Consider the following 57,020-nt stretch of genomic DNA (forward strand, 5'->3'; position numbering starts at 1 on the left):
CAGGAGACGACCAACATCAAACGCTAAGGCAAAACGCCTGAGTGAGAGGAGCTGACACATGGTGGGCATCGCGGGTGCACTCAACAATGCCGTAACCGGGCTGACTGCAGCGGGCCGGGCGGCCGAAGTCGTCTCCTCGAACGTTGCGAATGTGATGACCGAAGGCTACGCACGCCGCGAATTGTCCCTGTCTTCCGACACGCTCGGGGGAGATGGCGGCGGCGTGCGGATCAATGGTGTCAATCGCATGGTCGATGAAACCTTGTTGCAAGACAGACGTCTTGCCGATGCAGCCTCGGCCAATGCCAGCGCGCGCACCAGCTTTTACAGCCGGTTCGAAAACCAATTGGGCGACCCGACCACCGAAGGGTCGCTCAGCTGGACTGTCTCGCAATTTGAAGACGCACTTCTGTCGGCGTCCAGCATGCCCGATAGCACCGCACGACTGTCCAGCGCGGTCGATGCCGCGCGCACTGTGGCGGACAAACTGAATACGGTTTCCGCGGATCTGCAACAGACCCGGCTGGAAGCGGATCGCTCGATTGCCAATCAGGTGAACACCCTGAACGAAACGCTGGGTGAGATCGAACTGCTCAACCGCACCATCACCACGCAAATTGCGATGGGGCGCGATGCCAATGGCCTGATGGACGAGCGGCAAATGCTGGTCGACAACATTTCCGAGATCGTGCCGATCAAAGTCGTGCAGCGCGATAACAACCAGATTGCGCTATTTACCAAGGGCGGGGGCATCTTGCTCGATGGCCATGCCTATGACATCGGCTTCACCGGGGCGGGCGTGATGTCCGCCAGTATGACGCTTGCCGGTGGGCAGCTTTCGGGCATCACCGTCAATGGCCAACCGATGACCACGGGTGCCGGCAGCCAGTTTGACGGCGGCACGCTGGGCGCAGCTTTTGCGGTGCGTGACGATCTTGCCCCGCAGGCGCAAGCCAAGCTGGATGCCGTGGCGCGGGATCTGATTTCCCGCTTTGAAAGCAGCGCCGTTGACCCGACGCTGAACCCCGGTGATCCGGGCCTGTTCACGGATATGGGCGGGCCGCTTGTCGTTGCCAACGAGGCCGGTCTGGCCGGGCGTATCTCGCTTAATGCGATCGTGGACCCGCAGCAAAGCGGCGCGGTCTGGCATATGCGCGATGGCTTGGGGGCCGCAACGCCGGGCGTCGTCAGCGATGCGACACTGCTCAATGCGATGACCGCAGCGATGACCGCGCAGACCGTCCCTGCCTCGGGCAATTTCGGCGCGCAGCAACGCTCGATGGCGGGCCTGTCGGCGGATATCATGTCCTTCGCCTCGTCGTCACGGCAGTCGTCAGAATTGACCCAAGGCTACGCCAATGCACGGCAAGAGGCGCTGCACGAGATGGCGCTCGCAGAGGGGGTCGACACCGATTACGAGATGCAAACCCTTCTTGTCGTTGAAAAAGCCTATTCGGCGAATGCGCGCGTGATCCAGACCATCGACGCCCTCATCCAGCAACTTCTGGAGCTCTGACATGAAGTATATGTCCGTTGGCGACATGGCCCAGACCTACATGATGCGCAATCACAATGCGCAGCTTAAAACGACGATGAACCGGCTCTCGTCAGAGCTGGTGACCGGCGTTACCGGCGATGTCGGCGCGGCTGTGGGCGGCGATTTTACCGCCCTCGCCTCGATCGAACGGTCTTTGTCGCGGGCAGATGTGCTCAACCAAGTCGCGGTGGAAACCAATCTGCTGGCGAGCAGCCAACAATCTGCGCTTGAACTGATGCAGGGGCATGCCAATGATCTTGGATCGACCCTGATGTCGATCACGACCACAACGCATACGACAGAGATTGCGACCGGGGCACAAGATGCGGAAATCCGCTTTTCCTCGATCCTGGATGCACTCAACACCAATGTCGCCGGGCGTTATGTGATGTCGGGCAATACGACCGACACCCTACCCGTGGCCGATTCAAACACCATCATGACCGCCTTGAAAGCCGCGACCAGCGCAGCGCTCAGCGGGACAGATGTGGTAACGGCGGTCGATGCGTGGTTCGACCAACCCGTGGGCGGCGGCGGCTTCTTGGATGTTGCGTATTTTGGCAGCCAAAACCCGCTTGCGCCGGTGCAAATCTCTGACAGCGATCATGCGCAGATCACGCTGACGGCGGCCGATAGCGACATTCGTGAGCTTCTCAAAGGGTTCGCCTTGGCGACACTGGTTTCGCAAGATGCGGTCCCCAACAACCAAACCGCACGCGCGTTTGTGATGCAGGCGGCGGGGGAACGGATGGTGACCGCGGATGCCGCGCTGTCCACGGTGCGCGCGAATGTCGGTCTGGTTGAAGGCCAGTTGGAAAGCGCCCAAACCCGCAACACCGCCCAGAAATCGTCTTTGGAAATCGCCAAAAACGAATTGATCGGCGTCGATCCCTATGACGGCGCCACCGCGCTGGAAGCGGTGCAGTCGCAGCTTGAAACCCTCTACACGCTGACCTCCCGCGTGTCGCAACTGTCGCTGACGGATTACATCTGATGAAGGCCCCGATGAAACTTCTTTGTCTCGTTCTTGCGCTGATTGCGCCGCTGATGATGATCGCCCCGCCCGCCGAAGCCGCGCCGATCCGGATCAAGGATCTGGTCGAATTCGACGGCGTGCGCGGCAACGATCTGGTGGGCTACGGCCTTGTCGTCGGGCTCAATGGCACCGGCGACGGGATGCGCAATGCGCCCTTCACCGAAGATATCATGTCCAATATCCTCGAACGGCTGGGCGTTAACGTTACTGGCGAGCAGTTCCGACCCAAGAACGTCGCCGCCGTCATGGTCACCGCTTCGCTGCCGCCCTTTGCGCGTGCGGGCGGCAAGATCGACGTTACGGTTTCGGCAATTGGCGATGCCAAAAGCCTGCTGGGTGGCACACTCATCATGACACCCCTTAACGCGGCCGATGGCGAGATTTATGCCGTCGCCCAAGGCGCGGTGATCGCGGGCGGTGTCGCCGCGCAGGGCCAAGGGGCCGCCGTAACGCAAGGCGTGCCGACCTCTGGCCTGATCCCCTCGGGGGCGCATATCGAACGCGAGATCGGCTTTGAGTTGAACAGCCTGTCCTCCATCCGGCTGGCGCTGCGCACGCCCGATTTCACCACCGCTTTGCGGATTGAAAAGGTGATCAACGGTGAATTCGGCCGCCGTATCGCCACGATGGAAGATTCCGGCACCGTGACCGTGAATGTCAGCAATGCCGGCATGCGCTCGGCCGCGCATGTTCTGGGGCGTCTTGAAAATCTTGATGTTGAGCCCGAACAACGCGCCCGCGTCGTGGTGGATCAACGCTCGGGTACGATTGTCATGGGTGAAGATGTGCGCATCTCGCGCGTCGCGGTCAGCCAAGGCAATTTGACCCTGCGGGTGCAGGAAACCCCGCTTGTCGTGCAACCCAACCCCTTCGCCCGCGGTGAAACCGTGGTGGTGCCGCGCACCCAAGCCGAGATTGCGGAAGAACCCGGGGTTCAGATGGCCGAGGTCGCCGAAACCAGCTCGCTCTCTGATGTGGTGGCAGGTCTCAACGCCCTTGGTGTCAGCCCGCGTGACATGATCGACATTCTCAAAAGCATCAATGCCGCCGGTGCGCTGCATGCCGAATTTGTCGTGAACTAAGCCTTCAAGGCAGAATAGAGCCTTTTTAGACCCGACCCAGTCATTCACTGGGTCGGGTTTTTCTGCCACCATTGACTAATCAAACGTTTGATTGAATTCTAGTGTCATGGCAGAACGAGTCGATTCCAAAACCGTAGCCCTCTCAGACCCCGGCACAGCCGGCGATCTGCTGCGGGCCGCCATCGCAATTTTTGGGCAAAAGGGGTTCGATGGGACCTCCACCCGCGAAATTGCCGCCGCCGCAAAAACCAATGTCGCCTCGATCGCTTATCACTTCGGCGGGAAAGCGGGGTTACGCCGCGCCTGCGCCGAAGCCTTTGCCAGCCATATCGGGGCCCTATTAAACCTTGAGGCTTTGCCCGAACCAACAACGCCGCAAGCCGCCGAAGCGTTGATCTTGGCAATTGTCGAGCGTTTCGCCGCGCATATGATCGCCGATCATGACATGCAAACCAGTGTGACCTTCATGCTGCGCGAGGTGGCAAGCGGTAGCCCTGGGCTGGACAGTTTTTACGATCAACTCGTCGTCCCGGCGCATTCGCGCTTTTGCCGGTTGTGGGAAACCGCGACAGGCGCCCCGGCAGAGGCCGAAACGACGAAGCTGATGATCTTCACCGCGCTGGGTCAGATCCTTTACTTCCGCATCGGCGCCCCGGTCGTGACGCGGCGGATGGGCTGGGACGCGCTGGGCCCCGATGAGACCGCCCGCATCGTCGACATCTTGAAATCCAACATCACCGCGCTGATCGCGCAGCATAGAAGGACCACGCCATGAGCCTTTGTTCGTTGCCGATCATTGCGGCGTTCTTTGCCGCTTGCGTTCCCCCCGCCGTGCTGGCCACGGGCTATGTCGAAGGTGAACATGTTGCCCTCGCCCCGGTTTCACAGGCCGAATTGCGTCAATTGGAGGTGGCCCGCGGGGATCGGGTCAGCGCGGGGCAAAGACTGGCGTTGCAAGAAGACCGCGATGCCACCATCGCGCTGGAACAGGCCCGCGCAGCTTTGGCACAGGCCCAAAGCCAGCTGGAAAACCTGCAACAGGGCAAACGCCCCGAGGAAATTCGGGTGATTGCGGCGGCGCTGGCTTCGGCCCGTGCGCAATTGATGGAAACGCGCCGCACGGCTACGCGCTATGAAACGCTGGCCGCGCGCGGCGCCGCGACCGAAGCCCAGCGCGAAGATGCGCAAACCGCCCTTACGGTGGCGGAAGCAAAAGTGGCTGAAATAGAGGCCAATCTGGCCGTGGCCAAACTGCCCGCCCGCCCCGCGGAAATCGCCGCCGCCAAGGCCCGTATGCGCGCTGGCCAAGCCAGCGTCGAAAAGGCGCAATGGTTGTTGGACAAGCGCCAGATCACCGCGCCCGCCAATGGCGTGGTCTCGGATCTGTTGCGCCGCCCCGGCGAGATGACCGGGCCCAGCGCGCCGGTGCTGACCCTGCTGCCCGACGGTGCGGTGAAGCTGCGCCTTTACGTGCCCGAGAGCGAGATTGCCGCGATCCACCCCGACAGCCGGCTGCGCATCAATTGCGATGGCTGCGCGCCGGGGCTGACCGCCGTGGTCAGCTATATTTCCGACGGGCCAGAATTCACGCCGCCGGTGATCTATTCGCTGCAAAACCGCCAAAAGCTTGTCTATCTGGTCGAGGCCCGGCCCGAAGGCGATACCCGTCTCAAACCCGGCCAAATCGTCGATGCCAGTCTGGCCGGGCCCGGCCAATGACCGAAGCGCCCGCCATCACGGTCACCGATCTGGTCAAGATTTTTGGCGACCGCACGGTGGTCGATCATGTCTCGATGCAGGCGAACCGGGGCGAGATCGTCGGCTTTTTAGGGCCGAATGGTTCGGGCAAAACCACCACCATTCGGATGATGTGCGGGCTTTTGACCCCCGATGGCGGCACTGGCTCGGTTTTGGGCCATGACATTTTGCGCGAACAACGCGAGATCAAGCGCGAGATCGGCTATATGACCCAGCGCTTCAGCTTTTACGAAGACCTGACGCTTGAAGAAAACCTGACCTTCGTGGCCGGGGTCTACGGCCTGCCCCGGCGCGCCGTGGCAGATACGCTCGAAGATCTGGGGCTGAGCAGCCGCAAACGGCAATTGGCGGGCTCACTTTCGGGTGGCTGGAAGCAGCGGCTCGCGCTCGCCGCCTGCTTGATGCATTCACCGCAGCTTTTGATGCTGGATGAGCCCACCGCCGGGGTGGACCCAAAGGCGCGGCGCGAATTTTGGGATGAAATTCACCACCGGGCCGCTGATGGGCTGACGGTCCTTGTCTCGACCCATTACATGGACGAGGCCGAGCGCTGTCAGCGGATCAATTACATCTCTTACGGCAAGCTGATCTCGCATGGCACGGTCGATCAGGTCGTGCGCGATGCCGGGCTGACCACCGTGATCTTGCGCGGGGGGGACCTTGTGGCCGCCCAAAAGCAGCTTTTGGGCCAGGATGGGGTCGATCAGATCGCGCCTTATGGCACCGATCTGCATGTGATCGGGCGCGATGGCGCGGCCCTGCGCCACGCCGCGCAAGCAGTGGCAAAAAACACCGGAGCCAGCGTCACCGATGCCGACACCAGTCTGGAAGATGTGTTCATCCAGCTTATGGGGGCCTCAAAGGACAATATGGAATGAAACGCTTTCTGTCCTTGCGCCGCTTGATCACCATCATCCGCAAAGAAGCGGTGCAGATGCGCCGCGACCGGATCACTTTCGCGATGATGCTGGGCGTGCCCTTGATGCAGCTTTTGCTGTTTGGTTTTGCGATCAACAATGACCCAAAGGGCCTGCCCGCCGCACTCGTGGCCACGGCGCAAGATCGGTTTAGCCGGTCCATGGTCAGCGCGCTGGAACTGACGGGCTATTATCGATTCACCCATCCTTATGTCTCTGCCGCAGAAGCGGAAGAATTGATGGCCACGGGGCAGGTCAGCTTTGTGGTCACCATGCCATCCGATTTTGGCACCAAGGTTTTGCGCGGCGAGCATCCGCAGATCTTGATCGAGGCCGATGCCACAGACCCTTCCGTTGCCTCGGGCGCGATTTCCACTTTGGGCACCGTGGCCGCGCAGGCCCTTTTGCGCGAAAGCGGCTCTAACACGGCTGAAAATGCCACTTCCGCCAACCAAGTCGATGTCGTGGTGCACCGCCGCTACAACCCCGAAGGTGTCACCCAATACAACATCGTGCCCGGCCTTCTGGGCGTGATCTTGCAAATGACGATGGTGATGATGACGGCGATGGCGCTGACCCGCGAGGTGGAGCGCGGCACGATGGAAAACCTGCTGTCCATGCCCGTCACGCCGATTGAGGTAATGCTGGGCAAGGTGCTCCCTTATTTTATTGTCGGCGCGGTACAAGTCTCGGTCGTGCTGATCGCGGCGCAGCTTCTGTTTGGCGTGCCGTTCTTTGGCAGCTTGTGGCTGCTCCTGCTGGGTGTCTTCATCTTTGTGATGGCGCTGGTGGTGCTGGGTTATGTCTTTTCCACGCTGGCGCGCACGCAAATGCAGGCGATGCAGCTCACCTTCTTTTACTTCCTGCCCTCGATCTTGCTGTCGGGCTTCATGTTCCCGTTTCGCGGCATGCCGATTTGGGCGCAATGGCTTGGGGAAACGCTGCCGCTCACCCATTTTCTGCGGCTCATCCGGGCGGTGATGTTGAAAGGGGCGAGCCTTGGCGAGGTGGCGCAGCCCCTACTAACGCTGACGGGCTTTGCCTTTGTGTTTTCGCTTCTGGCGCTCAGCCGGTTTCGCCAAACGCTGGATTGAAAAGGGCCGCCTTTGCGGCGGCCCTTTCGTGGCTCAAACGAACCGATTCCAGAGGTTTTCAAGCCGTTCTTGGCGGCCTGAACGCGGCTCGGGATTGATGCCTTTCTCGCGCACCAAAGCCTCGATACTGGCTAGATCTGAACCAAGCATCGCTTGCGCCTCGGGCGTGTCCCAGCCCGCATAACGCGCGGCCCTGTTCGCTTCGAGACTGCCATCTTCCAAAAGCGCCGCTGCGGCCTTGAGCGCGCGGGCGCAGACATCCATCGCCCCCGCATGGGCCAAGATCAGATCTTCCGCGTCAAGCGATTGACGGCGCAGTTTTGCATCAAAGTTGGTGCCGCCGGTGGTAAACCCGCCCGCTTTCAAAATCTCATAGTAAGCGCGGGCAATCTCGGGCACAGAATCCGGGAATTGGTCGGTATCCCAGCCCGATTGATAATCGTTCCGGTTCATGTCGATCGAGCCCAAAATGCCCAGCGAAGCCGCAAGCGCCAGTTCATGCTCAAAGCTATGCCCCGCCAAAATCGCATGGCCCTGCTCGATGTTCAGCTTCACCTCGTTCTCTAGGCCAAAGCGCTTGAGGAAGCCGTAAACCGTGGCAACATCATAGTCATATTGATGCTTGGAGGGTTCTTGCGGTTTTGGCTCGATCAAGATCGTGCCTTTGAAGCCGATCTTGTGCTTATACTCGACCACCATCTGCAAGAACCGCCCGGCATGTTCCGCCTCGCGCGTCAAATCTGTGTTGAGCAGCGTCTCATAGCCTTCGCGCCCGCCCCAAAGCACATAGTTCTGCCCACCCAGCTTGTGGGTGGCATCCATGCAGGTTTTCACCGTCGCCGCCGACCAGGCAAACACATCCGGGTCGGGGTTGGTCGCCGCGCCCGACATGAAGCGGCGGTGGCTAAACAGGTTTGCCGTGCCCCAAAGCAGCTTGGTGCTCGACCCGTCCATCTTCTCACCGATGTAATCGACGATGGTTTGCAGGTTGCGGGTATTTTCGGCGAAATCCGCGCCTTCGGGGCGAATATCAGCATCGTGGAAGCAGAAGAACGGCGCTTGCAAGATATCGAACATCTCAAAGGCCACATCGGCTTTCAGCTTGGCCAGTTCAATCGTGTCACCAAACCACGGGCGCTGGAAGGTTTGCCCGCCAAACGGGTCGCCACCCGGCCAAGCAAAGCTGTGCCACCACGCCACGGCAAAGCGCAGATGCTCTGCCATGGTTTTGCCCGCCACGACTTCTTCGGGGTTGTAGTGGCGGAAGGCGAATTCGTTCGTCGTCTCCGGCCCCTCGTAGCGGATTTGCGGGATACCCTTGAAGAAATCGGTCATGTCAGTCCTCGGATTGCGGCCTGCGCCGCGCGGTAGCGGGCATGGCCTTCGTCAAATGCCGCACGCAAGCCTGAAACAGGCTCTATTACGGCTGAAATCGTGGGTTGGTGCGCCACTTCGGTGCCTGCGCCCGTGGCGGCCATCAGGGCCAAACGGGCCGCGCCAAAGGCGCCGCCAAAATCCCCCGCCACGGGCAGAGAAACCGGCGTGCCCAACGCGGTGGCAATCGCCTCGCACCAATAGCGCGATTTGGAGCCGCCGCCGACGGCCAGCAGGCTTTCAATCTGCGTGCCCGTCGCCGCCAAAGCATCGCGGCAATCGCGAATGGCATAGGTCACGCCTTCCAGAACCGCGCGGGTGGCCCCCTCGCGGTCGGTCGCATGCTCAAGCCCGATAAACGCCCCGCGAATGGCGGCATCATTCAGCGGTGTGCGCTCGCCCCCCAAATAGGGCAGAAACAGGGTCTTTGCCGGGGCTTCCAACGCGTTCAGATCCGCCGTCAACGCCTGCGGTTCGGCCCCTACCAAACGCGCATACCAATTCAGCGCATCGGTGGCCGACAAGATCACCCCCATCTGGTGCCATGTGCCGGGCAGCGCGTGGCAAAAGGTGTGCACAGCGGTCGCGGCATCGGGCTGATAGCCGTCATTGGCCGCGAACAGCACGCCCGAGGTGCCAAGGCTGACAAACGCCTGCCCCGCCTTCACAACCCCCACACCAATGCCAGAGGCGGCATTGTCGCCGCCGCCACCGGCGACCACAGCACCAGAAGGAATGCCGAACCGGTCCGCCAATTCCGGGCGGAGTAGACCCGAAACCTCGGCCCCTTCGACCAGTCGCGGCATCTGATCGCGGCGCATGCCCGAGGCACTAAGCAACTCTTCCGACCAATCGCGTTTGCCAACATCCAGCCAAGCGGTGCCCGCCGCATCGGACATCTCCGCCACATGCTCGCCCGTCAGCCACAGCCGCAGATAGTCTTTTGGCAAAAGCACCTTGGCGACGCGGGCGAAAATAGCGGGTTCATGCTTGGCGACCCAAACCAGCTTCGGCGCGGTGAATCCGGGAAAGACGATATTGCCCGAAAGCGCGCGGAAGATCGGCTGCGCATCAAGTTCTGCCGCCTCCACATGCGAGCGGGTATCGTTCCACAAAATGCACGGGCGCAGCACATCATCCGAAGCATCAAGCAATGTTGCCCCGTGCATTTGCCCCGAAAGGCCGATGCCGCGCAAACTGCCCAAACCAAACCCAGCCAGCTCCGCCAGCACTTTTTCTGCGGCCCCGATCCAATCTGCCGGCGCCTGTTCGGACCAGCCCTCATACGGGCGCGACACGCTCAGCGGCGCGGTTGCCTCGGCCAGAACCTTTTGATCCGCGTCGATCAAAATGCCCTTCAGCCCAGACGTGCCCAGATCGAGACCAAGATACATCAGACCATCCCCCCATCTGGTTTTTTGCCCAAGATGATCATGCCCAGAATGTCTTCATCTGTGACCTCATTCACATTCACCGTGCCGACAAGCTGGCCATTCTTCATGACCGAGGCGCGGTCGCACAGCTTCATGACGTTATGAATGTCATGCTCAATCAAGAAGATGCCCAAGCCTTGGGCCTTCAGTTCCTGAATAAGCTCTGCCACCATCTGGGTTTCATGCGGACCGAGCGCCGCGGTTGGCTCATCCATGATCAGGATCTTGGCGTTGAAATAGACCGCGCGCGCAATCGCCACCGATTGCCGCTGGCCGCCCGAAAGCGCCTTCACCGGCTCTTTGAATTTGCGGAAATTGGGGTTGAGACGGCCCATGATCTTGCGCGTCTCGGCCTCCATCTGCGCATCGTCAACAAAGCCCATGGGCGTTACCAACTCACGCCCGAGGAATAGGTTCGAGGCCGCATCGAGGTTATCGGCCAGCGCGAGCGTCTGGTAGATCGTCTCGATGTTGTAGCGGCGCGCATCGCGCGGATTACGAATCTCGGCCTTGTTGCCGTTGATATAAATCGCGCCGCTGTCCATTTGATAAGCGCCCGACAGGCACTTGATCAGGGTCGATTTGCCCGCACCGTTGTGGCCCAGCAGGCCCACAACTTCGCCCGGATAGAGATCAACCGTGACATGATCGACTGCCTTGATCCCGCCAAAGGCAATGGAAACATCGCGCAGTTCGACAAGCGGGGTTTCTTGAATGCTCATACCTTTTCCCCCGTGCGCTTGCGGTATTGAATGTCGATCCAGACGGCCAGCACCAGCACGCCGCCAACCACGATGTTTTGGAACGGCGCATCTACGCCCACCATCGCCATGCCCGATTGCAGCGATTGCATGATGATTGCGCCCAGAACCGCGCCATAGATCGTGCCGATGCCACCCGCCAAAGCGGTGCCGCCAATGACCGCCGCCGCGATCACGCGCAACTCATCCAGCGTGCCGATATCATTGGTGTGGTTGGCCAAACGCGCTTGCGCCACCATCGCCGAAATCGCGCATAGCACCCCCATCAGGGTGAAAATCTTCACCGTCAGCATCCGCGTATTGATGCCCGAAAGCTCTGCCGCATCGGGGTTGCCCCCGGCGGCAAAAATATAGCGCCCCAACCGCGTGCGCTGGGCCAAAAGCGTCATCGCCACGGCAATGACGATCAGCAGCAGCACCGAGATCGGCAGACCATAATAGGCGGTGAACCCTTCGGGCATGACCTCGCCCGCTTCGGCGAATTGCCGTTTGAGCCGCCCGATCGGAATTTCATAGCTGTTCAGCAGCGCGACAAAGCCCATGATCGACATAACGGCAATGCCCATCAGCACGCCTTCGGCCCACATTGGCTTGACCGGAAATTCATGCCGGATCTTGGCTTGGCGGGCCCGCCACAGCACGAACACCGCCAAAACAGAAAAGATTGCGCCCAAAACCCACGACATGGTGGCGCCGATCGTGCCCTCGACCCCACCGACCAGGCGGAAGGTCGGGTCCAGCGGGCCCAGCGTTTGCCCATCGGTCAGATACCAGCCGACGTTGCGCCAAATCAGCAGCCCCCCCAGCGTGACGATAAAGGCCGGAATGCGCTGATAGCCGATCAGCCACCCATTGAACGCGCCGATCACCGCCCCGGTCACGATGCCGCCGATCACGGTCAGCGGCATGATCAGCGGATGGCCAAGGCCGAAATATTGCGGCAGCAATTGCACCTGCAACACCCCCATCACGGCGGAGCACATGGCCAAAACCGCGCCCACCGACAAATCGATGTGGCGCGTCACGATCACGAAAACCATCCCCGTCGCCATGATCGCCACCGAAACGGTCTGGATCGACAGGTTGAAGATGTTGCGGGGGGTCAAAAAGCGCCCATCGGTGAACACGTTGAAGACAAGGCAGATCAAGACGAAAGCGCCGATCATGCCCAAAAGCCGCGTGTCTACCTCTAGCGATTGCAACAGCGACCGCTTCGGGGCCGCCTCTTGCGGGGCCGAGTTGTTCATGGGGGTATCCGATTGCTGACGGGTCGCGCTGCGGCGCCTTTACGGGGCCGAACAAGGGCGGCCCTGCACAGGCCGCCCCAGGATTCAGATCAGTTGCAGGGCGCCGGGCCGTTGGAAACGCCCTGGCACAGCGTTTCTTGCGAGATCCAGCCCGCATCCACGACCACGCTCAGATTGTCTTGGGTGATTGGAACGGGCGCCAAGAACTTGGCCGTCATCATGGTGCCGGAGGGAGAGGTCCATTCCACCGCGCCATCAACATCGCTCATCGCGGCGCCGCCCGCCATCGACACGGCAATTTCGGCCGCCGCTTTGCCCAGCTCGCGCGAGTCTTTCCAAACCGACACGGTCTGCGTGCCCAGCGCAATGCGGTTCAGCGCGGCGTGGTCACCATCTTGGCCAGAAACCGGAACCACCATACCTTGCGCCGAAAGCGCGGCCACCGCGCCACCGGCGGTGCCATCGTTCGAGGCCACAACCGCATCGACATTGTTGTCATTCGCGGTCAGGATTTGTTCCATGTTGCGCTGCGCATTCGCGGGCAGCCAGCCATCGGTATAGGCTTCGCCCACAATGGTGATATCGCCCGCGTCAATCGCGGCTTGCAGCACCTCTTGCTGACCGCCGCGCAGGAAATCCGCGTTCGGGTCGGTGGGCGAGCCCTTGATCATCACATAATTGCCGGTGGGCGCTTTTTCGAACACGGCACGCGCTTGCATCCGGCCCACTTCGACATTGTCGAAGGTCAGGTAAAAGGCGCGCGGGTCTTCGATCAGACGGTCATAGGCAATGACCGGAATCCCTTCATCGGCCGCCGCTTGCACCGCCGGGCCAATGGCGGCCGTGTCTTGTGCCAGCACGATCAGCGCATCCACACCCTGCGCCATCAAAGATTCAATATCCGACAATTGCTTGGCCGAGGACGATTGCGCATCGGCGGAAACATAGGTCGCACCGGCAGCCTCCAATGCCGATTTGATCGCCGCTTCATCGGTTTTCCAGCGCTCTTCTTGAAAGTTTGACCAAGACACGCCAACGGTCATGTCGGCATAGGCTGTGGTGGCAAGGCCGGCCGTCAGCGCGACGGCAGCCAAAAGGGGTTTATACATGTCTTCCTCCCGTTTTTGGCCCTTGCGAGCCGACCGGCGGATTCGCCGGAATACAAAAAGGATGGGCGCAATAATTTTAGTTGTCAAAATAAAAATACGCGCCAAGAATGACAGAATGCGGTATTTCCCGACAATAACGCTGCGTCGCGGCATATTTCTGGCGCTTTTCAGGGCGCATCTTGCTGCAAGCGCATTGTTTTGTTTACTTGGCGAAAGAAAGATGCGGGCATGAGAAAGGTTTCCACCATCGGGCGCGGCTCTGTGGGCTGCGGCCCGCTGATCCAGCCGCTCTCTGATACCGGGCGCCCGCTGCGCCAGCAGATCTTTGAGCGTGTCCGCGCCGCGGGCCAAATGGCGCGGGTCGGACTGGCCAAGGAATTGTGCATTTCCCCCGCCTCGGTCACCACGATCACATCGGAATTGATCGAAGCTGGGCTGCTCGAAGAGGTGCAGGCCAGCCGTGATGGTGAAACCGCGCGCGGACGCCCCGCCGTGGCGCTGCGCGTGCCCCCAAACCGCCGGCTTGTCGTGGGGATCAAACTTTCTGACCGCGAGCATACCGCCGTGCTGGTGGATTTCGCAGGCAATCTGATCGCGGGCGAGGCGATCCCGCGCAGCCCGGGCGCACTGGCGCTGGATTCGATCTTGGACGCCGCCGAACGGCTTTTGGATCGGGTCTGCGCCAAAGGCGGCGTCTCGCGCGACCGGATTGAGGCCTTGGGCCTCGGCGTGCCCGGTTTCGTCGATGGCGACAGCGGCGTGGTGCATTGGTCGCCCATTCTTTCCAGCCGCCATGTCGCGCTTCAGGCCGCCTTGCACGCGCGTCTGGGGCTAAGTGTTTTCATCGATAATGACGCCAATCTTGTGACACTGGCCGAACTGTGGTTCGGCGCCGGACGGCGATTGTCTGACTTTGCCGTGGTCACGATTGAACATGGCGTGGGCATGGGCTTTGTGATCAACCACCGGCTCTATCGCGGCGCACGCGGCATGGGGATGGAATTGGGCCATACCAAGGTGCAATTGGATGGCGCCTTGTGCCGGTGTGGCCAGCGCGGTTGCCTAGAGGCCTATATTGCCGATTACGCGCTGGTGCGCGAGGCGCAGACCGCGCTGAACCTGCCCTTGGGCGAAATGCAATCCGTGGGCGTGATGCTGGAAAGCCTGTTTGATCATGCCAAGGCGGGCAATGCGGCGGCGCGGTCAATCTTTCGCCGCGCGGGGCGCTATTTGGCGGTGGGGCTTTCCAATATCGTCAACCTGTTCGACCCGGCGCTGATCATATTGTCGGGCGAGCGGATGCGGTATGATTACCTTTATGCCTCCGAAACGCTGTCGGAAATGCATGCGATGATGCTCGATACCGGGCGCGACGCACCGCAGATTGAAACTCATGCTTGGGGCGATCTGCTTTGGGCGCATGGCGCGGCGGCGCTGGCCCTGCATGAGCTGACCGAACAATGGCTGGGCCCCAGCCGGGATATGGCGGCGCAATGAAACGCTTCGCGCTTTGCCTGATCGCTGTGCCGGCCTGTGCCGATCCGGTTTTCGTGGATGAAGCGGCGAGCCTCCCGCATTCGCAAATTTATGCGGGCGGGTGGGAGCATTTCGTGGGCGGCGGGGTCGCCGTGCTGGATTGCAACGGCGATGACCGGCCCGACTTGTTTGCGGCGGGCGGCGAAAACCCCGCCGCGTTGTTTGTAAACCAGTCCGCGCCGGGCAGGTCGTTTTACTTCATTTCAGGCAAAATAGAGCCTGTTTTAGGTGTAACCGGGGCTTATCCACTCGACATAGATTCCGATGGGGTGTTGGATCTGGCCGTGCTCCGTGCAGGCCCCAACCAGCTTTGGCGCGGTCTGGGCGATTGCCGCTTTGAGGATGCGACCGAAGCTTGGGGCCTGCCTACGCGCGATGATTGGACAACCTCTTTCACCGCCACATGGGAGAAGGGGCAAAACTTCCCCACGCTCTTCTTTGGCAATTACGTCGACCGCACCAACCCCGATGGCCCGTTCGAGGCCTGTGACAGCAACGCCCTGATGCGCCCAAATGGGGCGAATTATGCTGGATTAGAGCCTATTTCCCCGGGCTATTGCGCGCTTTCTGCCCTGATCACCGATTGGCGGCGCAGCGGCGAGCCGGAACTGCGCATCTCGAACGATCGCCATTACTATGTGCGCGGCGGCTATGAACAGATGTTCCGCCTGAAACCGCTGCAAGAGCGCAAAGATTGGCCGCATATCTCGCTTTGGGGCATGGGGATTGCCAGCCGCGACATCACCGGCGATGGCCTGCCCGAGGTGATGATGACCTCGATGGGGGATCAGCTTTTACAGATTAACCGTGGCGATCATTTTGAAAACGCGCCTTACGCGCGGGGCACATATGCGCAGCGGCCCTTTGTGGGCGACGATGGCCGCCCTTCCACCGGCTGGCACCCCGCCTTTGGCGATGTGGACAATGATGGCTTGGTGGATCTGTTCATCTCCAAGGGCAATGTGGACCAAATGCCCTCAAATGCGACGCATGACCCCAACAACCTGCTGATGCAGGCGCCAGATGGCACCTTTCACGAGGTTGCCGATACCGCCGGCATTGCCACCACGCATCGTTCACGCGGCGCGGCCTTGATCGATCTCAACGCCGATGGGCTGTTGGATTTGGTGGTGATGAACCGCCGCGCGCCAATGGAGCTTTGGCGCAATGCCACCGACAATACCGGCCATTGGGCCGAAATAGAGCCTATTCAGGCAGGCACCAACCCCCAAGCCGTGGGCGCTTGGGTCGAGCTGCGCGTGGGCGAGCGGGTCGAGACGCAAGAAGTCACCGTAGGCGGCGGCCATGCGGGGGGCGTGGCCGGGCCGCTCCATTTTGGGCTTGGCTCTGCCACGCAAGCCGAGGTGCGCGTGATTTGGCCCGATGGTGCGGTGGGGAACTGGCAGCCCGTCGCGCTGGATAAGCGCAAAAAGATCACCCGTTGATCACCGCTCCACTGGCAATCCGCTTGGCACGGTTTCGGGAATCCCAAGCCGCCCCTTAAGCGCGACCGGGTCCGAAAGCGTCTCTAAAAAGGCCAAAATCGCCTGCACCTCTTCGGCTGTGAGGTTCAGCCCCGGTGCGGCGGCGGCGCGGATGCGTGCAACCTCGCCCGGTTGATCCATCTCTGCCCAATCGGGTTTGGTGTTGGGCAGATCGGGCAAGACCGCCTGCGCGCGGTCATAATGATCCAGCGCCGCACCGCGTTGCGCATGATCGGCAATGAACGCGGCCAAATCACTGTGGCTGCCCGCATGGCCCCAAGGCCCGGTTTGCAGCACATTGCGCAGGCTTGGCGTGCGGAAGGCAAACAGATCTTTGGCCGCGCCGGTCACGCGAAAGCGCCCCTCATCGCGCGAATGGCTTTCAAACCGCTCTGCCTTGCCGGGGCCAAGCTGCGGAGCGCCCATCGCATGAAAGCCCTGATCGGTCAGGAACGGGCCGGAATGGCAGGCGGCACAGCCCGCCGATCCATAAAAAAGCTCCGACCCCTTGGCCGCCTTTGGCGAAAATTCCGCTTCCCCGCGTAAGACCGCATCAAAGGGGCTGGTGTCAGAACGCCACTCAAACGCAATGAACTGCGCAATCGCGTTGGAAATATCGGTGAAATTGAGCGCCCGGCCCGCTGCAATTTCGGGATAAGCGGCCTCAAACGCGGTTTGATATTCGGGGATCGCGGCCACCCGCGCCGAAATTCGGCTCCAGGCGCCATTGTCCCCCGTAATGAAGCCCGAACGCACCGCTTTGGACACCTCGTTTTCATTGTAATGCCCGGCCATTTCATCAGGCGACAGCACCGGAAACATGGTCTGTGCAGAAAGAACCGAGGCGAACCCGCTGACCATTTCCTCATCCATCGGCGTGCGGATGCCCGAGGGGCGCGTGGGGTCCACCCCAATTCGGCCATCATGGAAAAGATGCGTGAAATCCTTGGCCCCAAGGTTAAAAAGCGCGGGCGAGTTGCGCGGAATGCGCTGTTCGGGCGTGTTTTCCGCACTCACATGCCGGTCTACCCCCAAGCCGGTCGCCCCCTCGCCCAGCCCAAGGCTCAGCCCATCAGAGGTGCCCAAGCGCGGATGGTGGCAAGACACGCAGGCAATATTGCGATTGCCCGACAAGATCGGATCATAAAACAACAGCTGCCCCAGCCGCACCTCGTCCATATTAACCGGGGCATAATCGGCATCGGTGAGCGGTGGCGGCAAAGCCTCTGCCTGCACGGCAGAGGCCAAAAGAAGCCAGAATAGAGCCTGTTTTAGCGGTTTTCCGACGATCGCGCCCATAGGTTGATGGCCTCGTCCTGTGCGTGAAGATCAACCTCGGCCAGTTCTTCGGCGGTGAAGCTCAGGTTCCCCAATGCGCCGACGCAATCGGTGACCTGTTCGGGCCTTGAGGCCCCAATCAACGCCGAGGTGATCCCGCCGCGCAAAACCCAAGCAATCGCCATTTGCGCCAAGGTTTGCCCGCGCCTCTCGGCAATCGCATTCAACGCACGGATCTTTTCCAGCGCCTGATCGGTCAGCGTCTCGGGGCTCAGCGATTTGCCCTGCGCTGCGCGTGCCCCCTCGGGAATGCCTTTGAGGTATTTGTTGGTCAAAAGCCCCTGCGCCAGCGGGGTGAAGGCAATCGCGCCCACGCCAAACTCGGCCAAAGTCTCCACCAACCCGTCCCGTTCCACCCAGCGGTTGAGCATATTGTAGCTGGGCTGATGAATGAGCAAAGGCACGCCCAGGCCGCGCAAAATCTCTACCGCTTCGCGGGTGCGCACCGAATTGTAAGAGGAAATCCCCACATAAAGCGCCTTGCCAGAGCGCCAGATTTGCTCCAGCGCGCCCATCGTTTCATCCAAGGGCGTGTCCGGGTCAAAGCGATGCGAATAGAAGATATCGACGTAATCAAGCCCCATCCGCTTGAGCGATTGATCGCAAGAAGCCATCAAATACTTCCGGCTACCCCATTCGCCATAGGGCCCCGGCCACATGTTGTAGCCCGCTTTCGATGAGATGATCAGCTCATCACGATAGCCCGCGAAATCGGTCTGCAAAATCTCGCCAAAGGCCTCTTCGGCCGACCCGGGCGGCGGGCCGTAGTTGTTGGCCAGATCGAAATGGGTGATGCCAAGATCAAAGGCCGTGCGGCAGATGGCGCGCTTGGTGGCATGGGGCGTATCATGCCCAAAGTTGTGCCACAGGCCCAAGGACAGGGCCGGAAGCTTTAGCCCAGAGCGGCCACATTTGCGATAAAGCATCCCGTCATACCGGGTTTTCGCGGGGGTATAGGTCATGGTCTCCTCCAACTGCGGCAAGCAGACCACAGCCCCAAATGTTGCGCAAGCGGCGTGAGGCGCTAGGTTAAAGCGGGGCGCAACGAAAGGAGCCGCCATGCTGTTTTTGATCGGATTGCAGAAAAGACTGACTGAAACCAATATTTTCCTGATTTCCGCAGGCGTCGCCTTTTACGCGATGCTGGCGGTGTTTCCGGGGCTGACCGCCACAATTTCGATCTGGAGCACGGTCGCCGACCCGATCGTGATCCGCGATTATCTGGAAGTCGCCGACAATTTTATCCCACCCGAGGCCTATGCGATCTTGGATGCGCAGGTCAGCGGGTTGGTGAACGGGCCGCGCGACGCGGTGGGCTGGGGCACGGTGATTTCGATCCTGTTTGCCCTTTGGTCGGCCCGCGCGGGGGTGAATGCGCTGATCAAGGGGCTGAACGTCATCCATGACAGTAATCCGCGCGCGACACTGGCCAGCCTTGTGTTCGGCCTTGCGATGACGGCGGCGCTTGTCGGCGTGATGCTGGGCGCGATGGCGACGATTGTTGCAGTGCCTTTCATCGTCAACTTTCTGCCGTTTCACGGGCTGCTGACTGCCGCGCTGACATGGTTCCCGTGGCTTGCGATGATCGGGCTGATGCTGTCGGTGCTGGGGGTGATCTATCGCTTCGCCCCACACCGCCCGCTGCACCGCGCCCCGTTCTTTTCGCTTGGCGCGGTGGTGGCCACGCTGTTGTGGGGCGCGGCCTCGCTGGGGCTGACCTATTACCTGACGAATTTCGGCAGCTACAATAAGGTCTATGGCTCGCTTGGTGCGGTGATTGCGCTTTTGATGTGGCTCTATCTTGGCGCGTTTTCGGTTTTGTTCGGCGCGGCGCTCAATGTCGAACGCGCGCGCACCAGCCGTTAGAAAAACGCCTGAAGCCCGGTGATCGCGCGCCCCAAAATCAGCGCATGCACATCATGCGTGCCCTCGTAGGTATTCACGGTTTCTAGGTTCACCATGTGGCGGATCACTTGAAACTCTTGGCTGATGCCGTTGCCGCCATGCATGTCGCGCGCCATCCGCGCCACATCCAGCGCCTTGCCGCAATTGTTGCGCTTGATGACCGATATCATCTCGGGCGCGGCATTGGCTTCATCCATCAACCGGCCCACCTGCAAACAGCCCTGCAGGCCAAGGCTGATCTCGGTCAGCATATTGGCAAGCTTAAGCTGGTAAAGCTGGGTCTGCGCGAGCGGCTTGTTGAATTGCTTACGATCAAGCCCGTAATTGCGCGCGGCCTGCATGCAAAACTCTGCCGCGCCAAGCACACCCCAAGCAATGCCATAGCGCGCACGGTTGAGGCAGCCAAACGGCCCCTTCAGCCCCTCCACATTGGGCAAAAGCGCGTCTTCGCCAACCGCGACATCCTTCATCACAATCTCGCCGGTGATCGAGGCGCGGAGCGAAAGCTTGCCCGCGATCTTCGGGGCCGACAGCCCCTTTAGGCCCTTTTCCAGCACAAAACCGCGAATTTTACCGCCATGCGCCTCGGACTTAGCCCAAACCACAAAGACATCGGCAATCGGCGCGTTGGAGATCCACATCTTTGTGCCCGAAAGCACGTAGCCATTTGCCGTTTTCTTCGCCACGGTCTTCAGGCTGGCCGGGTCCGACCCCGCATCGGGTTCAGTAAGCCCAAAGCAGCCGATCCATTCACCGCTGGCCAGCTTGGGCAGATATTTCTGCCGCTGTTCTTCGGACCCATAGGCATAGATCGGATACATCACGAGGCTTGATTGCACCGACATCATCGAGCGATAGCCGCTATCCACCCGCTCAATCTCGCGCGCAACCAGCCCATAGGCCACGTAAGACGCGCCAAGCCCGCCATATTCCTCGGGGATCGTGACCCCCAACAGCCCCATCGCGCCCATTTCGCGGAAGATCGCCGGATCGGTCTTTTCCTCGGCAAAGGCTTGGATCACCCGCGGTTGCAGCTTTTCTTGCGCATAGGCGCGGGCCGCATCGCGCAGCATGCGTTCCTCTTCGGTCAGTTGCGCCTCAAGCCGAAACGGGTCTTCCCAATCGAACCGGGCGAGGTCGGGGGCATCTTTGGGTTTCAGCGCCATGGGCTCCTCCTTGCGTTTCATGCTTTATGCGCGATGATACGGCGCAAAACTACCGCCATTCTGGCCGCAAATCATGCATGGAACACATAGATGAGCCTGCCGCGCCGCTATATCCCCTCGGTCTCATTGCTGTCCGCCTTTGAAGCGGTGGTGCGCACGGGCTCGACCGCCGCTGCCGCGCGGGAGCTTTCGCTGACCCAAGGGGCGGTCAGCCGCTTGGTACAAAACCTTGAGGGGCAATTGGGCGTGCAACTGTTCCGGCGCGAGGGGCGGCGGCTGGTGCCGACCGAGGCCGCGCAATCTTATGCCCGCGATGTGCGCAAGGCGCTGGAACTGATCGCGCGCGCGTCACTCGGGCTGCGGGCGAACCCCGGCGGCGGGGTGCTGAACTTAGCCATTTTGCCGACCTTCGGCACGCGTTGGCTTGCCCCGCGCCTGGCCGATTTTCTGGCCGAGCATCCCGGCGTCACGCTTAACCTTGGCACGCGGATGCGGCCCTTTGATTTTGCGAGCGAAAGCTTTGACGCGGCCATTCACTTTGGCACGCGCCCTTGGCCCGATGCGGACCATCTGTTGCTGTTTGAAGAACGGCTGATCGCCACCTGTTCGGCGGATTACGCGCGTGAAAACGCGCTGAAACAGCCCGAAGATTTGCTGAAACAGTCTCTATTGCAGCTCGAATCGCGCCCGAATGCCTGGAACGCATGGTGCGCGCATCATGGCCTTTCTGCCCCCGCCCAGCGCGGGATCATGTTTGATCAATTCGCACCAATGATGCAGGCGGCCGCGCATGGGGTGGGGTTGGCGCTTTTGCCCGAATTCCTTGCCAAGCCCGAAATTGCCGAGCGCCGGTTGGTCGCCGCCCCCGGCGAAATTGTCTCGGGCGTGGGGGCCTATCACCTTGTTTGGCCGGTGGGGGTTACCCCCGCCCCGGCGCTGGTGGCGTTTCGCGAGTGGATCGCCCGCGCCGCGGCTCAGTAATCTTTCTCAAAAAACAGCCCCAAGGCGCTCGCCCCATCCGAGCCGACCGAGCCGCGTGCGGTCAGTTGCTTGGTGATATCAAGGTTCAGCGTGACCTCTGCCTCCCCGTTGCTATCAACAGACACGTCCGAATAGACGTTTTCCGCGATATATTTTCCCGCACGCACCGTGGCATTGCCGCTTTCATCGGTGCCAATATCCAGATCATCCAGCCCAAAGCCTTTGCGCAATTTGGATACGATCCCTTCGCCGCCCTTGCCCGCCAGCGTTGCCACCGCCGTAGCAAGCTGCGCCGCTTGCAGCGCGGAAAGGTTCGTCAGCCCCTTGTCAAACAGAAGCCGTGCCAGAACCTCTTCCTCGGGCAATTCGGGTGAAGACGCGATCGAAAGCCCCGGTTCCGAGGCCGCCCCCTCCAGCGTGAGCGTGATGGCCGTGTCATCTTGATCGGTGGTGGCTGCAAATTTCACCCAAGGCGTCAGTGCACCTTGCAGCGCTACCTGCCCCTCGGCCAGATTGAAGCGCTTGCCCAAAACATCGAGCCGCCCCCGGATCAGGTTAAACTCGCCCATCGGGACGATATCCGCCGTGGTCCCGGTGACGCGCAATTGGCCCCCCAGTTCGGCATCCAGGCCCCGGCCCCGCACGAAAATCTGGTTTGGCGCCGAGACCGAGACATCCAACGCGATGACCCGCCCCGGCCCGCTGCTGTCGCTTTCACTTTGCAACAGGCCGGCGCGCGCACGGGTTTGGCGCACGGCAGCGGGCTCATGCAGATGGGTGATATCCGGAATCGCCGCCGCCCCGCCAAGGCCCGAGGACGGAATGCGCAATTCTGTCTCGGCTAAGCTGAGCGCACCAGAAATGCGCAAATTGCCGGTCAGCCCGCCATCGACATTCAGGTTCCCCGAAACGCGCGTATCGTAAAGCTGCGGATCGCGCAGCCGCGCACGGTCCAGCACCAGCGACAGGTTGGCGGGGAAAGGGCTGGCCAATCGCACCGGGCCCGACAGCCGCAGCGTGCCGCCACCCTCGAACGCCGCCTGCCCCGACAGGCTGGCACTACCGCCCGAAAGCTGCGCTTGAAGATCGACGTTTTCAAGCGCTTGCCCCAAGGTCGGCAAGGACACCCGCAACCCTTGGCCGCGCAACTGACCAGACAGCGCCGACAGCCCCGGCTTGCCGCGCAAGGCCAGATCGAAGGTCAGCGGCCCGCGCACGGATCGCGGCGCGATCAGCCCATTGAGCAAGGCGGATTCCGTGCGCCCCGCAATCGCCAGATCGGTGGTGGAAAAGTCGCGCGCCGCGCTGCCCTTTACCGTGGCCTCGGTGCCGCCCGGGCCGGTGCCGCGCAGATCAAGCCCGAAACTGTTGGCGCGCTGATCCACACTGCCCGAAAGCGTGACCGGACCGGGAAAGCCCGGCGCCAGAAGCGCGGCATTATAAAGCCGCAGCGCCACATCCAAAAGGCTTTCCTTGCCCGTGCGCGCCGTTGCGCTGGCGGTCAGCTGCGACGTGTTCAGATCCAGATCGGCCAGTTGAAACGCGCCATTTCGTTCCGCCAAGCTGACCGAAAAGCGGCTCTGACCTGCCAGAATATGGTTCAATTGTGCCTGTGCCAGCGACAGGTTCCGCCCCGCACCAGACAGCGTGACCTGGCGTGCGCCAATCGGACCTTGCAGCACCAGCTTGGCATTGGCCGCGCCATTATAGCCGCCGCCAAGCTTGCCCAAGTCGCGCAACTCAAGCGTCGCGGTCAAATCATTGGCGTCGCTCGTCAGGTGGCCCTCGGCGTTCAGCGACAGCGCATCGGATTTTGCCACAAGGCTGCGCAGGCGTAGCCCGGTTTCATCGCGCCGGGCAGAGGCGGTGATTGTCGCGCCCCCGGCCAAAAGCGCATCGGCCTGCGGCTGCGACAGCTGCAGATCAGGCGCGGTGATCGCGGCATCGGCGTCGAAAGCGCCGCTTAGAACCGTATAATCCCCGCTCAATTCCGCCGAAATAGAGCCTGAAAGCGCGCGCCCCGCGAGTTGCGAGAGGCTTTGCAGATGGTTGTGATCGGCGCGGATTTTGGCCGTCACCACCCCATCGGCCAAAGACACCTCGCCCGTGGTTTCAAAATCGCGCGTGCGCAGGGTGAGTTGCGGCAGCTTGAGCGGCGCGCCGTCTTGCCAGAAGAACTGCGCCGTGCCGGTGACAAAACTGCCCAAAGCCTCGGCCAGCGCGGGGTCAGCCAGCGCCATGCCCGTTGCGCCAAAATCCACATTGCCACCCGCCGTGGCGCTGCCCTCAACCGGCTGACCAATGCGCCCAGAGCCCGAAAGGCTCACCCGGTCGATCACGTTTTGTGCTGCGCCCGTCCCTTGGGTCAACCCGGTGATGTCGCCTTGCAGCGCCCAGCCATCGCCCTGCGCGCGATCATAGCCAAGCGAAAGCGTGGCGCTGCGCAACCGCGTTTCGGGGCCGGAAAGAGGCAGCAAGACAGCCTCTCCCTCCAACCCAACGTCAGCTTGCAGATCGAACCGGTCCGGCAAACCGCTGGGCAACAGATCCATCGCGCCATTCACCCGCACGGCGGCACCGCTCAGCTCAAACTGGCGCAGTTGCATCATGCCGGTATCGGTGCGGCTGCCCACGGCCACAAGCCGCGCGTCATCGCCAAAGAAATCGCGGTATTCGGGCGGCAAAAGCGGCGAAACATCGCCCCCCAGCGTGACATTGAAGCCGCTTTCAACCGGCCCCTCGGTGCCCGGGGGCGTGCCGGTCAGCAACACCTTGCCCGACAGCCGCTTTTGCCCCGCCGTGCCCAATGCAACATCGGCGGCAAAATCTTCAAGCGGACCCAACCCGCTGAGCGACAGCGACAGCGCAGGCGTGCCAGGCAGGCCCATCAAATTGGCGGCGATACCGTCGGGCCCCTCGCTCAGCAACAGATCGATCAAGGCTTCGCGCGTGGTGTTGGCATAGCTTGCATGAAGCGAAAGCTGCCCTTTCGGGCCATCGCTGCGCGTCAGCTTAAGCCGCGTTTCCCCCGCGCCCCCCGCAAGGCGCATCGATCCCGTCACATTGAATGCAGCCGCCTGCCCCAAAACCGGGGCGCCCAGCGTGACCGATTGCACCTTAAGCGCGCCTATCTTCACCCCTACCGGCAGATCAGGCAGCGCAAAGGGCGTGGCTTCGGGGCTTGCAGGCGCGCCCTCGCTTTGTGGCAGGCGCGGCAGATCAATGCTGTCGGCAGACAGTTCGTCGATCAAAATCTCACCGCGCAACAGGGCGCCCCGATCCCATTGTAGCGCGCCGTTCTGGACGGTGATCCAAACCCCGGTGTCATCGGCAATCGTCAGGCTGTCGAAGGTGGCGCGCGACGACAGCGCCCCGGCAAACCCCTCCAGCCGCACGGACCGGCCCGCCCCGGACAGGTTATCTTCGATCAGCCCGGTCAAATACGACCGGTCGCGTTCGGTTTGATCCTCTTGTGCCAGCGCCTGAAGCGGCAACAGAAGAATAAGAAGAAACGCGAAAATCCGCATTAGAACGCCTGCCCTATGCCAAGGTAAATCTGCGCTCCATCCCCGGTGGAGCCGCCCACGGGCCCGGCCACATCCAACCGGATCGGGCCAATCGGCGTCTTGTAGCGCAGCCCAAGCCCGGCGCCCGATTGCCAATCCCCATCGCTGTCAGAAAAGCTGCCCGCGCCAACGAAACCGGCATCGTAAAAGGCCACAACCCCGATCGACTTGGTGACACCCACGCGCAGCTCGCCCGAAACCCCAAGGAAACGATCGCCCCCGGTTTTCAGCGTGCCGCCATTCAGCACCGTCACCCCCAAAGATTGATAGGGCTGGCCGCGCACCGAGCCGCCACCGCCGGAGTAAAACAGATAATCGCGCGGCGTTTCGGCCAAGTCAGAGCCGAAAACACCGCCAAACTGCGCGCGCCCGGCCAGAACAACACGCTCGCCCAGCGCGCGATAGGCGCGGAAATCCCCCGCCAGTCGCGCGCCCGTGCCGGTGTTCGACAGCCCGTAAAACGGCATCAGATCGATATTGCCGTAATAGCCGCGCGTCGCATCGGCGGTGTTGTCGCGGTTGTCCCATGTCAACGCAAGCGGCAGCGTGACAGTGCGATAGATCGTGCGCCCGGTGGTATCGGTGATTTCGGACCATTCATAGCCGATCCCCGCCTCGCCGGTCAGACGCGGGTTGAAAATATGGTTGAGCCCAAAGCCCAGACCAAAACCGCGCTGGGTGTAATCTTCCTCGTCGCTTTTGCTCAGCTCGGTGGTCAGAAACGCCGAAGTGTCGGGGGTGAAGGTTGCGGGCCGGTCAATCCGCGCGGCCAAGCTGTAATCGGCCCCGCCGGTCGATCCGCCGATCCCGGCCACTTCGGCATCAAAGCGCAGCCTTTCGCCGCCGCCAAACAGGTTGCGATGCAGCCAATAGCCCGACAACGTCACCCCGTCAGTGCTGGACAGTTCCGCCCCCAGCCCGATGCGGCGCGGCTTCGCCTCCACCACAACCAGATCGGCATCCAAAAGATTGCCCTCACGCAGGCTGTCCGCCTCGGTCAGCGTGACCGAGGAAAAGATCCCGGTGCGGCGCAGCCGGTTGCGCACGGCGTCCAGATCATCGGGCGAAAAGCGTTTGCCACTGGGAAAGCCTGCAATTTCGTGCAGCCGCTTCGTGCGCAGCCGCTGTTGCCCCTGTGCCTGCATCTGCCCGAAATAGCTAAGCGGTCCGGGGGCCAGCGTGACACCGGCGGCCAATTGCTGCGCGCGGTGATCGGCGGTGATGGATTGATCGGCCACGCGCGCCTTGGCATGGCCGATCTCGCGCCAGCCGTCCACGCCCGCCGTCGCGGCCTCAACGATCACGCCCGAGCGCGCCACTTCGGGCACCCGATAGCCATCAGGCAGCGCGGTTTGGCGCGCCAGCGGACCGATAGCTGCCTTGGAAAAGCGAAATACCGGGCCGGGATCGACAGTGATTTCCACCGTTGAAACCGTTGCGGGTGCATCCATCGGGGCGATGGTCGCGGCCTCGCGCCCATCAAGCCGGATCGAAACCTGACCACCATAATGGCCAGCATCGTAAAGCGCGCCCACAAGCCGCGCGTAGTCGGCCCGCGCCGAAGCAAAGACATCTTGTGCATTGCTGTCTTCGCCCGTTGCCGCCGCGCGGGTCAAAGAGGCGCTTTCAAGCGCCGCCACCAAATCCTTTTCCGCCCCCGGTGCAGTCAGCCGAAAGTCGGTTTGCGCCATTGCCGGGGCGGCCAGCGCGGCCCCGAGCAGCAATGCGACAGCAATAGAATGGAGCTTCACTCTTTCCTCACCCTCAAGCAGCCTCCCCCCGATAGATGCAGCTTTGGGCAAAGATTGCCAGAGCCCCCGGGCGGAAAACCGTCCCGGGCCTTGTGAATCGGCGGACAATGACTGTCCGCAAAGCCTAGGCGCGCAAGATCGACCCGAAGATCCGGTCGAGATGGCTCGACATGTAAAGGATCATCCATTTCGAAAACCGCTCCGGGTGACGGTTCACCTCGGCGGCCAGATCGTAAAGCCCGATCCAGCGGAGGTCCGACACCTCCTCGGGATCCGGCACAATCGGCATGCGCGGTTTGGCATAGGCAAGGTAGATATCGACCACCTCATGCTCGACCATCCCGCCGCCAACGTCGGCACGATATTCAAGCTTGTCGGTATGCGCCGGATAGACCCCGGTGATGCCCAACTCTTCGCGAAGTCGGCGCACCGCGCAGACCTCTGGCGGTTCATCCCAGTTGGGATGCGTGCAGCAAGTATTCGCCCACAGACCGCCGGAGTGGTACTTCATATCAGCCCGACGCTGAATGAGAACCTGCTCCCCGTCCATGACGAAGATCGACACCGCTTTGTGGCGGAGTCCCTTGCGATGCACTTCTGTTTTATCCACCGGAGTCAGCGTGTCGCCGACCCAGGCGGGAATATGCTCGCTCATTTTTTCGATTCCGACCCAATGGAAACGTCCCTCCAGCATGCGCTTGGGGACGCTCCATGTCAGCAGGTCACCTTGTCCCTGAGACAGGTTGACGCGTCGGATCGAGGCGGTTTGTCACCGTTTTGTCATTGACACTGTTAGCGGTCACGACACCGGCGCATCGGCGGGCTTTTCGGTTTCGGCACGGCGCGCCAATTCGGCACGGTAAAGCGCCACGAAATCCACCGGATCAAGGTTGAAGGGCGGGAAGCCGCCATCGCGCGTCACATCCGACACGATGCGACGCACAAACGGGAACAATTGGCGCGGGCATTCGATCAAAAGGAACGGATGCATCTGGTCGTCCGGCACGCCCTCGATGTGGAAGATCCCACCGTAATCGACCTCAAGCAGGTAAAGCGGCGTTTCGGTCGCCTTGTTGGTGGCGGTGATCTTGAACTTGGTGATCACCTCATATTGGTTTTCCGTCGGGCGCTTGCGGGCATCAAGGCTCACCTGCACCTGCATCTCGGGCTGCACGTCGGAGCTTTGCAGCCCCTTGAGCGCAACAGCGTTTTCAAACGACATATCGCGCACGAATTGCGCGAGGATGCTCATTTTAAGCTGCTGTTGCGGGGCGCCGTTGGGGGCATCGGTCATGGGTCTCTCCCTATGGTTTGCGCTTGTTTAGCATCGCGCCCCGATTGCCTCAATGGCGAGTCCAGCCCGAATCCCCGCGCGACGAGGGGTTTTTCGGATCAACTTCGAGGAATTCCCCCTCGATCACCGTGCCCGAACCGTCTTCATCGGCCCGGCGCGGCTGTTGCATGTTGTAGCCTTGCACCACGACCTTGTTTTTCAGCCGCGCAATCGCCAAGGCCCGCACCGGCGGCAACAGCAGCAAAAGCCCCAGCGTATCGGTAAAGAAGCCCGGCAGCATCAACAGCCCGCCCGCCAGCAAGATCAGCGCTTCATGCGCCAAGGGCACGGCGGGATTGCCGATCCCCTCCATCGCTGCGCGCAGGTTTGTTTGCGCGCGCGCACCTTGCGAACGCAGCACCGTGGCCCCCAGCATGATTGTCAGCAGCACCTCACCCAGCGTGCCCCAAAGCCCCAGCCAGCCGCCAATCTCGACGAACAGGCCGATCTCCAGAAGCGGCAAGCCGAAAAGTGCCAGCAAGACCCACATGTTTTCCTCCGATCGTCTATCGCGGGCATCGGTGGACTTGAATGCCCCGGTCCCTTACATAAGTGCAGAAGGTCGCTATACCACCACCCAACCGGAAAACCCATGAGCTCAGCCCTTATCGAACTCGTTATCCTTGCGGCCATTGCGCTGTTTCTGATCATTCGGCTCAAGGGCGTTCTCGGAACCCGTGACGGATTCGAGAATGATATCATGCCAGTAGAACGCCCCAGCCCGCGTGACAACATGCCCTTTGAGGTCATTGAGGGCGGGCCCGACCGCGACATCGTGGACCATGTCCCCGAGGGGTCCGACGCGGCCGTGGCGCTGGCACAAATGAAACGCGTCGAGCCCGGTTTTGGTGTTGCGGACTTCCTGCAAGGCTCCCGGGCTGCGTATGAAATGATCTTGATGGCCTTTGAAAAAGGCGATCTGGAGCCTGTGCGGCCATTTCTCGCACCGGAAGTTTTTGCCGCCTTTGAAGGCGCGGTCGAGGAGCGCAAGGCCCGTGGGTTGACGGTTCAGGCCGAGTTTCTGGGCCTGCGCGAACTGACCCTGACCGAGGCGAGTTTTGACCCTGCAAGCAACGAGGCAGAGATCACCGTGCGCTTTGGCGCCGAACTGATTTCGGCAGCGCGCGATGCCGAGGGAACCTTGGTCGAGGGCGATCCGAAAACTCCGCGCAAACAGCGGGATAGCTGGACCTTCGCCCGGGTGATGGGCAGCGCAGATCCGAACTGGCAGCTTGTCGCGACCGGCGGCTAAGCAAACCCCCGCGCCCGACGCGGGATAGGCCCCGGGAGGCGGGAATGAAACGGCGGCGCCTGCTATCGGCCGAAGATCGCGAGATCTGGGAACGGGTCGCCGCATCGACCCATGCGCTGCATCAACGTGCGCCGATTTCTGCCGAAACAGAGCCAGAGCGCGCCGAAAAGCCCGGCCATCATCCGCCCAAGAAGCCCCGCTTCGAGATGAAAGATTTTCACATCGGCCAATCGGCGCCCGATTTGGGGTGGCGGGTGGATATGGCGCCCTCTTTGTCGGAACAATTGCAGCGCCAGCCGGTCACAATGGACCGCAAGACGCATCGCAACATGACGCGCGGCAAGCTGGAGCCCGAGGCCAAGATCGACCTGCATGGCATGACCATGGCACAGGCCCATCCCGAATTGGTGCGCTTTGTGATGCGCGCGCGCGATCGGGGCTGTCGGCTGGTGCTGGTGATCACCGGCAAGGGCAAGCGCGGCCCCGATGACGGCCCGATCCCGCAGCGCCAAGGTGTCTTGCGCCATCAGGTGCCACAATGGCTGCGCCTGCCGCCCTTGGGCGCCGTGGTGATGCAAGTGACCGAGGCGCATCTGAAACATGGCGGCTCTGGCGCCTATTACGTTTATCTGCGCCGCACCCGTTAGCCGCCGCCGCGCATGCCACCGCCCAGCGCCGTGATCGGCGACAAGATGATCTCGGTCGCGTTTTCCACCGTCATCACCACACCGCTGGCCAGGTCGGTGCGCGAGGCCTGTTCGCCTTCAAGGATCTGCGCCACCTGCCCGGTGTTTGTCAAAAGCTTGATCAGCGCCGGATTGTTGGCAACGTCAAAATGCCCGTCGCGGGTGCTGAAGGCCCCAACATCGATCAAGGTCACCTTCAGATCGGCCACCCGCGCCACATCCTCTAGGTTGCCAAGCCGCGCCGCTTCGCCAGCGATCCGCGAAGACAGCAGCAAGGCCTTATCCTTTTCAGAGGTGAAGATAAGAAACGGCTGCGGCAGCCGCCCGACGCTGCGCGCCTGTTCGCGAAACACATCCACATCGATATCAGGCGAGATCAGCACCACGCCCGACAGCGCCGACAGCGTGTCTTGATCGCCGGAAAGCGCCATCTGGCGCAGGGTTTCCATGCTCAGCGCAGAGCCCATCGAATGGGCCACAAGCAAAATCCGGCGCGCCCCCGCCCGGCGCATTTGATCCAGAAGCTTTTGCAACCCATCGCGGGCAAATAGCGCGGAATCACGATCATAGGCGTAGCCCAGAACATGCCCGCGCGAGGGCCACGAATAATGCACCATGGTGTCAGGAAGATCGAAATCCTCGCCAAGTTGCGCCAGCCGATAAAGGCCTTCGGCAAAATTGGTGTTGAACCCATGCACAAAGACCACCGCATCACCGTGGCTTTGCGCCAAACTGTGGCGCAGATCGGCGCGGAACCCCGCCGTGGTGGGGTAATCCTGCACCCCGGCAATGGCGAAATCCGTCAACGGATCGATGCGCCGCCCCTTGAGCGGATAGCGCAAGTCGCCCGCCGCGCGCTGCGGCGGCACCGACACGTCAAACCGCGCCAATTGCAACGTCTCGCTGCGTTCATAGCCGAATTCGGCCCCAGTCTCGGGATCAAGGCCACGGGTCGAGCCAACGAAAACCGGAAGCAAATCGCCCGGCGCTTGCGCGATAAAGGCCAATTCGCCGCGCGGCGCACAGCTCGCCACCAAAAGCACGAGGGCAAAAAATATCTTGCGCATGAAAACCCCAAGCAGGGGCCCCCTGACGGAACCCATGCGCAAGATAGCAAAGACCGGCAATGACGCCAGAGGGGTCAGAGCACGTAGCGGCTCAAATCGGCCGATTGCGCCAGCGCGCCGAGGTGTTTTTCCACAAAGGCGGCATCCACGGTGACGGTTTCACCCGCCCGGTCTGGCGCGGTGAAGGACAGTTCTTCAAAGACCCGCTCCATCACCGTGTAAAGCCGCCGCGCACCGATGTTTTCGACCGAGCTGTTCACCTCGGCGGCGATGCGCGCCAGCGCGGCAATGCCATCTTCGGGGAATTCGACCGTCACCTCTTCGGTGCCCATCAGCGCGGTATATTGCCGGGTCAGGGCGTTATCGGTTTCGGTCAGGATGCGGACGAAATCATCCTCGGTCAGCGGGCGCAATTCCACCCGGATCGGCAAGCGGCCCTGCAATTCGGGCAAAAGATCGGAAGGCTTGGCAATATGGAACGCACCCGAGGCGATAAACAGAATATGATCGGTTTTCACCGGCCCATGCTTGGTGGACACGGTCGTGCCCTCGATCAGCGGCAGCAAATCGCGCTGCACGCCTTCGCGGCTGACATCGGCGCCCCGGGTTTCGGCCCGCGCCGCGACCTTGTCGATTTCATCCAAGAACACGATGCCCGATTGGCTGACAGCCTCCAGCGCGGCGTTTTTGACGGTTTCATCGTCCAAAAGCTTATCGGCCTCTTCCGAGATCAGCACTTCATAGCTTTCGGCCACCGTCATCTTGCGGCGCACCTTGCGGCCTCCGCCAAAGGCTTTGAACAGATCTTGCAAGCCCTGCATCTGCATTTCCATGCCGGGCGCGCCCCCCAGCATCATTTGCGGCCCGCCGGCCGGTTCGGCCACCTCTAGCTCGATCTGCTTATCGTCCAACTCGCCATCGCGCAGCTTGCGGCGGAACATTTCGCGCGTGGCTTCACGCGCATCGGTGCCCGCCAAAGCCTCGATCACGCGTTCTTCGGCGGCTTTATGCGCCTTCGCCTTCACCTCTTCGCGCATCCGCTCGCGGGTTTCGACCATGGCGACATCGGTCAGATCACGGATGATCTGTTCCACATCGCGGCCGACATAGCCCACCTCGGTGAATTTCGTGGCCTCTACCTTCAAAAACGGCGCTTTCGCCAGCTTCGCCAAACGGCGCGAGATTTCGGTTTTGCCCACACCGGTCGGCCCGATCATCAAAATATTCTTTGGATACACCTCGTCGCGCATCTCTTCGGTAAGGCGCTGACGCCGCCAGCGGTTGCGCAATGCCACGGCCACAGCGCGTTTGGCCTCAGATTGGCCGATGATGAAACGGTCGAGTTCGGAAACGATCTCGCGGGGGGTCAGATTGGTCATTTCGAAAGGCTTTCCACCGTCAGGTTGCCGTTGGTGTAAACACAAATCTCGGCGGCAATCGCCATCGCCTTGCGGGCAATGGTTTCCGCATCATCTTCGGTGTCGATCAGCGCGCGGGCCGCCGCCAACGCATAGTTCCCGCCAGAACCAATGGCGGCAATGTCATGTTCGGGTTCCAGCACATCGCCCGCGCCGGTCAGCACATAAAGATCGGCCCCATCGGTCACGATCAGCATGGCTTCCAAGTTGCGCAAATATTTATCGGTGCGCCAATCCTTGGCCAGTTCCACGCAAGCCCGCGCCAGTTGCCCGGGCGCGGCTTCCAGCTTTTTCTCAAGTCGCTCCAGCAGCGTAAAGGCATCGGCGGTCGAGCCTGCGAAACCCGCCACAACCTCGCGCCCGCCGGGGGACAGGCGGCGCACCTTGCGCGCGCTGCCCTTAATCACGGTTTGGCCAAGGCTCACCTGCCCGTCACCGGCCACAACAACACGGCCCCCTTTGCGCACGCCGATGATCGTTGTGCCATGCCAGCCGGGAAATTTTTCGTCGGTCATAAGATCCTCCGTTTGCGCCCATATGTGGGCCATGGCCCGCGCTTGCAAGGTGACCGATTGCCCGAAACCCGAAGCAAGAAATGCAAAAGGGCGCCCGAAGGCGCCCCTGCACGGCATGTGAAGCGGATCAGAGTTCCGATTCGATCCACGATTGCAGCGCCGCTTTCGGGGCCGCACCAATTTTGTTAGAGACCACTTGGCCATCTTTGAACATGAACAGCGCCGGAATGCCACGCACGCCCAGTTGCGCCGGGCTGTCGGGGTTTTCATCCACGTTGACCTTGACGATCTTCACCTTGCCGTTCATCTCGGTCGCGATTTCCTCAAGCGCGGGGCCGATTTGGCGGCAGGGGCCGCACCATTCGGCCCAAAAATCGACAACAACCGGGATGTCGGATTGGCGCACTTCGGCGTCAAAGGTGGCGTCGGTAACGGCGACGGTAGCCATGATATTCTCCTGCATTTGCGGTTGCGCGGAAGGTAGGGTCCCGCCGGTGTTACGTCAAGAACCTGCGGGCAAGGCGAGGGGTAAGGCCAGCGCCGCCTCCATCTGCGCGGACGACAGCGGCATGATCTCGCCCGTCACGGTCCACAAGAGCAAACACTCCACACCCCGGCCCGGGTAAATCTGGCGCAACGCGGCGCGATAGGCCGCCATCTGCCGCACAAGGCCCAAAGGCACCTGATCGGCGGTTTCGGGCACCACGGCGTTCGATTTGTAATCCAGCACCCGCACTCGGTCCGGCAGAACCTGCAAGCGGTCCACAATCCCGTGCAGCTTTTGCCCTCCCAATTCGGGCAAATCGGCGGTTAGTTCCACCTCGGCCAAAGAGACGTCTTCCAGCAGGCCCGCCTCGGCGACCGCGTGCAAAACCTGCTGCGCTTGCGCCAAAATCGTCTCTATCTCGCCCGGATCAGCGCGATCTTCGCCGATTGCCAGCAGGTCGCGCGCGACCTCGGGCCAAGACTCCTTGGACCATTGCGGCAAATGTTCCAATAGCAGGTGCAATTGCCGCCCGCGCCGCAAGGCCTCGTCTTGCGACAAGGCCGCTGTTTCGCCGGGCAGTGACTTTGCGCCGCCCAGATCAGAGGCAGAAAGCACCTTGGCCGTGCCCGCGCGTGGGGCCACGCGCCGCAAGGCCCAATCGGGCAGATCGACGGGGTCGGGCGCTTCTGGCACGGCGCGCGCGCCCGGGGCGGGCCAGTCCCCATGCGCAAAGCGGCGGATCTCGCCCAGCGCCTGCACTTCCGGCGAAAGCCCCAAAACAGTCTCTGTTCCAGCCTGAGTCATGCCCGCTTCAATCAGCGAATACCAGCTTTCGCCCTTGGTATCTTCATCGCCCGCCTGCGCGACGATCAGCCATTTCTCGGCCCGTGTCATCGCCACATACAAAAGCCGCAAGCGTTCTTGGTGTTCACGCTCCAGCCGCGCGTCCTGTGCGGCGGCCAAGACCTCGGGTTGCGGTTTGAAACTGCCCTTCCACAGCGCCCCGGCCTCTGCATCGCGCAGGATTTCGCCGCCTTGGGAGGCGTTGCGCGGCGCGGTATCGGGCATGATCACAATCGGCGCTTCCAATCCCTTGGAGCCATGCACCGTCATCACCCGCAGCGCTTGACCCGCGCCTTCAAGCTGGCGCTTGATCTCCACCTCTTCGGCGCCAAGCCACGCAAGGAACCCGGTCAGGCTTGGCACCTCGGTGCTTTCATAGGCCAAAGCCTGCGCGATCAGCGCATCGATCCCCTCTTCCGCCTCGGGGCCAAGCCGCGCGACCAGCTTGCGCCGCCCCTCATGACGGATCAGCAGCCGCGCAATCAAGTCATGCGGGCGCAGGAAGTCGGCTTGATCGCGCAGATCGTGCAAGACCTCCAACACGTCTTCATGCGCACTTTCGCGCAACGCCTGCCACAAGAACCCCTTGCGGCCATGCGCAAGCGCAAAAAGCGCCGCCTCCCCCAAACCAAAAAGCGGCGAGCGCAAGGCTTCGGCCAAGGCCAGATCGTCTTCGGGCGTCGCCAAAAAGGCCAAAACAGAGACGATATCCTTCACCGCCAACTCGCCGCCCAATCGCAAACGGTCGGCCCCGGCCACCGCGATGCCGCGCGCCTTGCACGCCCGGATCACCTCATGAAACAGTTCCTTGCGGCGTTGCACCAGCACCAGAAAATCGCCCGCATGCACCGGGCGCGGGCCGTTTGGATCTGGAATCTGCACCCCGGCGTCGATCATCGCGGCAATCTCTGCCGCCACCGCGCGCGCCAAAACCACCGGCGCCGTATCTTCGCCCGGCAGATCGACGGGTTGTTCCCAATCTTTGCTTTCGGCGGTTTCGGGCTTGGGCACAACCGGCCATAGATCGACCCGGCCGGGCAGATCTTCGTGAAAGGCCAGGTGTTCGGGCGCGCCCCCCACCCCCGCAGCGGCCGCACCCTGAAAGGTCAGATCCACCAAGCGCAAGATCGCCAAAGACGAACGGAAAGAATGCAGCAAGGCCGCGTCTTGCAGCGGGCGCTGCACAGCTTGAAACTTTTCCGAAAAGCGGCTCTTGACCGCCTCAAAATGCTCCAGATCTGCGCCTTGGAAGGAATAGATCGATTGCTTGCGGTCGCCCACCACAAAGATCGTGCGTTCCTGCCCGCGCGCGCCGACCCCAGCCGTAAATTCATCGGCCAGCCGCTCGATCACCTGCCATTGCCCCGGCGAGGTATCTTGCGCCTCGTCGACCAAGATGTGATCGATCCCGCCATCCAGCTTGAACAGCACCCATTGCGCGGTTGTGGGATTGGACAAAAGCACCCCGGCGCGTTCGATCAGATCGTCGAAATCAAGCCAGCCGCCTTGCGCCTTTTGCGCGGCAAGGCGCGGTAAAAGCACCCGCGCAAAGCGATGCAGCGCCAAAGTGCGATCAAGCGCCTGAAGCGCGATTTCCATCTGGCGCGCGGCAAAGACCTGATCGGCCAGTTCCCGAAACGCCTCGCAAACCGCTTCGCCCGCGACATCGGCAGGGCCCTTGTTCAAAAGCTTTTTCAGAACATGCGTGCCCTCTTTCACAATCACCAGATCGGCCAAAGCGGCAAATTCCGGCAGGCCCGGATCGCTGAAATCGATTGCCGAAAGGCCCGCCACCAACTTTTTCATGGTTGTGCCTTTGTCGGTCTTGGCAGCGGCAATCACCGCTGAAATCAGCGCCGGGGTGGCCGTATCAAACACCAGTGCGGGCAGGTCTTGCAGGGTCAGCCCGGCTGGTATCTGCAAGGCGCGGCGCAGCGCGGCCTCGTCGACTTCACGCTCAAAAACGGCTCTGTTTTGGCTGATTTCATCGATGACTTTGGCCAATTCCGCGCCGGTGAAATGGCGCAAGAACGCATCGAGCACCGGCCTGTCCGGTCCATCGGCGATTTTTTCCAGCACCTCTTCGCGCATCCGCCGAGCGGAGCGTTCATCCAGCTCGACAAAGCCATGCGACACGCCCGCCTCCAGCGGGAACCGCCGCAAAAGTGCGCCGCAAAAAGCGTGGATCGTCTGGATCTTCAGCCCGCCCGGCGCCTCGATCGCCTGTGCGAACAGCCGCCGCGCGCGGGCAAGGCTTTCGCCATCCAGCGCCCCTTCGACGCCCAGCGCCTCCAATTCGGCGCGCAGCGCGGCGTCTTCCAGCATCGCCCAGCCGCCCAAGCGTTTCAAAAGCCGGTTCTGCATCTCGGCAGCGGCGGCTTTGGTATAGGTCAGGCACAGCACCTTTTGCGGCTCTGTTCCGGCAAAAAGCAGCCGCGCGACGCGGTCGGTCAACACCCGCGTCTTACCCGAACCCGCATTTGCGGCCAGCCAGGTGGAGCGGCCCGGATCGGCGGCCCGCACCTGCCGTTCGGTGGCATCGTCACGACGGCTCATTCCACATCCTCCGGCACCGACGGATCGGTGATATCCCATTCCCCAAATCGCGAAAGATGATCGTAATCGCTGGGGTCTTTGATGCTTTGCGGCGCGCGGCGCGCCACAAACCCCTGATCTTGGTCGTGATACCGCGCGATCAGCGCCTGCAATTTCACCCAAGTCTCTTCGATCTCGTCCGGGCCCTGTTTCAGCGTGCGCGTTTCACCCGCCCCTCCCAGCCGAATATAGCGCATGGCGGAAACGGCGCGCGGACCGATCGCGTCAAAGGCGCCGCGCGTGACCATCGCGGCCTCAAGCGGCAATTGCTTGTCGAAATGATCAACCTCTGGATCGGTGGGCAATCGGCCGGATTTGTAGTCGTAGACAACCGCGCTGCCATCATGCAGCACATCGATCCTGTCGGGCTGGGCGGTCAGCGTGAAATCGAGCCCGGGCAGCGCCAGTCCAGCCCGGCTTTCCACCACGGCGGGCGCGCCCTCTTGGCGACGCAGAAATTCTTGCGCCACGAAAGTCGGCGCGATCCGCACCATATTGGCCAGCCACATCCGTTGTGCCGAGGGCCAAGGAATGCGCGCCGAAAACACTTGTTCGGCAATCTGCAGCAGGGCTGCTTGCGCCTGTTCGGGCGATTGCTGCGGGTCGAATTGTTCGACGAACTTTTCCACAACGGCATGCAAAGCCTCGCCGCGCAGCCGCGCATCGGGCACGGGGCTCAGCGGATCGAGCGGTTTGAGCCGCAAAATGCTGCGGGCGTAAACCGAATAGGGATCACGGATCAGCCGCTTGATCGCTGTGACCGACAATTTCCGGGGTCGGGCCTTAACGGGCGGACGCGGGGCTGGCCGCGCCGCCGGAGGCACCGGCGCAGCGGGCCGCTCTATCGCCTCGGCCAAGGCCAGCCAGCGCGCGCCCCTATCGCGCATCTGATCCAATGCCTTGGGCCCGCCTTGGTCGGGCAAACCGCCCATCAGGTTCAAAAGCCGGTTGAGCCAGCGCGCGGGCACCGTTTCTGCCTCGGCATCGCGGCGCGCGCGGCTCAGCACCACCTGCCCTGCCGCAATGGCTTGCTGAAAGTCATGCGCCGCCAAGCCAATCTGCCGTTCAGGCAGCAAAAGGCCGGAATCGAGCCGCATTTTTCGGCTCAGCCATGGGTCGGGCGCAGGGGCCTCGGGCCAGCTTTTCTCGTTCAACCCGGCCAAGATCACCAGATCCGCGCCATGGGCGCGCGCCTCCAGCGTGCCCAGAAAGCTGACTTGCGGATGCGCGGCCAGCGGGTTGCGCACCTGCCCCGCGTCAAGAAGGGAGTCGATCAGATCGGCGTAATTCGCCGCCGAAACCGCCAGATCAGGGCCCGCCTCGGCCTGCAAATCCGCCACGATCCGTTGACAGGCCTGCCCCGCCGCGCCCAGCCACAATTCGCTGGCCGCGACGCTGCCTTCTGGCCCAGCGCAAAATCCTTCGAGCAAAGTCTGATGCGCCGCGAGCCAATGCGGGATGGTTTCGCGGCCCGGTGGCACGATCTGCGCCAACAAATCGGCCAGCCAGGCGCCCCAAAGCGCCTGTTCGGGCGGGCCAGCCGCACCCCAAGAGCGGATATCCTCTGCTGTGGGGAAGGCCGGGCCATCGCGGCGCAGTTTCAACTCCAATTCGCGCGTCAGGCGCAAATGCGTGCCGCGTCTGGCCGAGCCGGTGGCGACCAGCGGATGTTTCAGCACGACCAGCAGGCTTTCAAGCGTCAGCGGGCGCCCCAAGAGCCGCGCAAGATGGCGCAACAGCCGCCCCGGCGCGGTTTGCGCCAAGGGCTGGCCTGCGGAATCATCGGGAATAATCGCCCACCGGTCCAGCGCCGCCGCGACCCGGCGCGTCAGCATCCGGTCGGGGGTGACAAGCGCTGCGGTTTGCCCCCGCTCCACCGCGTCCCGCAAGATCAGCGCCAGCGCAAGGGCCTCTTGCCGCGGATCGGCGGCCTCCAGCAAGGTGATATCGGCGCAGCGCGCGGGCAGATCGTCCAAAGCCTGGCCTTCGCGCATCCATTGATCGGTCACGGGCGAAGGGCGCAGGGCCAAAGACACAAGCGCATTGCGCCCCGGCGCGGGTGGGGCAGCGGCGGTCCAAGGCTGCACCTGCGCGGGCCCCATGCCAAGCCCTTCCAAAAGCGCAAGAAAGCGATATTGCGGATGATCTTCGATCGGAAAAGGGCCAGAACAGAGACTGTTCCACGCCGCATCGGGCATATCGAAATCAAACCCCGGCAGCACCAGCGCGCCTTGCGGTAATTGCGCCACCGCCTGCATCAAAAGCCGCGTCGCACCCCGCGACCCGGTAGAGCCCGCCACAATCACCCGCCCCGGATCGGGCGTTTCCGCCCAGTTTTGCACCAGATATTCAACGACATGACGCTGCCGTGCCTCGGGGTCGGGCGTGGTGTCATTTGCAAAATACCGCGCCACGATCTGAATGAAACGCAGGCTTTGGTGCCAATGCTCGGCGTGGGAGTCATGGATATCTAGCTGTTCGAGCGCCTCGGGCGGCACGCCTTCGCTGTGCATCTCATCCATCAAGGCGGCCAAACTGTCAGTCAGGCTGAAAATGCCGCTGCCGGTTTCAAAGGCGGGCAGACCGCGCGCCAAACCCTCGACCAATTGCGCCAGTTCCAGCTTGCGGCGCAACGGCGGCATGGCGGGCGGAAGCCCCGGCACCGGAAAGCGCACCAGATCCGAAATAAGCTGCAAACGCGGCAAAAACCGGGTGCCGCGGCGGTCAAACGCTTCGCGCACACGGCGCTGCATCCGGCCCGAGTTGAGGTAAAGCCGCGTGCGCGCCATCTCTTCGGGCGGGGCGTCGGACAGCCGATCGATCAGCCCATCAACCAGTTCCGTTGCGAAATCCACCCCGCAGGGCAGCGCGAAAACCTTTGGCTCAGCTTGCGGCATCGGCCAACATCTCCTCGGCAAGCGCAATGCAGTCGGGCCGGCCCACATCGCACCAGCCGCCCGAGTGCACAACACCATAGGCACGCCCGGCCGCGATGATCTGGTTCCATAACAAATTAAGCGAAAAAGCCTGTTCTGAAATCGTCTCTAATCCAGCGGGATCGAGGATTTGCGCGCCAGTGTAAACATAGCCCGGACCGCGCCGGATTTGCCCATCGGGCAGAAGCGTGAAATCCCCCTCCCCTTGATACCCCCGCGCCGCCGCAACCGGCACAAGCGCCAAAAGCGCCGACATTCGAGCAGGCTCCCAAGCCGCGCGCAGGGTTTGCAGCACATTCGGCCCGGTCCAAGCCGCATCGGTATTGAGCGTGAAGACCGGCCCCGGCCCCAAAAGCGGCAGCGCCTTGCGCAAACCGCCCCCGGTTTCCAAAAGCGCATCGCTTTCCTCCGACACCACGACATCGCGCCCCGCCAGATGCGCGGCAACCTGATCGCCAAGATAATGCGTGTTGGCTACGACGCGGCCGATCTGCGCGCCCTGCACCAGCGCCAAGGCATGATCGATCAAGGGGCACCCCGCCACCGCGATCAACGGTTTGGGCCGGGTTTCCGTCAAATGCTTCATCCGCGTGCCGCGCCCGGCCGCAAAAAGCATCAGCGCATCGGGTGGTGTCCGCATTCGCGTTTCATCCTCTCGATCAAATCGGCATCGGGCGGCGGCAGCGCCGCATCGACGGCGTCGCGCAGCGGGGACAAGCGCGGATGGGCCAGATTGCGCTGCAACGCCCCCCAGACCCGGGGCATCAGCGCCAGATAGCCGGGCTTGCCCATCGCAAGGCAGAGCCGCGCAAAAATACCCAAAATCCGCAAAGCGCGCTGCGCGCCCAAAAGCGCATAGGCAAATTCGAAAGTATCAAGGTCAACCCCACGCAGCCGGGCATAGCGGGCGCGTTCGGCCGCCTCGATTACGGGGGGCACATCGCGGCGTGCATCTTGCAAAGCAGAGACCAGATCATAGGCTGGATGGGCCACCACCGCGTCTTGAAAATCCAGCAGCCCCAACCGGGCTGGGCCAGAGCGCTCCGGTAGCCAGATGACGTTTTCGGCGTGAAAATCGCGCAAAGCCAAAACCGACGAAACAGGATCTGTTTCACCATAAAGCTGGGCAATCAGCGGCGCCAGTTCCGCAGCGGCGTCGCTGTTGTGCACCGGATACCACTCCGGCAGTAACGTCACCAGATCCCCCAGCGCCGGGCCATCCAACACCGGCACGATGTTGGGCGCGGGGATTTGATGCAGCGCCAGAAGGAAATCTGTGATCGCAGCATAATATGCGGCCTCCTGCGCGGGCTGGTCGCGCAAAAGCCGCGCCAAAAGCGCATCGCCAAAATCTTCAAGCAGCATCAACCCCAGATCGGGCGCACTGGCCAAAAGACGCGGGGCGGAAAAGCCCTGTTCTAAAAGCCACGCATCAATGCGGCAAAAGCGGGTGAATTCCACCCCCGGGGCGGCAACCATCAAGACCGCCGTCTGCGCATCTAGGTGTAGCCGCTCATACCGGCGGGCCGAGGCATCCCCCGCCAACGCAGACCGTTGCGCCGCGCCCCATCCTGCGCCCGCGACGAAGGCGGTGATTTCGGCCTCAGTTGCCATGAAAACCCGCCTCAAGCGAGTCCAGCCGGGCAGCCCAGTCCGGCCCACCGCAAAGCCGCACGCGCCGCGAGGCCCCGCCATTTTCAAGCGAAAACCGCAAGGATAGAGCCTTTTCGGGCTGATCTTGGCCCAACCGCTCGGGCCATTCGACAAGGCAGATCGCGGTGTCAAACGCCTCGTCCAGACCCAGTTCGATCGCCTCATCGGGATGGGTCAGCCGGTAAAGATCGGCATGCCAGATTTCGGGCTCCGCCCCATAGGTTTGCACCAGCGTGAAGGTGGGCGAGGGCACATCTTCCGCCGATCCCAGCCGTGCGCGGATCAGGGCGCGCGCGAAATGCGTTTTGCCTGCACCGATCGGGCCATCAAGCAGCAGGACATCGCCCGGCAGGACCAGCGCGGCAAAGGTTTCGCCCAGCCGCGCAGTGGCATCGGCATCGGGCAGATCGAGGGTGAAAAGATCGGCATCATCGGGCATGGCCGCACTCTAGCGGCAACGCCCCGCGCGGCAAGCCCCCTCAGCGCAGCACAAGCTCGGCACTGTCTTGCGCGGCGGCCCGCGTCGCGCTGGGCGCGGCGATCAGCGCGGGATTGCGGGGCGTGAAGCTGGCCATCATCGCGCCACCGGCCATCGGCACGAAGCGGCAGGCAATCACCTCGCCATCGCGTTCACGGATCACCTCCCCCTCTACCAGACGCCGCTCGCCCAGCGTGGTGTTGAAGCTGCGCGCCGCAGCCCAAACTTCGGTCGGGGCGCATTGTGCCTGCCACAGCCGCACCGCCTCTTGGATCGTGCCTTGCGCCACCACATGGCGGCTGTCGACACCCCAAAGCCGGTCATAGGCGGCGTTTGAAACGGTCATCTCGCCACCGGGCTGAAACACGGCCACGGCTTCGACAAGATGATCCAGCAAATCCTGACTTTGTTCCAATTCCGTCCGGAACCGGCGCGTCAGCGTGGTTTCAGAGGAAACATCTTCGAACAAAAAGGCCACGGCACCATCGGGATGGGGCCGCCCCGTGACCCGATAGGTCTGCCCCGAGGGCAATGTCCAGGTTTCACTATGAAACCCTGTCGCCGCCGCCTGTTCCAGCTCGGTCATTTGTAACCGCCAGCTTCGGTAATCCTTGGGTTCGGGCATCATCCGCGCTTCGCGCAGCCGATCCCAAAAAGCGTAAAGCGTGGGCCGTTTGGATAGAAAATCCGGGCCAAGCTGCATCAGATCGATCAGCGCGGGATTGAACAATTGCAATTGCCGCTGCCGGTCAAAGACCGCCAGACCAATGGGCAAATCGGCAAAAGTCTTGGTCAGCGTCTGCACGAAATCACGCAGCGCCTTTTCGGCGCGCACCGTCGCATCGGCGGGCAGCGCAAAATGCAGCGTGCCACGCTCCAGAGGGTGGGAATGGCAATCGAACCATGCGTTTTTGTCTAAGCCGTTATCCCCAGCATCCTCCAGCCGCATCCGACGCGGGCCGGTGGCGCGCGCGACCGGGTCGAGGTCGAACAATCGCGGCAAAGGCCAAACCAACGCCTCGTCACTGTCGCAAAACGCCCCCGAACGCAGCACATAGGCGCGATTGGCCCAAGTGATCTGCCCGGTTTCATCTTCGCGCCAAACCAGAGCCGGCGCGCGATCCAGCGTCACCCGCAAAAGATCCAGCTCATCTTCCATGGCACGCTGTGACAGCCCATCGACCAAGATCCCGCGACCCTCGGCCTCGGGATCGATTAAGGTGATGCGCGCCAGACCGTTCACATCCTCGGCCACAAGGCGCAAAGGAGGCGACTGCCCGCTTTCGGATTTTGACAGCATCTCGATCCGACCGCGCGCCGCCAGTTGTGCGATGTTTGCGTCAAAACCCTTGAAGCGCGGGGCGAGAAAGGCTTGCAGCCGCGCCCAATCGCTCCCGGCCATCGGCGCGGCATCTAAAAGCGTGCGCGCCGGGGCCGTGGCATCGATAAGATCGTGATCGTCAAACAAAAACACAGTCTGTTCCAGCACCGGATGCACCGGGGCCGGGGCGGTTTTGCGCGCTTTGCGGGCGGTAAAAGCCGCCACAGCTAACAGCGCCAAGGCCGCAGAAACGACCGACGTCGCAGCGATCAGCATCGCCTGAAAAAAATCCATCTGCATGACTGCAGCACCTCTCGCCTGTCCCGCAGTCATAATTGATCAAGAAAGGTTAATGAGCCGTTAAATAGCCCCGGTGCGATTCACCATTAGCTTTTGATCTGCATATTTTCGCCCAGCGGCCCAGCCTCGGGGGCCAGCAAACGGCCGATATGCCAGCGCAATTCCACCACCGCCCCCGAGCGACGCGGCACCGGCGCGTTCTTTTGATACGGCTCTGTTCCGTTGGTAAAGCGCAGTTTTGCCCCTGTCCGCTCCAGCAGCGTCTTGGCGATGAACAGACCCAATCCCATGCCTTCATATTCGGGCCGCTCCATCTTGTTGGAGCCGCGGCTGGAGATGAACGGATCGCCGATGCGGTTGATCACGCTGGGCGCATAGCCCCGGCCATCGTCGCAGACCCGCACGATGATGCTGCGGTCGGTCCATTCGGCATCGACCCAGACTGTGGTCTGGGCGAAATCGACGGCATTCTGAATAAGGTTGCGCAGCGCATGCACCAGTTCGGGATAACGGTAAATCGTCGGCTGACGTTCAGAGCCTGCCACGCCCGGAACACAGTCGAAATAGATCATCTTGCCCCGGTCCATATGCGGCTCTGCGGCCTCACGCAGCACCGCCAGAAGCGGCGCGGTGCGCAGATGCACGTCATCCTTGCCCGCGCGCCCCATCGACCGCAAAATATCGCGGCAGCGGTCGGCCTGATCGCGGATCAGCACGGCGTCGTCATAAAGCTCTGGATCATCCGAAAGCTCATCGGCCAATTCAGACGACACCAGCTTGATCGTGGCCAGCGGGGTGCCCAGTTCATGCGCGGCAGCGGCCACCACGCCGCCAAGGTCGGTCAGTTTTTGTTCGCGCGACAGCGCAAGTTGCGTGGCAAAAAGCGCATCCGACATGGAATGGATTTCCTGCGCGATCCGGTGCGCATAGGCCCCAAGGAATACAACGCCGATCACGATCGCGACCCATGTTCCGAATTCGATCTGCATCGGAACGGAAATGATCGACCCGTCCTTGGTGGTCAGCGGTTCGGCCACCAGCGCGACAAGGGTGATCATCAAGATCGTCGCGCCGCCCAAAAGCAGCGTCGGGCGCAGCTTCAGCGCGGTTGCGGCAATCGTCACCGGCACAAGGATCAGCAGCGCAAACGGGTTGTTGAGCCCGCCAGTCAGCGTCAGCAAAACCGCAAGTTGGGCCGTGTCAAACAGCAAGGTCGTCGTGACCTCGGCCTGCGACAGGCGCCGCGATTCCGGGTAAAGCTTGATCGCCGCGATATTGGCCACCACCGCCGCGCCAATGGTCACAAGACACAGCGGCAGGTTAAGGTGGATATCAAAGAAGGTCTGCGCGATCACAAGCGCCGCAAGCTGGCCGAAAATCGCCGCCCAGCGCAGCAAGATCAGCGTGCGCACCCGCACCCATTCCTGATGGCTCAACGTGGCCGAAATATCGAGTTCCACCCGATCGGGCGCCCGCAGCAGATCGGCCATGACTGAAACCCTCGCCTTCCCCAAAATCCCCAGGCTCTTGATATTCCCGATGGGCTGGGCAATCAATGGGCCGCTCGAAAGGAGGCGTTATGCCGATTTCCGCGAAAACCGCTGCGGCCGGTGCCGCGCTTGCCATCGTGGCCGTTTTGGGCGGCACATGGGCGCTCACCTTGGGAAGCGGGGCCAATGATCCGTTCAAGGACTGCCGGGTTGGCGCACGCGCTGGCGCAGCGCAGATCGGCGGGCCCTTCACGCTTTTGTCGGAAACCGGCGAAACCGTGACCGACCGCGAGGTGATCACCAAGCCAAGCCTTGTCTATTTTGGCTATAGCTGGTGCCCCGATGTCTGCCCTATCGATAACACCCGCAATGCGGCCGCCGCCGATATGCTGGATGCGATGGGCTATGATGTGACACCGGTGTTCATTTCGGTCGATACGGCGCGGGACACGCCCGAAAGTCTGACCGAATACACTGATTTGATGAGCCCGAAGATGATCGGGCTGACCGGAACCGAAGCGCAGATCGATGCGGCGGTAAAGGCCTATCGGGCCTATTACAAGGTCGCCGACCCCACCGATCCGCAGACCTTGATCGATCATTCCACACAGACCTATCTGATGGATCCCGAACGCGGCTATCTGGATTTCTATGATCGCGATACGCCGCCTGAAGAAGTGGCACGCTCTGTTGCTTGCTTCATCGATACGCTGAAAACAAACGACAAATAATGCGCATCTGAGCAAGAAAAATTGACCAACGCGACAGATCGTCTTAGAACCTCACAAAAGGGTGTATAGGGAAAGACCATGGCCGAAGAAGAATTCACCGAACTGGGCAGCGATCGCACGCTTCTCTTGGTCGACGACGACAATGCCTTCCTCACCCGGCTTTCCCGCGCGATGGAGAAGCGCGGCTTTCAGACCGAAATCGCCGAAACCGTGGCCGCTGGCAAAGCCATTGTGCAAAACCGGGCCCCGGCTTTTGCGGTGATCGACCTGCGTCTGGAAGACGGCAACGGGCTGGAAGTCGTGGAAGCTTTGCGCGAACGCCGCCCCGAAGCACGGATTGTGGTGTTGACCGGATATGGCGCCATTGCCACCGCCGTTGCCGCCGTGAAGATGGGCGCGACCGATTATTTGTCGAAACCGGCGGATGCGAACGATATTTCGAACGCGCTTTTGGCAAAGGGCGAAATGCTGCCACCGCCGCCGGAAAACCCGATGAGTGCCGACCGTGTGCGGTGGGAACATATCCAGCGGGTTTACGAATTGTGCGACCGCAACGTTTCGGAAACAGCACGCCGTTTGAATATGCACCGCCGGACCTTGCAGCGGATTTTGGCCAAACGCAGCCCGCGATAGCTTTCGCATAGCTTGCATTATTCAATATAGTATTAGATATCCGCTGAAACCCCGAAGGAGGCTTCAATGGATATCGACCATCTTTCCCTGAGCGAACTGAAAGCGCTGCGCTCCAAAGTCGAAAAAGCAATCGACAGTTATGAAGAGCGCAAAAAGAAAGAAGCGCTTGCTGAACTGGAAGATGCGGCGCGCAAAATGGGCTATTCGCTGTCTGAACTGACCGCTTTGGGCGTTAAGAAAGCCCGCAAAACGGTGGCACCGAAATATGCGAACCCGGAAAACGCCTCTGAAACGTGGACTGGGCGTGGGCGCAAGCCGAAATGGGTTGAAGCCGCGTTGAATGCGGGCAAATCTCTTGAGGATCTGTTGATCAAGTAAACCCGCGCTTTGCGGATCAGGCTTCGGCCTTGAGCCAATCAATAAATGTTCTGGCCGCCGCGTTCACCGGACCCGGCGGCCGAACAATGTAATACCCCAAGCTTTCATCGCTTAATTCGTGAATTTTCACGAGCCACCCCAGATCCAGATCCTCCAAAATCAACGCTTCGGTTTCCAGATGCAGGCCGATCCCCTCGCGCGCGGCGGAAAGCGCCAATTCCTCATTCGGGAAATCAACGAATTTCAAAGCGGCCGGTTGCAGCCCGATACTTTCAAGCAATTGCATTTGTTCGGGCCAATCGCCTTCGCGGATCCAAGGCAGCATCGCCATTTCGCGCAAGGAAAGCTTTGTGCGCCCCCCCAAAAGCTCGGGTGCGGCCACCACGACCTGCGGCGCGGCGGTCAGAAAGTCGGCCTCCACGCCCCGCCATGTTCCGGTGCCAAAGCGCAAGCCGATATGGGCGCCCGCCTCGCGCAGGTCGACCACGCGCGCCTCTGGCAACAATGACAGCGCAATATCGGGGTGCTTTTTCCAAAACCGCGCCAAGCGCGGCATCAACCATTCCGAGGCAAAGGCCGGCGGCACCGTAACGGCGAGCGGCTTTTCCGCCCCATTGGCGCGCAGGTTTTCAACAGCCAACTGAAAGGCGGTGAACCCCTCGCCCAGGGCTTCGGCAAAGCGCGCACCTTCGGGGGTAAGCGCAAGATGCTTGCCATCGCGAAACAAAAGCGCCGTGCCCAGATCGGATTCCAGCGCGCGCACCTGTTGCGCAATCGCAGCGTGGGTAACGTTCAGTTTGCGCGCAGCAGCGCTAAAGCCCCCCTCGCGCGCCGTTGCTGTAAAGGCGCGCAGGGCTGTCAGCGGCGGCAGCCGTTTCCAATCGATCTCGCTCATATGTTAGCTCACCTAACAAGATGCGCAAAATTCCTGACTCGCTTTGCCCCGCGCGTCAAGGCAAAGCAAAGGCCGGAAGAACAAGGAGATCCGACATGTTCCGGATGCTTGGCGAAGTGATGCAACTGGCCATCGGCGGTTATGCGCCGCGTGCGCGCAAGGCGGGCGAATATAAATTCAACCGCTAAGCGTGGCCAAAAGCAGTTGGTAGCGCGCGGTAAACTCTGTGCGCACCTCGGCGGGCGGGCGCAGGCGAATGGCCATGCCCCGCACCAGCACCGGATCAACCTTGCCAAAGATCCGATCCGCTTCCGTTTTTGAAAAACCGGCGATCTGCTCGGCCTCAAGCCGGGCCGAAACCGTATCGGCAGCCTTGATCGCTTTCTTGATCGGGGCGGGCAGCGCGGCAGGCAGACCAAAGCGCAGATGCACCGCCGCCGTCAGCCGGGCATCCAACTCGCCATAGCCGTCACCAATCGCCGCCTTCACCGGGCTGATCATATCGCCCAACACATATTCGGGCGCGTCATGCAGAAGCGCCGCCAGCCGCCAACGCGCGCCTATGCCCGGATTCATGCGCGCGAACAACTCTTCGACCAAGATCGAATGCTCGGCCACGGAATAGGCATAATCGCCCACAGTTTGCCCATTCCAGCGCGCCACGAAAGCCAGCCCATGGGCGATATCCTCGATTTCGATATCCATTGGCGTCGGGTCCAGCAGATCCAACCTGCGCCCCGAAAGCATCCGTTGCCACGCCCGTTTCATGCCACCCTCCAAAACCTGCCCTCTGCTAGCCAAAGCGCGCCGGGCTGTAAACGGCACAGGGAACCACAAAGCTGCATCTGACGTTTCTCTTTCGACCATGCCATCGAAAGGGGGCCTTCCATGTCGATCCACAGCACAAAGATCATCGCCGCCGCGAGCCTTGTCTCGGTGACCGTGCTGGCCCCGGTGACGGTCGCCTTTTCCAGCATCGATCCCGATGAAATCAGCCGGTCCAACGCGCAGGCACGGATGACGGCACTGCCCGAGGGGATGGGCCGCCCGATGGACGATCTGGGCCCCGATATCGCTTATGGCGATCTAAGCGTCTTTGACGCGATCGAGGAAACCGGCGCCGCGCAATCGCCCGATGTGCCCTATTGCGACCGGCAACCAGCGGTCGCGGCCACGCTGTCCCATGATTTTGGCGAACATCCGCGGGTCAAATCCCCGCTGCCCGGGGAGCGCGCGGTGACGCTTTGGGCCTCTGATCTGATGGGAACCTGGACGGCAGTCTATACCCGCGCCGATGGTGTGGCCTGCGTCGTTTCCTCTGGCATTGACTGGAAAAGCAGCACGAACCCCGTCGCACTTCTGGAATCCGAAGGGTTTTTGCAGGCCGGATAAAGGCGCGACGACAGCTACATTGCTGTAAGGGTGATTGAATGGTAGACAGCGCCAACCGAAATTTAAAAGGAAGGCGTAATGGTCGATTACATCGTCAAGGATATCAAGCTGGCCGACTACGGTCGCAAGGAACTCGATATTGCCGAAACCGAAATGCCGGGCCTGATGGCTTGCCGCGAAGAATTCGGCGACAGCAAGCCGCTCAAAGGTGCCCGCATCGCCGGCTCGCTGCACATGACGATTCAAACCGCCGTGCTGATTGAAACCCTCAAGGCGCTGGGCGCGGATGTGCGCTGGGCCTCGTGCAACATCTTCTCGACCCAAGACCACGCCGCCGCTGCGATTGCTGCGGGCGGCACGCCGGTCTTTGCGGTGAAAGGCGAAAGCCTTGAGGAATACTGGTCCTACACCGACAAGATCTTCCAGTTCGAGGAAGGCACCTGCAACATGATCCTCGACGATGGCGGGGATGCGACGCTTTACATCTTGCTTGGCGCGCGCGTCGAAGCGGGGGAAACCGATCTGATCGCCACGCCCACCTCAGAAGAGGAAGTGTGCCTGTTCAACCAGATCAAAAAGCGCATGGTGGAAACCCCCGGCTGGTTCACCAAGCAGCGCGAAGCGATCAAGGGCGTTTCGGAAGAAACCACCACCGGCGTGCACCGTCTTTATGACCTGCACAAAAAAGGCCTGCTGCCCTTCCCGGCGATCAACGTAAACGACAGCGTTACCAAGTCGAAGTTCGACAACAAATATGGCTGTAAGGAATCGCTGGTCGATGGCATCCGCCGCGCCACCGATGTGATGATGGCGGGCAAAGTGGCCGTCGTCTGCGGCTATGGCGATGTGGGCAAAGGCTCGGCGGCCTCGCTTGCGGGTGCTGGCGCGCGCGTCAAAGTCACCGAAGTGGATCCGATCTGCGCGCTGCAAGCGGCGATGGATGGGTTCGAAGTCGTGACGTTGGAAGATGTGGTGTCGGATGCCGATATCTTCATCACCACCACCGGCAACAAGGACGTGATCCGCATCGAGCATATGCGCGAGATGAAGGATATGGCGATCGTCGGCAACATTGGCCACTTCGACAACGAAATCCAAGTCGCTGCGCTGAAAAACCACAAATGGACCAACATCAAGGATCAGGTGGATATGATCGAAATGCCCTCGGGCAGCCGGATCATCCTTCTGTCCGAAGGGCGTCTGTTGAACCTTGGCAACGCCACGGGCCACCCGAGCTTTGTGATGTCGGCCTCGTTCACCAACCAGGTGCTGGCGCAAATCGAGCTGTGGACCAAGGGCGAGGAATACCAACCCGGCGTCTATATCCTGCCCAAAGCGCTGGATGAAAAAGTGGCCCGCCTGCATCTGAAAAAGATCGGCGTGAAACTGTCCGAGCTGCGCCCCGATCAAGCCGAGTACATCGGCGTTAAGGTCGAAGGCCCGTATAAGCCGGAACATTACCGCTATTGATCCCAACCGGATCACAGATCGAAACGGGGCCCCAAAGGGCCCCGTTTTTCATTCTGGCGCCCTAATTTGCGCCTTTCCCTTCTGACCCTGCCAAGAATTTTCTTTGTTCACGCCCCTGCGCGGCTTAGGCTTTGCCGACCATCATCAGGGGCTCGCAACAGCGGGAAGGGAGAGAGACATGGGCAAACGGGATGAATTGATCGCGAAATATGCCGAAGACCTGAAAAGCAAATGCGGCATGGAACCGGATATGGATTTGCTGACCAAGGTCACAATCGGCTGCGGCCCGGCCATTTACGACGCCGATGCGGAAACCGTCGCAGGCACGCAAAAATCAGAGCTGGAAACCGTGCGCAAAAATTTCCTCGTCAAGAAACTTGGCCTGAAAGACGGGCCAGACCTCGACGATGCGATTGACGCGGTGATCGAAGCCTATGGCCGGTCAAATCCGCATAAATACCGCGCTGTGGTCTATTACATGCTGGTCAAGCATTTCCACAAGGAAGCCGTTTACGGCTGATACCTGCGTCCTATTCCAACGCCCGGGATCTGCCCGGGCGTTTTCGTGTTGCGGACCCTAGATCAAAACTTTGATCGAGGCGATATGCGCCGGATCGGCCACTTTAACATCGGCCACCAAGGTTTCCAGCTCCGCATCAAAGCCTTCGGGCGCAACGATCCGATCCACCAGCCCCCAAGACAGGGCTTCTTGCGCGGTGATTTTTTGCCCCGCCATCAGGATCATTTTCGCACGCGACGGCCCAACCAGATTGGCCAAACGCTTCGGATCAGAGGGCTGCGGCAGGAAGCCAAGCTTCATCACCGGATAGAAGATTTTCGCCTCGGGCACCGCGATGCGCAGATCGCAGGCCACCGCCATGCCGATCGCGCCCCCCGCCAGCGTGCCATTCAGCGCCGCAATCGTCAGGCAATGCAAAGAGGAAATCGCCCCAGAGAGCTTTTCCCAAACCCAATCGGTTGCCAAACCCGCGCGCGCCTCATCCAGATCGGCGCCTGCGGAAAACACTTTGCCGTTACCACGCAAGATGAAGGCATGCGCATCGGCACGTTCGGCGGCTTCGGCCGCCTCAATGATTTGCACCAACATCTCGCGGGTTAGCGAATTGGCCTTCTCGGGGCGGTCGATCGTTACCGTCCAGATGCCCTCGGACTGTTTCACATGGATCATCGCACTCTCCTCGATTGCCTGCTCTCTCCTAGCAAGCCCTTATCCCCTTGACCATTGCCAACGCGCGACCGAGGATGCGCCAATCCGTTTTCCACAAGAGGTCCCTTATGGCACGGCTCCGGTCCGCTGGCACCACGGCATTCTTCACCCTTCTTCTAAGCACCACGGCCCTGCGCGCGGATGTCACGCCCGAGCAGGTCTGGGAAAGCTGGCAAAAGCAATATGCATCCTATGGTTTTGAGGTTAGCCCCGGCAGCGTCGCGCGTGAAGGCGACACGCTCGCAATCCGCGATGTGACCTTTACCTCTGAGATGGCGGCGGATGACGGCCCCGAAAGCGCGACGACGGTTCTTAATGTCCCCGCGCTGATGCTGCGCGATCAGGGCGATGGCACGGTCAAAGCCTCGGTCGAGGGGGACATCACCGGCACCAATATCGCGCAGACGCCGCAAGGGCCGGAAACTGCCCAGATCATCATTCGCAAAACCGGAGCAACGGCGGTGGTGTCTGGCACGCCCGAGGCGATGTCCTACCTTGTGGATGCGCCCGCGATTTCGCTTGAAGTGATGACAGAGGCCAGCACGGCCAATGCCGAGCCGGTCGCGCTTGCAATGCAGATGACCGGCCTTGCCGGCACTCAGCAAGTGACCGCCGATGCCGCCGGCCAAGCGATGAAAACCGATCTTAAGGCCACTGGGCTGACGCTGCATATGACCGGAACCGACCCGGAAGAAGGCACCGATGTGCAGGCCGATGTGTCTGTCACCGATCTGGCGATCCGGGGCGAGAATGTGATGCCCGAAGGCGCTGACACCACCGAAATGGGCGCGGCCATTGGTATGGGTCTGCGCACCGATATGACCATCAGCTATGGCGGCGCGACCTATGCGATGGAAGCCGTGACCGAAGACGGGCCGGTTAATATTTCGGGCACATCACAAGGCGGGCAGACAGCCGTCGCGCTGGGTAGCGACGCGTTCCGCTATATGGTTGCGGGCGAAGGCACCTCGCTTTCGGTGCAAACCGCGCAATTCCCGATGCCGGTTTCGGCGCAGATCGAACGCAGCGAGATCGACCTTGCCCTGCCGCTTTCGGCCACGCCCGACGCCCAACCCGTCACCGCCAAGATCGTGCTCGACGGGCTGACCGTGTCCGACCAGCTTTGGGCCATGTTCGACCCGCAAGGCCATCTGGGCCACGGCCCCGCCACGCTGGTGGTTGATTTGAGCGGGAAGGCCAAAGCTTTGATGGATCTGTATTCGCCCGAAGCGGCGCAATCGCCGGTGCCGCCGATCGAAATGGAAAGCCTTGATGTGAACAAGCTGCAACTGACCGTCGCGGGCGCGGATCTGAGCGGCAAAGGCGCACTGACCTTTGACAATTCGATGGGTATGCCAATGCCGATTGGCGCGATCGACCTGCAATTGTCGGGCGCGAACAAGCTGATGGATGGGCTCGTCGCGATGGGGATGATGCCGCAAGATCAGGTGATGTTCGCCAAGATGATGATGGGCCTTTACGCGGTGCCCAAAGGCGAAGACCTGATGACCTCGACCATCGAGTTCAAGGAAGGCGGGCGCATTTTCGCCAACGGCCAGCCGATCCAGTAACGTAGCGCCCCTATTCCCAAGCCGCCCGATCGACACCGGGCGGCTTTTCACTTGAGGATCCCATGCCCCCAATCCTGTCCGACCTGACCCAAGCTTTGCTCGATGCCGCCAAAACGGCGGGGGCCGAGGCCGCCGATGCACTGGCGGTCGACGGCCGCGCGGTGGCGATTGATGTGCGCGGCGGCGCGCTGGAGCAGGCCGAACGCTCCGAAGGCGTGGAAATTGGCCTGCGGGTGCTGATGGGCGGGCGGCAGGCCTGCGTTGCCGCGTCTGACATTTCCGCGCGCACCATGGCGGATATGGCGGAACGCGCCGTGGCGATGGCGCGTGAGGCGCCGAATGATCCCTATGCCGGGCTCGCCGATCCCGCGCAATTTGCGACGGATTGGGACATTGCGGCCTATGAAATTGCTGATCCCAGCGCAGAGCCTGCCCCCGCCGCACTGGAAGACGATGCCCGAGGCGCCGAAAGTGCCGCCTTGGCCGTCGCTGGTGTGGCACAGGTGCAATCGGCCTCGGCCTCTTGGTCCGGGCGCAGGGTGCATTTTGCCAATTCCAACGGTTTTTCCGGCGGGTATGAGCGTACTTCGCGCTCTGTCTCGGCGGTGGCCATCTCGGGCGAAGGCAGCGGGATGGAGCGCGACTGGGCTGCGGAATCGCGCGTTTTTCAAGCCGATTTGCCCGCAGCCGAAACCATCGGGCGCTTGGCGGGCGAACGTGCCGTGGCCCGTGCGAACCCGCGCCGTCCGAAAACCGGCGCCTATCCGGTGCTGGTCGATGAACGTGTCGCCTCCAGCCTGATCGGGCATTTGCTGTCCGCGATCAACGGCACGGCGATTGCGCGTGGCGCCTCGTGGTTGCGCGATGGGCTGGGCACGCAGGTTTTGCCCAAAGAGCTGAGCCTGATCGAAGACCCGTTCCGCCCACGCGTGTCGGGCTCGCGCCCGTTTGATGCCGAGGGTCTGCCGACGCGACGCCGGGCAATTGTGGAAAACGGGATTTTGACGGGTTGGACACTGGATCTGGCCACGGCGCGCAAACTGGGCATGGAAAGCACGGCCAGCGCTTCACGTGGAACAACATCGGCCCCCAGCCCGACCACCGGCAATGTGGCGCTGACGCAAGGCACACGCACGCGCGAGGATTTGCTGCGCGACATGGGCACCGGGTTGCTGATCACCTCGTTCATCGGTGCGACGATCAACCCGACAACCGGGGATTATTCACGCGGGGCCAATGGCTTTTGGGTAGAGGGCGGGGAAATCCGCTATCCGGTGAATGAATGCACCGTGGCGGGCAACCTGCATGAAATGCTGCGCGCCATCACCCCCGCGAATGACGCCCGGACGCATTTAAGCCATGTTGTGCCCTCGCTCTTGCTGGAGGGATTGACCCTTGCCGGGGCCTGATTTCAACGCCGATCTGGCGCTTTTGACCGAGGCTGCACGGGCCGCCGGGGCGCTGGCGCTGCGGTATTGGAAGCGCGCCCCCACGGCATGGGAAAAGGACTGCGGTGCCGGACCGGTCTCCGAGGCCGATCTGGCGGTGAACGACCTTTTGGCCGAGATTTTGCGCGACGCGCGCCCAGATTACGGTTGGCTATCCGAAGAAAGCCAAGATGACCCGTCCCGACTGTCGACCAAACGGCTGTTCGTGGTTGACCCGATTGATGGCACGCGCGCCTTTTTGGCCAATGAGCCGGGCTTTGCCCATGCGATTGCGGTGGTCGAGGCGGGCAAGGTTGTGGCGGGGGTCGTGCATCTGCCCGCGCTGCACCAAACCTATGCCGCCACCCGCACGGGCCCTGCGCTTCTGGATGGCCAACCTATCCAGACCGGAGCAACCCAAGACCTTGATAACAGTTCACTTTTGACCGTGCGCGCGGTGGATGAGCCGTTTCATTGGCGCGGTCCGCGCCCCAGCTACAAACGCAGCTTTCGCCCCTCGCTTGCATGGCGTCTTTGCCTTGTTGCTGAGGGCCGTTTCGATGCCAGCCTGTCGTTGCGCCAAGCGTGGGAATGGGATGTGGCCGCGGCAAGCCTGATTGCCGAGCGCGCGGGCGCCATCACCACCGACCGGACGGGCGCGCCCTTGTGTTTCAACACCCCCTCGGCACGGGCCGACGGGCTGTTGGTGGCAAACCCCGTTTTGCACCAAAAATACCTTGAAGCGCTGCGGCCTTAACCCCCGAATTCGGGGCGTTGATTACCGGTTATAAACCTTCTTTGCCTAGGTTCACCCTCAGCAAGAACTGCTGATCGAAGGGTGAAGCCCATGCCAAAAGTTTGGCTTTTATCATTATTTTCCATGCTTTGCGTGGGGTTCACGGCGCTGCCCTTGGCTGCGTCCGACTCGGCAACCACAATTTCGGCCACCTGTGAACGAGTCGCCGAAGAAGCCGCAAGACGCAGCGGCGTGCCGGTCTCTGTTCTTAAGGCGATTTCGCTGACCGAAACCGGCAAACGGATCGAGGGCAAACTGCGCCCTTGGCCTTGGACCGTGAACATGGAAGGCGCCGGGCATTGGTTCGACACGCTTGATGAAGCGCGCGCCTATGTATTCAAGGAATTCAAGCGCGGGGCGCGCAGCTTCGACGTGGGCTGCTTTCAGATCAATTACAAATGGCACAACCAGCATTTTACCTCGATCGATGAGATGTTCGACCCGCTTTCGAACGCGCTTTATGCCGCGAAATTCCTGACCGAGCTTTATAACGAAAAAGGCTCGTGGAATGGCGCGGCGGGGGCCTATCATTCGCGCACCAAGGAATATGCAGACCGCTATACCGCCCGTTTTGCCGAATTGCGCCAGCGCTTTTTGGCCGCCGATGGCGCGATGGAGGCGGTGGCGCTGAACGATGTCAGCCTTCAACAGCCGCTGCCGCAAATGCAACAACCCGCGACAGGCGATATTCCGGAAATACCCGATATCGTCGCGGCTTTGAACGGCCCCGCCGCGCCGCAAAGACCGCCGCGTGTGAACAATTATCCGCTGCTGCAACGCTCTGGCACCGTGTCGCCGCCCTTGGGGGCGGCACCGGGCGCGAGCCTTTTTGCCATGTCGCTGAACAAAGGTGAGGGCAACTAATGCCGAAACTGACGTTGCAAACGATCTTCCAGCCCACGATCCTGTTGGCGTTGGCGCTGATGGCGGTGATCGTGATGATGATCATGCCGGTGCCAAGCTGGGTGCTGGATGTGGGCTTGGCGGTGTCTTTCGCCCTTGCCATCCTGATCTTTACCGTCACCCTGTTCATCGAGCGTCCGCTCGATT

At 61.6% G+C, this 57,020-nt stretch carries 52 protein-coding genes (2 of these 52 cut by a window edge); 25 read left to right on the forward strand and 27 right to left on the reverse strand.

Translation table 11 applies throughout. From position 1 onward, the window contains the following. The 8 genes from CKO11_RS06220 to CKO11_RS06255 form a co-directional block, all read left to right on the forward strand. Nucleotides 1-27 carry the 3' portion of a flagellar hook protein FlgE gene (locus tag CKO11_RS06220; RefSeq protein WP_223634534.1) on the forward strand. The gene continues 1,311 nt to the left of window position 1, outside the view, so only the last 27 of its 1,338 coding nucleotides appear in the window; the start codon falls outside the window, past its left edge; the stop codon is at nt 25-27. A 31-nt stretch (nt 28-58) separates the two neighbouring features. After that, nucleotides 59-1,516: a flagellar hook-associated protein FlgK gene (gene flgK, locus CKO11_RS06225; RefSeq protein ID WP_223634537.1), complete on the forward strand. Its 1,458-nt coding sequence runs from the start codon at nt 59-61 to the stop codon at nt 1,514-1,516. A 1-nt stretch (nt 1,517) separates the two neighbouring features. Then, nucleotides 1,518-2,531 carry a flagellin gene (locus CKO11_RS06230; RefSeq protein ID WP_223634540.1) on the forward strand — a complete coding sequence of 338 codons (1,014 nt, stop codon included), beginning with the start codon at nt 1,518-1,520 and terminating at the stop codon, nt 2,529-2,531. 53 nt (nt 2,532-2,584) lie between these two features. Next, the gene (locus CKO11_RS06235) at nt 2,585-3,655 is read left to right on the forward strand and encodes a flagellar basal body P-ring protein FlgI (RefSeq protein WP_263298412.1); all 1,071 of its coding nucleotides are present in this window, start codon (nt 2,585-2,587) and stop codon (nt 3,653-3,655) included. Between the two features lie 106 nt (nt 3,656-3,761). Next, complete coding sequence (locus CKO11_RS06240) at nt 3,762-4,430, forward strand: CerR family C-terminal domain-containing protein (protein WP_223634546.1); 669 nt, start codon at nt 3,762-3,764, stop codon at nt 4,428-4,430. After that, entirely contained in the window at nt 4,427-5,374 is a 948-nt protein-coding gene (locus CKO11_RS06245; protein ID WP_223634549.1) for an HlyD family secretion protein, read from the forward strand. Before CKO11_RS06240 ends, CKO11_RS06245 begins: the two co-directional genes overlap by 4 nt. After that, nucleotides 5,371-6,291 (forward strand): ABC transporter ATP-binding protein, encoded by a 921-nt coding sequence (locus CKO11_RS06250; protein ID WP_223634552.1) that lies wholly within the window; start codon nt 5,371-5,373, stop codon nt 6,289-6,291. The genes CKO11_RS06245 and CKO11_RS06250 overlap by 4 nt, the downstream gene beginning before the upstream one ends. Further along, complete coding sequence (locus CKO11_RS06255) at nt 6,288-7,424, forward strand: ABC transporter permease (RefSeq protein WP_223634555.1); 1,137 nt, start codon at nt 6,288-6,290, stop codon at nt 7,422-7,424. The genes CKO11_RS06250 and CKO11_RS06255 overlap by 4 nt, the downstream gene beginning before the upstream one ends. A gap of 33 nt (nt 7,425-7,457) precedes the next feature. On the opposite strand, the gene xylA is transcribed toward CKO11_RS06255, so the two are convergent. The 5 genes from xylA to xylF form a co-directional block, all read right to left on the reverse strand. Continuing rightward, nucleotides 7,458-8,759: a xylose isomerase gene (xylA, locus tag CKO11_RS06260; protein ID WP_223634560.1), complete on the reverse strand. Its 1,302-nt coding sequence runs from the start codon at nt 8,757-8,759 to the stop codon at nt 7,458-7,460. After that, complete coding sequence (gene xylB / locus CKO11_RS06265; RefSeq protein ID WP_223634563.1) at nt 8,756-10,192, reverse strand: xylulokinase; 1,437 nt, start codon at nt 10,190-10,192, stop codon at nt 8,756-8,758. The genes xylA and xylB overlap by 4 nt, the downstream gene beginning before the upstream one ends. Beyond that, nucleotides 10,192-10,953 (reverse strand): ATP-binding cassette domain-containing protein, encoded by a 762-nt coding sequence (locus CKO11_RS06270; RefSeq protein WP_223634565.1) that lies wholly within the window; start codon nt 10,951-10,953, stop codon nt 10,192-10,194. Before CKO11_RS06270 ends, xylB begins: the two co-directional genes overlap by 1 nt. Next, entirely contained in the window at nt 10,950-12,239 is a 1,290-nt protein-coding gene (locus CKO11_RS06275; RefSeq protein WP_223634568.1) for a sugar ABC transporter permease, read from the reverse strand. Before CKO11_RS06275 ends, CKO11_RS06270 begins: the two co-directional genes overlap by 4 nt. An 89-nt stretch (nt 12,240-12,328) precedes the next feature. After that, on the reverse strand, nt 12,329-13,348 hold the full coding sequence (gene xylF, locus CKO11_RS06280; protein ID WP_223634571.1) for a D-xylose ABC transporter substrate-binding protein: 1,020 nt from the start codon (nt 13,346-13,348) through the stop codon (nt 12,329-12,331). Between the two features lie 228 nt (nt 13,349-13,576). Between xylF and CKO11_RS06285 the strand changes: the two genes are divergently transcribed. Beyond that, on the forward strand, nt 13,577-14,845 hold the full coding sequence (locus CKO11_RS06285) for an ROK family protein (RefSeq protein WP_223634574.1): 1,269 nt from the start codon (nt 13,577-13,579) through the stop codon (nt 14,843-14,845). Continuing rightward, nucleotides 14,842-16,329, forward strand: coding sequence for a CRTAC1 family protein (locus CKO11_RS06290; RefSeq protein ID WP_223634576.1), 1,488 nt, complete (start codon nt 14,842-14,844; stop codon nt 16,327-16,329). Before CKO11_RS06285 ends, CKO11_RS06290 begins: the two co-directional genes overlap by 4 nt. On the opposite strand, the gene CKO11_RS06295 is transcribed toward CKO11_RS06290, so the two are convergent. Both CKO11_RS06295 and mgrA read right to left on the reverse strand, forming a co-directional pair. Continuing rightward, nucleotides 16,330-17,667 (reverse strand): cytochrome-c peroxidase, encoded by a 1,338-nt coding sequence (locus CKO11_RS06295; protein WP_223634578.1) that lies wholly within the window; start codon nt 17,665-17,667, stop codon nt 16,330-16,332. It abuts the gene before it with no gap. Further along, complete coding sequence (mgrA, locus tag CKO11_RS06300; RefSeq protein WP_223634581.1) at nt 17,640-18,668, reverse strand: L-glyceraldehyde 3-phosphate reductase; 1,029 nt, start codon at nt 18,666-18,668, stop codon at nt 17,640-17,642. Before mgrA ends, CKO11_RS06295 begins: the two co-directional genes overlap by 28 nt. Before the next feature lie 97 nt (nt 18,669-18,765). On the opposite strand from mgrA, the gene CKO11_RS06305 reads away from it, so the two are divergent. Then, on the forward strand, nt 18,766-19,572 hold the full coding sequence (locus CKO11_RS06305; protein ID WP_223634584.1) for a YihY/virulence factor BrkB family protein: 807 nt from the start codon (nt 18,766-18,768) through the stop codon (nt 19,570-19,572). On the opposite strand, the gene CKO11_RS06310 is transcribed toward CKO11_RS06305, so the two are convergent. Then, nucleotides 19,569-20,777: an acyl-CoA dehydrogenase gene (locus CKO11_RS06310; RefSeq protein WP_223634587.1), complete on the reverse strand. Its 1,209-nt coding sequence runs from the start codon at nt 20,775-20,777 to the stop codon at nt 19,569-19,571. The two genes, CKO11_RS06305 and CKO11_RS06310, sit on opposite strands and share 4 nt — an antisense overlap. A 90-nt stretch (nt 20,778-20,867) precedes the next feature. Between CKO11_RS06310 and CKO11_RS06315 the strand changes: the two genes are divergently transcribed. Continuing rightward, on the forward strand, nt 20,868-21,758 hold the full coding sequence (locus CKO11_RS06315) for a LysR family transcriptional regulator (RefSeq protein WP_223634589.1): 891 nt from the start codon (nt 20,868-20,870) through the stop codon (nt 21,756-21,758). Here the strand turns inward: CKO11_RS06315 and CKO11_RS06320 are convergent. The 5 genes from CKO11_RS06320 to CKO11_RS06340 all read right to left on the reverse strand — a co-directional run bounded on the left by CKO11_RS06320 (nt 21,752) and on the right by CKO11_RS06340 (nt 28,898). Beyond that, a complete protein-coding gene (locus CKO11_RS06320; protein ID WP_223634592.1) occupies nt 21,752-25,285 on the reverse strand; it encodes a translocation/assembly module TamB domain-containing protein in 3,534 nt (1,177 codons plus the stop codon). The genes CKO11_RS06315 and CKO11_RS06320 overlap by 7 nt on opposite strands. Then, complete coding sequence (locus tag CKO11_RS06325; protein WP_223634595.1) at nt 25,285-27,075, reverse strand: autotransporter assembly complex protein TamA; 1,791 nt, start codon at nt 27,073-27,075, stop codon at nt 25,285-25,287. Before CKO11_RS06325 ends, CKO11_RS06320 begins: the two co-directional genes overlap by 1 nt. Nucleotides 27,076-27,199: 124 nt before the next feature. After that, nucleotides 27,200-27,730, reverse strand: coding sequence for an isopentenyl-diphosphate Delta-isomerase (locus tag CKO11_RS06330; protein WP_223634598.1), 531 nt, complete (start codon nt 27,728-27,730; stop codon nt 27,200-27,202). Nucleotides 27,731-27,874: 144 nt separating this feature from the next. Further along, entirely contained in the window at nt 27,875-28,369 is a 495-nt protein-coding gene (gene secB / locus CKO11_RS06335) for a protein-export chaperone SecB (RefSeq protein WP_223634601.1), read from the reverse strand. Nucleotides 28,370-28,418: 49 nt separating this feature from the next. Continuing rightward, the gene (locus tag CKO11_RS06340; RefSeq protein WP_223634618.1) at nt 28,419-28,898 is read right to left on the reverse strand and encodes an FxsA family protein; all 480 of its coding nucleotides are present in this window, start codon (nt 28,896-28,898) and stop codon (nt 28,419-28,421) included. 102 nt (nt 28,899-29,000) lie between these two features. Here CKO11_RS06340 and CKO11_RS06345 point away from each other — a divergent pair, with 102 nt between their 5' ends. Then, the gene (locus tag CKO11_RS06345) at nt 29,001-29,660 is read left to right on the forward strand and encodes a Tim44/TimA family putative adaptor protein (RefSeq protein ID WP_223634621.1); all 660 of its coding nucleotides are present in this window, start codon (nt 29,001-29,003) and stop codon (nt 29,658-29,660) included. A 44-nt stretch (nt 29,661-29,704) separates the two neighbouring features. After that, complete coding sequence (locus CKO11_RS06350; RefSeq protein ID WP_223634623.1) at nt 29,705-30,307, forward strand: Smr/MutS family protein; 603 nt, start codon at nt 29,705-29,707, stop codon at nt 30,305-30,307. Here CKO11_RS06350 and CKO11_RS06355 read toward each other — a convergent pair. The 11 genes from CKO11_RS06355 to regB form a co-directional block, all read right to left on the reverse strand. Then, on the reverse strand, nt 30,304-31,413 hold the full coding sequence (locus CKO11_RS06355; protein WP_223634625.1) for an alpha/beta hydrolase: 1,110 nt from the start codon (nt 31,411-31,413) through the stop codon (nt 30,304-30,306). The genes CKO11_RS06350 and CKO11_RS06355 overlap by 4 nt on opposite strands. A gap of 74 nt (nt 31,414-31,487) precedes the next feature. Next, nucleotides 31,488-32,792, reverse strand: coding sequence for an ATP-dependent protease ATPase subunit HslU (gene hslU / locus CKO11_RS06360; protein WP_223634628.1), 1,305 nt, complete (start codon nt 32,790-32,792; stop codon nt 31,488-31,490). Continuing rightward, nucleotides 32,789-33,346, reverse strand: coding sequence for an ATP-dependent protease subunit HslV (gene hslV / locus CKO11_RS06365; RefSeq protein WP_223634631.1), 558 nt, complete (start codon nt 33,344-33,346; stop codon nt 32,789-32,791). The genes hslU and hslV overlap by 4 nt, the downstream gene beginning before the upstream one ends. 127 nt (nt 33,347-33,473) lie before the next feature. Further along, on the reverse strand, nt 33,474-33,809 hold the full coding sequence (gene trxA, locus CKO11_RS06370) for a thioredoxin (RefSeq protein WP_411741993.1): 336 nt from the start codon (nt 33,807-33,809) through the stop codon (nt 33,474-33,476). Between the two features lie 39 nt (nt 33,810-33,848). After that, on the reverse strand, nt 33,849-37,232 hold the full coding sequence (addA, locus tag CKO11_RS06375) for a double-strand break repair helicase AddA (RefSeq protein WP_223634651.1): 3,384 nt from the start codon (nt 37,230-37,232) through the stop codon (nt 33,849-33,851). Continuing rightward, nucleotides 37,229-40,168, reverse strand: coding sequence for a double-strand break repair protein AddB (gene addB / locus CKO11_RS06380; RefSeq protein WP_223634654.1), 2,940 nt, complete (start codon nt 40,166-40,168; stop codon nt 37,229-37,231). The genes addA and addB overlap by 4 nt, the downstream gene beginning before the upstream one ends. Continuing rightward, entirely contained in the window at nt 40,155-40,847 is a 693-nt protein-coding gene (locus CKO11_RS06385) for a nucleotidyltransferase family protein (RefSeq protein WP_223634658.1), read from the reverse strand. Before CKO11_RS06385 ends, addB begins: the two co-directional genes overlap by 14 nt. Next, complete coding sequence (locus tag CKO11_RS06390; protein WP_223634661.1) at nt 40,823-41,821, reverse strand: aminoglycoside phosphotransferase family protein; 999 nt, start codon at nt 41,819-41,821, stop codon at nt 40,823-40,825. Before CKO11_RS06390 ends, CKO11_RS06385 begins: the two co-directional genes overlap by 25 nt. After that, nucleotides 41,811-42,299: a tRNA (adenosine(37)-N6)-threonylcarbamoyltransferase complex ATPase subunit type 1 TsaE gene (gene tsaE, locus CKO11_RS06395; protein ID WP_223634676.1), complete on the reverse strand. Its 489-nt coding sequence runs from the start codon at nt 42,297-42,299 to the stop codon at nt 41,811-41,813. The genes CKO11_RS06390 and tsaE overlap by 11 nt, the downstream gene beginning before the upstream one ends. Nucleotides 42,300-42,339: 40 nt before the next feature. After that, entirely contained in the window at nt 42,340-43,959 is a 1,620-nt protein-coding gene (locus CKO11_RS06400; RefSeq protein ID WP_223634679.1) for a PAS-domain containing protein, read from the reverse strand. Between the two features lie 86 nt (nt 43,960-44,045). Then, nucleotides 44,046-45,449 carry a sensor histidine kinase RegB gene (regB, locus tag CKO11_RS06405; RefSeq protein WP_223634682.1) on the reverse strand — a complete coding sequence of 468 codons (1,404 nt, stop codon included), beginning with the start codon at nt 45,447-45,449 and terminating at the stop codon, nt 44,046-44,048. Between the two features lie 89 nt (nt 45,450-45,538). Here regB and CKO11_RS06410 point away from each other — a divergent pair, with 89 nt between their 5' ends. From CKO11_RS06410 to CKO11_RS06420, 3 genes are all read left to right on the forward strand, one after another. Further along, entirely contained in the window at nt 45,539-46,180 is a 642-nt protein-coding gene (locus CKO11_RS06410; protein WP_223634685.1) for an SCO family protein, read from the forward strand. Between the two features lie 78 nt (nt 46,181-46,258). After that, the gene (locus tag CKO11_RS06415) at nt 46,259-46,813 is read left to right on the forward strand and encodes an ActR/PrrA/RegA family redox response regulator transcription factor (protein WP_223634688.1); all 555 of its coding nucleotides are present in this window, start codon (nt 46,259-46,261) and stop codon (nt 46,811-46,813) included. Nucleotides 46,814-46,879: 66 nt separating this feature from the next. Continuing rightward, entirely contained in the window at nt 46,880-47,191 is a 312-nt protein-coding gene (locus tag CKO11_RS06420; protein WP_223634691.1) for an H-NS family nucleoid-associated regulatory protein, read from the forward strand. A 16-nt stretch (nt 47,192-47,207) separates the two neighbouring features. Here CKO11_RS06420 and CKO11_RS06425 read toward each other — a convergent pair whose 3' ends face one another. Both CKO11_RS06425 and CKO11_RS06430 read right to left on the reverse strand, forming a co-directional pair. Next, nucleotides 47,208-48,086, reverse strand: coding sequence for a LysR family transcriptional regulator (locus CKO11_RS06425; protein WP_223634694.1), 879 nt, complete (start codon nt 48,084-48,086; stop codon nt 47,208-47,210). A gap of 177 nt (nt 48,087-48,263) precedes the next feature. Next, nucleotides 48,264-48,854 (reverse strand): HD domain-containing protein, encoded by a 591-nt coding sequence (locus CKO11_RS06430; protein WP_223634706.1) that lies wholly within the window; start codon nt 48,852-48,854, stop codon nt 48,264-48,266. Nucleotides 48,855-48,974: 120 nt separating this feature from the next. Between CKO11_RS06430 and CKO11_RS06435 the strand changes: the two genes are divergently transcribed. The 3 genes from CKO11_RS06435 (at nt 48,975) to CKO11_RS06445 (ending at nt 51,468) form a co-directional block, all read left to right on the forward strand. Beyond that, on the forward strand, nt 48,975-49,478 hold the full coding sequence (locus CKO11_RS06435) for a hypothetical protein (protein ID WP_223634710.1): 504 nt from the start codon (nt 48,975-48,977) through the stop codon (nt 49,476-49,478). A gap of 78 nt (nt 49,479-49,556) precedes the next feature. Beyond that, nucleotides 49,557-50,948 (forward strand): adenosylhomocysteinase, encoded by a 1,392-nt coding sequence (ahcY, locus tag CKO11_RS06440; RefSeq protein WP_223634713.1) that lies wholly within the window; start codon nt 49,557-49,559, stop codon nt 50,946-50,948. A gap of 178 nt (nt 50,949-51,126) precedes the next feature. After that, nucleotides 51,127-51,468, forward strand: a complete 342-nt coding sequence (locus CKO11_RS06445) for a DUF2853 family protein (RefSeq protein WP_223634714.1) — start codon at nt 51,127-51,129, stop codon at nt 51,466-51,468. Between the two features lie 57 nt (nt 51,469-51,525). On the opposite strand, the gene CKO11_RS06450 is transcribed toward CKO11_RS06445, so the two are convergent. Continuing rightward, nucleotides 51,526-52,137, reverse strand: a complete 612-nt coding sequence (locus CKO11_RS06450) for an enoyl-CoA hydratase/isomerase family protein (RefSeq protein ID WP_223634716.1) — start codon at nt 52,135-52,137, stop codon at nt 51,526-51,528. A 107-nt stretch (nt 52,138-52,244) separates the two neighbouring features. Here CKO11_RS06450 and CKO11_RS06455 point away from each other — a divergent pair, with 107 nt between their 5' ends. From CKO11_RS06455 to flhA, 5 genes are all read left to right on the forward strand, one after another. Next, entirely contained in the window at nt 52,245-53,747 is a 1,503-nt protein-coding gene (locus tag CKO11_RS06455; protein WP_223634718.1) for a DUF2125 domain-containing protein, read from the forward strand. Nucleotides 53,748-53,809: 62 nt separating this feature from the next. Further along, nucleotides 53,810-55,156 carry a TldD/PmbA family protein gene (locus tag CKO11_RS06460; RefSeq protein WP_223634720.1) on the forward strand — a complete coding sequence of 449 codons (1,347 nt, stop codon included), beginning with the start codon at nt 53,810-53,812 and terminating at the stop codon, nt 55,154-55,156. Next, nucleotides 55,143-55,931 (forward strand): 3'(2'),5'-bisphosphate nucleotidase CysQ, encoded by a 789-nt coding sequence (locus CKO11_RS06465; RefSeq protein WP_223634732.1) that lies wholly within the window; start codon nt 55,143-55,145, stop codon nt 55,929-55,931. Before CKO11_RS06460 ends, CKO11_RS06465 begins: the two co-directional genes overlap by 14 nt. A 90-nt stretch (nt 55,932-56,021) precedes the next feature. Further along, on the forward strand, nt 56,022-56,834 hold the full coding sequence (locus tag CKO11_RS06470; protein ID WP_223634739.1) for a transglycosylase SLT domain-containing protein: 813 nt from the start codon (nt 56,022-56,024) through the stop codon (nt 56,832-56,834). Further along, nucleotides 56,834-57,020 carry the beginning of a flagellar biosynthesis protein FlhA gene (flhA, locus tag CKO11_RS06475; protein ID WP_223634742.1) on the forward strand. The gene runs 1,901 nt beyond the window's last position, so 187 of the gene's 2,088 nt are visible here — the first part of the coding sequence; it begins with the start codon at nt 56,834-56,836; its stop codon lies beyond the right edge, outside the window. Before CKO11_RS06470 ends, flhA begins: the two co-directional genes overlap by 1 nt.

Source organism: Rhodobacter sp. TJ_12 (assembly GCF_020023995.1).
GTDB lineage: Bacteria > Pseudomonadota > Alphaproteobacteria > Rhodobacterales > Rhodobacteraceae > Rhodobacter.

Bases quoted from the DNA above. Each gene is read 5' to 3' on its own strand.
- flgK (WP_223634537.1), top strand. From the start codon at position 59: ATGGTGGGCATCGCGGGTGCACTCAACAATGCCGTAACCGGGCTGACT.
- CKO11_RS06230 (WP_223634540.1), top strand. From the start codon at position 1,518: ATGAAGTATATGTCCGTTGGCGACATGGCCCAGACCTACATGATGCGC.
- CKO11_RS06235 (WP_263298412.1), top strand. From the start codon at position 2,585: ATGATGATCGCCCCGCCCGCCGAAGCCGCGCCGATCCGGATCAAGGAT.
- CKO11_RS06240 (WP_223634546.1), top strand. From the start codon at position 3,762: ATGGCAGAACGAGTCGATTCCAAAACCGTAGCCCTCTCAGACCCCGGC.
- CKO11_RS06245 (WP_223634549.1), top strand. From the start codon at position 4,427: ATGAGCCTTTGTTCGTTGCCGATCATTGCGGCGTTCTTTGCCGCTTGC.
- CKO11_RS06250 (WP_223634552.1), top strand. From the start codon at position 5,371: ATGACCGAAGCGCCCGCCATCACGGTCACCGATCTGGTCAAGATTTTT.
- CKO11_RS06255 (WP_223634555.1), top strand. From the start codon at position 6,288: ATGAAACGCTTTCTGTCCTTGCGCCGCTTGATCACCATCATCCGCAAA.
- xylA (WP_223634560.1), bottom strand. From the start codon at position 8,759: ATGACCGATTTCTTCAAGGGTATCCCGCAAATCCGCTACGAGGGGCCG.
- xylB (WP_223634563.1), bottom strand. From the start codon at position 10,192: ATGTATCTTGGTCTCGATCTGGGCACGTCTGGGCTGAAGGGCATTTTG.
- CKO11_RS06270 (WP_223634565.1), bottom strand. From the start codon at position 10,953: ATGAGCATTCAAGAAACCCCGCTTGTCGAACTGCGCGATGTTTCCATT.
- CKO11_RS06275 (WP_223634568.1), bottom strand. From the start codon at position 12,239: ATGAACAACTCGGCCCCGCAAGAGGCGGCCCCGAAGCGGTCGCTGTTG.
- xylF (WP_223634571.1), bottom strand. From the start codon at position 13,348: ATGTATAAACCCCTTTTGGCTGCCGTCGCGCTGACGGCCGGCCTTGCC.
- CKO11_RS06285 (WP_223634574.1), top strand. From the start codon at position 13,577: ATGAGAAAGGTTTCCACCATCGGGCGCGGCTCTGTGGGCTGCGGCCCG.
- CKO11_RS06290 (WP_223634576.1), top strand. From the start codon at position 14,842: ATGAAACGCTTCGCGCTTTGCCTGATCGCTGTGCCGGCCTGTGCCGAT.
- CKO11_RS06295 (WP_223634578.1), bottom strand. From the start codon at position 17,667: ATGGGCGCGATCGTCGGAAAACCGCTAAAACAGGCTCTATTCTGGCTT.
- mgrA (WP_223634581.1), bottom strand. From the start codon at position 18,668: ATGACCTATACCCCCGCGAAAACCCGGTATGACGGGATGCTTTATCGC.
- CKO11_RS06305 (WP_223634584.1), top strand. From the start codon at position 18,766: ATGCTGTTTTTGATCGGATTGCAGAAAAGACTGACTGAAACCAATATT.
- CKO11_RS06310 (WP_223634587.1), bottom strand. From the start codon at position 20,777: ATGGCGCTGAAACCCAAAGATGCCCCCGACCTCGCCCGGTTCGATTGG.
- CKO11_RS06315 (WP_223634589.1), top strand. From the start codon at position 20,868: ATGAGCCTGCCGCGCCGCTATATCCCCTCGGTCTCATTGCTGTCCGCC.
- CKO11_RS06320 (WP_223634592.1), bottom strand. From the start codon at position 25,285: ATGCGGATTTTCGCGTTTCTTCTTATTCTTCTGTTGCCGCTTCAGGCG.
- CKO11_RS06330 (WP_223634598.1), bottom strand. From the start codon at position 27,730: ATGAGCGAGCATATTCCCGCCTGGGTCGGCGACACGCTGACTCCGGTG.
- secB (WP_223634601.1), bottom strand. From the start codon at position 28,369: ATGACCGATGCCCCCAACGGCGCCCCGCAACAGCAGCTTAAAATGAGC.
- CKO11_RS06340 (WP_223634618.1), bottom strand. From the start codon at position 28,898: ATGTGGGTCTTGCTGGCACTTTTCGGCTTGCCGCTTCTGGAGATCGGC.
- CKO11_RS06345 (WP_223634621.1), top strand. From the start codon at position 29,001: ATGAGCTCAGCCCTTATCGAACTCGTTATCCTTGCGGCCATTGCGCTG.
- CKO11_RS06350 (WP_223634623.1), top strand. From the start codon at position 29,705: ATGAAACGGCGGCGCCTGCTATCGGCCGAAGATCGCGAGATCTGGGAA.
- CKO11_RS06355 (WP_223634625.1), bottom strand. From the start codon at position 31,413: ATGCGCAAGATATTTTTTGCCCTCGTGCTTTTGGTGGCGAGCTGTGCG.
- hslU (WP_223634628.1), bottom strand. From the start codon at position 32,792: ATGACCAATCTGACCCCCCGCGAGATCGTTTCCGAACTCGACCGTTTC.
- hslV (WP_223634631.1), bottom strand. From the start codon at position 33,346: ATGACCGACGAAAAATTTCCCGGCTGGCATGGCACAACGATCATCGGC.
- trxA (WP_411741993.1), bottom strand. From the start codon at position 33,809: ATGCAGGAGAATATCATGGCTACCGTCGCCGTTACCGACGCCACCTTT.
- addA (WP_223634651.1), bottom strand. From the start codon at position 37,232: ATGAGCCGTCGTGACGATGCCACCGAACGGCAGGTGCGGGCCGCCGAT.
- addB (WP_223634654.1), bottom strand. From the start codon at position 40,168: ATGCCGCAAGCTGAGCCAAAGGTTTTCGCGCTGCCCTGCGGGGTGGAT.
- CKO11_RS06385 (WP_223634658.1), bottom strand. From the start codon at position 40,847: ATGCGGACACCACCCGATGCGCTGATGCTTTTTGCGGCCGGGCGCGGC.
- CKO11_RS06390 (WP_223634661.1), bottom strand. From the start codon at position 41,821: ATGGCAACTGAGGCCGAAATCACCGCCTTCGTCGCGGGCGCAGGATGG.
- tsaE (WP_223634676.1), bottom strand. From the start codon at position 42,299: ATGCCCGATGATGCCGATCTTTTCACCCTCGATCTGCCCGATGCCGAT.
- CKO11_RS06400 (WP_223634679.1), bottom strand. From the start codon at position 43,959: ATGCAGATGGATTTTTTTCAGGCGATGCTGATCGCTGCGACGTCGGTC.
- regB (WP_223634682.1), bottom strand. From the start codon at position 45,449: ATGGCCGATCTGCTGCGGGCGCCCGATCGGGTGGAACTCGATATTTCG.
- CKO11_RS06410 (WP_223634685.1), top strand. From the start codon at position 45,539: ATGCCGATTTCCGCGAAAACCGCTGCGGCCGGTGCCGCGCTTGCCATC.
- CKO11_RS06415 (WP_223634688.1), top strand. From the start codon at position 46,259: ATGGCCGAAGAAGAATTCACCGAACTGGGCAGCGATCGCACGCTTCTC.
- CKO11_RS06420 (WP_223634691.1), top strand. From the start codon at position 46,880: ATGGATATCGACCATCTTTCCCTGAGCGAACTGAAAGCGCTGCGCTCC.
- CKO11_RS06425 (WP_223634694.1), bottom strand. From the start codon at position 48,086: ATGAGCGAGATCGATTGGAAACGGCTGCCGCCGCTGACAGCCCTGCGC.
- CKO11_RS06430 (WP_223634706.1), bottom strand. From the start codon at position 48,854: ATGAAACGGGCGTGGCAACGGATGCTTTCGGGGCGCAGGTTGGATCTG.
- CKO11_RS06435 (WP_223634710.1), top strand. From the start codon at position 48,975: ATGTCGATCCACAGCACAAAGATCATCGCCGCCGCGAGCCTTGTCTCG.
- ahcY (WP_223634713.1), top strand. From the start codon at position 49,557: ATGGTCGATTACATCGTCAAGGATATCAAGCTGGCCGACTACGGTCGC.
- CKO11_RS06445 (WP_223634714.1), top strand. From the start codon at position 51,127: ATGGGCAAACGGGATGAATTGATCGCGAAATATGCCGAAGACCTGAAA.
- CKO11_RS06450 (WP_223634716.1), bottom strand. From the start codon at position 52,137: ATGATCCATGTGAAACAGTCCGAGGGCATCTGGACGGTAACGATCGAC.
- CKO11_RS06455 (WP_223634718.1), top strand. From the start codon at position 52,245: ATGGCACGGCTCCGGTCCGCTGGCACCACGGCATTCTTCACCCTTCTT.
- CKO11_RS06460 (WP_223634720.1), top strand. From the start codon at position 53,810: ATGCCCCCAATCCTGTCCGACCTGACCCAAGCTTTGCTCGATGCCGCC.
- CKO11_RS06470 (WP_223634739.1), top strand. From the start codon at position 56,022: ATGCCAAAAGTTTGGCTTTTATCATTATTTTCCATGCTTTGCGTGGGG.